General features: G+C 55.0%; 52 protein-coding genes and 2 tRNA genes (1 of these 54 running past the window's edge). 31 read left to right on the top strand and 23 right to left on the bottom strand.

What is annotated here, in order from left to right; all coding sequences use genetic code 11:
• Both AC0IM9_RS15955 and epmB read right to left on the bottom strand, forming a co-directional pair.
• On the bottom strand, nt 1–2,387 hold the 5' portion of the coding sequence (locus AC0IM9_RS15955; protein ID WP_482804658.1) for a PAS domain-containing protein. 1,603 nt of this gene lie to the left of the window's left edge; only the first 2,387 of its 3,990 coding nucleotides appear in the window; its start codon is at nt 2,385–2,387; the stop codon falls past the left edge of the window.
• A 96-nt stretch (nt 2,388–2,483) separates the two neighbouring features.
• A complete protein-coding gene (gene epmB, locus AC0IM9_RS15950) occupies nt 2,484–3,470 on the bottom strand; it encodes an EF-P beta-lysylation protein EpmB (RefSeq protein WP_482804657.1) in 987 nt (328 codons plus the stop codon).
• Between the two features lie 73 nt (nt 3,471–3,543).
• Between epmB and efp the strand changes: the two genes are divergently transcribed.
• A complete protein-coding gene (efp, locus tag AC0IM9_RS15945; RefSeq protein WP_140912376.1) occupies nt 3,544–4,113 on the top strand; it encodes an elongation factor P in 570 nt (189 codons plus the stop codon).
• Complete coding sequence (gene epmA / locus AC0IM9_RS15940; protein ID WP_482804656.1) at nt 4,113–5,093, top strand: EF-P lysine aminoacylase EpmA; 981 nt, start codon at nt 4,113–4,115, stop codon at nt 5,091–5,093. Before efp ends, epmA begins: the two co-directional genes overlap by 1 nt.
• Before the next feature lie 100 nt (nt 5,094–5,193).
• Here the strand turns inward: epmA and AC0IM9_RS15935 are convergent, their stop codons facing one another.
• From AC0IM9_RS15935 to AC0IM9_RS15925, 3 genes are all read right to left on the bottom strand, one after another.
• A complete protein-coding gene (locus tag AC0IM9_RS15935) occupies nt 5,194–5,460 on the bottom strand; it encodes a hypothetical protein (protein WP_482804655.1) in 267 nt (88 codons plus the stop codon).
• 247 nt (nt 5,461–5,707) lie between these two features.
• Nucleotides 5,708–7,498 (bottom strand): aspartate--tRNA ligase, encoded by a 1,791-nt coding sequence (gene aspS / locus AC0IM9_RS15930; RefSeq protein ID WP_482804654.1) that lies wholly within the window; start codon nt 7,496–7,498, stop codon nt 5,708–5,710.
• A gap of 63 nt (nt 7,499–7,561) precedes the next feature.
• Nucleotides 7,562–7,834 carry an FmdB family zinc ribbon protein gene (locus AC0IM9_RS15925; protein ID WP_140912372.1) on the bottom strand — a complete coding sequence of 91 codons (273 nt, stop codon included), beginning with the start codon at nt 7,832–7,834 and terminating at the stop codon, nt 7,562–7,564.
• Between the two features lie 113 nt (nt 7,835–7,947).
• Here AC0IM9_RS15925 and pyrC point away from each other — a divergent pair, with 113 nt between their 5' ends.
• The 6 genes from pyrC (at nt 7,948) to hemJ (ending at nt 12,993) form a co-directional block, all read left to right on the top strand.
• The gene (gene pyrC / locus AC0IM9_RS15920) at nt 7,948–8,991 is read left to right on the top strand and encodes a dihydroorotase (RefSeq protein WP_482804653.1); all 1,044 of its coding nucleotides are present in this window, start codon (nt 7,948–7,950) and stop codon (nt 8,989–8,991) included.
• A gap of 186 nt (nt 8,992–9,177) precedes the next feature.
• Nucleotides 9,178–10,761 carry an ArnT family glycosyltransferase gene (locus AC0IM9_RS15915; RefSeq protein WP_482804652.1) on the top strand — a complete coding sequence of 528 codons (1,584 nt, stop codon included), beginning with the start codon at nt 9,178–9,180 and terminating at the stop codon, nt 10,759–10,761.
• Nucleotides 10,762–10,832: 71 nt separating this feature from the next.
• A complete protein-coding gene (locus tag AC0IM9_RS15910) occupies nt 10,833–11,558 on the top strand; it encodes a glycosyltransferase family 2 protein (RefSeq protein WP_482804651.1) in 726 nt (241 codons plus the stop codon).
• 42 nt (nt 11,559–11,600) lie between these two features.
• Entirely contained in the window at nt 11,601–11,972 is a 372-nt protein-coding gene (locus AC0IM9_RS15905) for a lipid-A-disaccharide synthase N-terminal domain-containing protein (RefSeq protein WP_140912368.1), read from the top strand.
• A 106-nt stretch (nt 11,973–12,078) separates the two neighbouring features.
• Nucleotides 12,079–12,552: a DUF4124 domain-containing protein gene (locus tag AC0IM9_RS15900; protein ID WP_482804650.1), complete on the top strand. Its 474-nt coding sequence runs from the start codon at nt 12,079–12,081 to the stop codon at nt 12,550–12,552.
• Between the two features lie 15 nt (nt 12,553–12,567).
• Nucleotides 12,568–12,993, top strand: a complete 426-nt coding sequence (hemJ, locus tag AC0IM9_RS15895) for a protoporphyrinogen oxidase HemJ (RefSeq protein ID WP_482804649.1) — start codon at nt 12,568–12,570, stop codon at nt 12,991–12,993.
• A gap of 38 nt (nt 12,994–13,031) precedes the next feature.
• Here hemJ and murU read toward each other — a convergent pair whose 3' ends face one another.
• Together murU and AC0IM9_RS15885 are read right to left on the bottom strand one after the other, a co-directional pair.
• Nucleotides 13,032–13,718: an N-acetylmuramate alpha-1-phosphate uridylyltransferase MurU gene (gene murU / locus AC0IM9_RS15890; protein ID WP_482804648.1), complete on the bottom strand. Its 687-nt coding sequence runs from the start codon at nt 13,716–13,718 to the stop codon at nt 13,032–13,034.
• Nucleotides 13,715–14,719 (bottom strand): aminoglycoside phosphotransferase family protein, encoded by a 1,005-nt coding sequence (locus AC0IM9_RS15885; protein WP_482804647.1) that lies wholly within the window; start codon nt 14,717–14,719, stop codon nt 13,715–13,717. The genes murU and AC0IM9_RS15885 overlap by 4 nt, the downstream gene beginning before the upstream one ends.
• Before the next feature lie 311 nt (nt 14,720–15,030).
• Here AC0IM9_RS15885 and AC0IM9_RS15880 point away from each other — a divergent pair, with 311 nt between their 5' ends.
• The 3 genes from AC0IM9_RS15880 to AC0IM9_RS15870 are packed head-to-tail and all read left to right on the top strand — an operon-like array spanning nt 15,031 to nt 19,522.
• Complete coding sequence (locus AC0IM9_RS15880) at nt 15,031–17,700, top strand: LPS-assembly protein LptD (RefSeq protein WP_482804646.1); 2,670 nt, start codon at nt 15,031–15,033, stop codon at nt 17,698–17,700.
• Entirely contained in the window at nt 17,693–18,994 is a 1,302-nt protein-coding gene (locus AC0IM9_RS15875) for a peptidylprolyl isomerase (RefSeq protein ID WP_505331669.1), read from the top strand. Before AC0IM9_RS15880 ends, AC0IM9_RS15875 begins: the two co-directional genes overlap by 8 nt.
• A gap of 6 nt (nt 18,995–19,000) precedes the next feature.
• A complete protein-coding gene (locus AC0IM9_RS15870; RefSeq protein ID WP_140912362.1) occupies nt 19,001–19,522 on the top strand; it encodes a DbpA RNA binding domain-containing protein in 522 nt (173 codons plus the stop codon).
• A 23-nt stretch (nt 19,523–19,545) separates the two neighbouring features.
• Here the strand turns inward: AC0IM9_RS15870 and AC0IM9_RS15865 are convergent, their stop codons facing one another.
• Complete coding sequence (locus AC0IM9_RS15865) at nt 19,546–21,876, bottom strand: TonB-dependent receptor (protein ID WP_482804645.1); 2,331 nt, start codon at nt 21,874–21,876, stop codon at nt 19,546–19,548.
• 197 nt (nt 21,877–22,073) lie between these two features.
• Here AC0IM9_RS15865 and rnd point away from each other — a divergent pair, with 197 nt between their 5' ends.
• Nucleotides 22,074–23,222 (top strand): ribonuclease D, encoded by a 1,149-nt coding sequence (gene rnd / locus AC0IM9_RS15860; RefSeq protein WP_278212541.1) that lies wholly within the window; start codon nt 22,074–22,076, stop codon nt 23,220–23,222.
• Nucleotides 23,223–23,261: 39 nt separating this feature from the next.
• Here rnd and AC0IM9_RS15855 read toward each other — a convergent pair whose 3' ends face one another.
• Both AC0IM9_RS15855 and AC0IM9_RS15850 read right to left on the bottom strand, forming a co-directional pair.
• Entirely contained in the window at nt 23,262–23,918 is a 657-nt protein-coding gene (locus AC0IM9_RS15855; RefSeq protein WP_482804644.1) for a TMEM165/GDT1 family protein, read from the bottom strand.
• 81 nt (nt 23,919–23,999) lie between these two features.
• Nucleotides 24,000–24,929, bottom strand: a complete 930-nt coding sequence (locus AC0IM9_RS15850; protein ID WP_482804643.1) for a ZIP family metal transporter — start codon at nt 24,927–24,929, stop codon at nt 24,000–24,002.
• Nucleotides 24,930–25,221: 292 nt separating this feature from the next.
• Between AC0IM9_RS15850 and AC0IM9_RS15845 the strand changes: the two genes are divergently transcribed.
• The 15 genes from AC0IM9_RS15845 (at nt 25,222) to AC0IM9_RS15775 (ending at nt 39,683) form a co-directional block, all read left to right on the top strand.
• Entirely contained in the window at nt 25,222–25,791 is a 570-nt protein-coding gene (locus AC0IM9_RS15845; RefSeq protein WP_482804642.1) for a DUF2780 domain-containing protein, read from the top strand.
• Nucleotides 25,792–25,864: 73 nt separating this feature from the next.
• Nucleotides 25,865–26,233 (top strand): hypothetical protein, encoded by a 369-nt coding sequence (locus AC0IM9_RS15840; RefSeq protein ID WP_482804641.1) that lies wholly within the window; start codon nt 25,865–25,867, stop codon nt 26,231–26,233.
• 64 nt (nt 26,234–26,297) lie between these two features.
• Entirely contained in the window at nt 26,298–27,395 is a 1,098-nt protein-coding gene (gene nadA / locus AC0IM9_RS15835) for a quinolinate synthase NadA (protein WP_278212536.1), read from the top strand.
• Between the two features lie 61 nt (nt 27,396–27,456).
• Nucleotides 27,457–28,770, top strand: coding sequence for a cobyrinic acid a,c-diamide synthase CobB (locus tag AC0IM9_RS15830; RefSeq protein WP_482804640.1), 1,314 nt, complete (start codon nt 27,457–27,459; stop codon nt 28,768–28,770).
• A gap of 70 nt (nt 28,771–28,840) precedes the next feature.
• The gene (gene recA, locus AC0IM9_RS15825; RefSeq protein ID WP_140912354.1) at nt 28,841–29,890 is read left to right on the top strand and encodes a recombinase RecA; all 1,050 of its coding nucleotides are present in this window, start codon (nt 28,841–28,843) and stop codon (nt 29,888–29,890) included.
• On the top strand, nt 29,853–30,350 hold the full coding sequence (locus AC0IM9_RS15820; RefSeq protein ID WP_482804639.1) for a regulatory protein RecX: 498 nt from the start codon (nt 29,853–29,855) through the stop codon (nt 30,348–30,350). The genes recA and AC0IM9_RS15820 overlap by 38 nt, the downstream gene beginning before the upstream one ends.
• A 90-nt stretch (nt 30,351–30,440) precedes the next feature.
• Complete coding sequence (gene alaS, locus AC0IM9_RS15815) at nt 30,441–33,050, top strand: alanine--tRNA ligase (RefSeq protein WP_482804638.1); 2,610 nt, start codon at nt 30,441–30,443, stop codon at nt 33,048–33,050.
• 67 nt (nt 33,051–33,117) lie between these two features.
• Nucleotides 33,118–34,338, top strand: coding sequence for an aspartate kinase (locus AC0IM9_RS15810; RefSeq protein WP_482804637.1), 1,221 nt, complete (start codon nt 33,118–33,120; stop codon nt 34,336–34,338).
• Nucleotides 34,339–34,570: 232 nt separating this feature from the next.
• Nucleotides 34,571–34,780, top strand: coding sequence for a hypothetical protein (locus AC0IM9_RS15805; RefSeq protein WP_186289575.1), 210 nt, complete (start codon nt 34,571–34,573; stop codon nt 34,778–34,780).
• Between the two features lie 153 nt (nt 34,781–34,933).
• Entirely contained in the window at nt 34,934–35,155 is a 222-nt protein-coding gene (locus AC0IM9_RS15800; protein ID WP_260839292.1) for a heavy metal translocating P-type ATPase metal-binding domain-containing protein, read from the top strand.
• 17 nt (nt 35,156–35,172) lie between these two features.
• Nucleotides 35,173–35,469 (top strand): hypothetical protein, encoded by a 297-nt coding sequence (locus tag AC0IM9_RS15795; protein ID WP_186289570.1) that lies wholly within the window; start codon nt 35,173–35,175, stop codon nt 35,467–35,469.
• A gap of 97 nt (nt 35,470–35,566) precedes the next feature.
• Entirely contained in the window at nt 35,567–36,178 is a 612-nt protein-coding gene (locus AC0IM9_RS15790) for a hypothetical protein (RefSeq protein WP_140912351.1), read from the top strand.
• A gap of 71 nt (nt 36,179–36,249) precedes the next feature.
• A complete protein-coding gene (locus AC0IM9_RS15785) occupies nt 36,250–38,700 on the top strand; it encodes a heavy metal translocating P-type ATPase (RefSeq protein WP_482804636.1) in 2,451 nt (816 codons plus the stop codon).
• Nucleotides 38,701–39,546 (top strand): sulfite exporter TauE/SafE family protein, encoded by an 846-nt coding sequence (locus tag AC0IM9_RS15780; RefSeq protein ID WP_278212525.1) that lies wholly within the window; start codon nt 38,701–38,703, stop codon nt 39,544–39,546.
• Between the two features lie 61 nt (nt 39,547–39,607).
• Nucleotides 39,608–39,683, top strand: a tRNA-Thr gene (locus AC0IM9_RS15775).
• Between the two features lie 76 nt (nt 39,684–39,759).
• Here the strand turns inward: AC0IM9_RS15775 and AC0IM9_RS15770 are convergent.
• From AC0IM9_RS15770 to AC0IM9_RS15740, 7 genes are all read right to left on the bottom strand, one after another.
• Nucleotides 39,760–40,494: a M48 family metallopeptidase gene (locus tag AC0IM9_RS15770; protein ID WP_482804635.1), complete on the bottom strand. Its 735-nt coding sequence runs from the start codon at nt 40,492–40,494 to the stop codon at nt 39,760–39,762.
• Entirely contained in the window at nt 40,494–43,562 is a 3,069-nt protein-coding gene (locus AC0IM9_RS15765) for a type I restriction endonuclease subunit R (RefSeq protein WP_482804634.1), read from the bottom strand. The genes AC0IM9_RS15770 and AC0IM9_RS15765 overlap by 1 nt, the downstream gene beginning before the upstream one ends.
• A gap of 17 nt (nt 43,563–43,579) precedes the next feature.
• Nucleotides 43,580–44,743, bottom strand: a complete 1,164-nt coding sequence (locus tag AC0IM9_RS15760) for a Fic family protein (RefSeq protein ID WP_482804633.1) — start codon at nt 44,741–44,743, stop codon at nt 43,580–43,582.
• A 332-nt stretch (nt 44,744–45,075) separates the two neighbouring features.
• Entirely contained in the window at nt 45,076–46,389 is a 1,314-nt protein-coding gene (locus tag AC0IM9_RS15755) for a restriction endonuclease subunit S (RefSeq protein WP_482804632.1), read from the bottom strand.
• Entirely contained in the window at nt 46,386–47,399 is a 1,014-nt protein-coding gene (locus AC0IM9_RS15750) for a PDDEXK nuclease domain-containing protein (protein ID WP_482804631.1), read from the bottom strand. Before AC0IM9_RS15750 ends, AC0IM9_RS15755 begins: the two co-directional genes overlap by 4 nt.
• A complete protein-coding gene (locus AC0IM9_RS15745; RefSeq protein ID WP_482804630.1) occupies nt 47,390–49,843 on the bottom strand; it encodes a type I restriction-modification system subunit M in 2,454 nt (817 codons plus the stop codon). Before AC0IM9_RS15745 ends, AC0IM9_RS15750 begins: the two co-directional genes overlap by 10 nt.
• A gap of 392 nt (nt 49,844–50,235) precedes the next feature.
• Nucleotides 50,236–50,565, bottom strand: coding sequence for a hypothetical protein (locus tag AC0IM9_RS15740; RefSeq protein WP_482804629.1), 330 nt, complete (start codon nt 50,563–50,565; stop codon nt 50,236–50,238).
• Between the two features lie 206 nt (nt 50,566–50,771).
• Between AC0IM9_RS15740 and AC0IM9_RS15735 the strand changes: the two genes are divergently transcribed.
• Entirely contained in the window at nt 50,772–52,001 is a 1,230-nt protein-coding gene (locus tag AC0IM9_RS15735; protein WP_482804628.1) for a dicarboxylate/amino acid:cation symporter, read from the top strand.
• A gap of 22 nt (nt 52,002–52,023) precedes the next feature.
• Here the strand turns inward: AC0IM9_RS15735 and AC0IM9_RS15730 are convergent, their stop codons facing one another.
• Nucleotides 52,024–53,061, bottom strand: a complete 1,038-nt coding sequence (locus AC0IM9_RS15730; protein WP_140912340.1) for a GGDEF domain-containing protein — start codon at nt 53,059–53,061, stop codon at nt 52,024–52,026.
• A gap of 281 nt (nt 53,062–53,342) precedes the next feature.
• Between AC0IM9_RS15730 and AC0IM9_RS15725 the strand changes: the two genes are divergently transcribed.
• Nucleotides 53,343–53,418: transfer RNA gene (locus tag AC0IM9_RS15725), tRNA-Val, on the top strand.
• Nucleotides 53,419–53,559: 141 nt separating this feature from the next.
• On the opposite strand, the gene AC0IM9_RS15720 is transcribed toward AC0IM9_RS15725, so the two are convergent.
• The 5 genes from AC0IM9_RS15720 to AC0IM9_RS15700 all read right to left on the bottom strand — a co-directional run bounded on the left by AC0IM9_RS15720 (nt 53,560) and on the right by AC0IM9_RS15700 (nt 55,515).
• On the bottom strand, nt 53,560–54,018 hold the full coding sequence (locus AC0IM9_RS15720; protein WP_482804670.1) for an arylamine N-acetyltransferase: 459 nt from the start codon (nt 54,016–54,018) through the stop codon (nt 53,560–53,562).
• A 154-nt stretch (nt 54,019–54,172) separates the two neighbouring features.
• Nucleotides 54,173–54,400, bottom strand: coding sequence for a DUF6290 family protein (locus AC0IM9_RS15715; RefSeq protein ID WP_482804627.1), 228 nt, complete (start codon nt 54,398–54,400; stop codon nt 54,173–54,175).
• Between the two features lie 165 nt (nt 54,401–54,565).
• A complete protein-coding gene (locus AC0IM9_RS15710) occupies nt 54,566–54,919 on the bottom strand; it encodes a helix-turn-helix domain-containing protein (RefSeq protein WP_064042097.1) in 354 nt (117 codons plus the stop codon).
• Nucleotides 54,909–55,217, bottom strand: coding sequence for a type II toxin-antitoxin system HigB family toxin (locus tag AC0IM9_RS15705; protein ID WP_064042096.1), 309 nt, complete (start codon nt 55,215–55,217; stop codon nt 54,909–54,911). The genes AC0IM9_RS15710 and AC0IM9_RS15705 overlap by 11 nt, the downstream gene beginning before the upstream one ends.
• A gap of 148 nt (nt 55,218–55,365) precedes the next feature.
• Entirely contained in the window at nt 55,366–55,515 is a 150-nt protein-coding gene (locus AC0IM9_RS15700; RefSeq protein ID WP_482804626.1) for an AbrB/MazE/SpoVT family DNA-binding domain-containing protein, read from the bottom strand.
• Between the two features lie 664 nt (nt 55,516–56,179).
• On the opposite strand from AC0IM9_RS15700, the gene AC0IM9_RS15695 reads away from it, so the two are divergent.
• Nucleotides 56,180–56,791, top strand: coding sequence for a PEP-CTERM sorting domain-containing protein (locus AC0IM9_RS15695; RefSeq protein WP_482804625.1), 612 nt, complete (start codon nt 56,180–56,182; stop codon nt 56,789–56,791).
• A 40-nt stretch (nt 56,792–56,831) separates the two neighbouring features.
• A complete protein-coding gene (locus AC0IM9_RS15690) occupies nt 56,832–57,065 on the top strand; it encodes a hypothetical protein (protein ID WP_482804624.1) in 234 nt (77 codons plus the stop codon).
• Nucleotides 57,066–57,671: the final 606 nt, after the last annotated feature.

Raw genomic sequence — 57,671 nt, 5'->3', positions numbered from 1 at the left:
AAATCCAGAATATCGTCGATGATGGTCATCAGCGAGCGGGACGCGGTTTCGACCCGTTCCAGATAATCGCGTTGTTTGTCGGTGATACCGGTGTTCAGGCATAGCTCCACCAGGCCGATGATGGCATTCATCGGCGTGCGGATTTCGTGGCTCATATTGGCCAAAAACTCCGATTTGACCCGGGTGGCTTGTTCCGCCTGTTGTTTCGCCTCCAACAAACGTTGTTCGGCCTGCAGGCGGTCGGTAATGTCTTGCATGGTGCCTTGCACGCCGACGATTTTGTTATCGGCATCGCGCAAGGCTTTGCCGCGCTGGTGCACGTGACGGATTTCCTTATTACTCAATACGATCCGGTGGCGAAAGTCGATAACGTGGCCGTGGACGGCATTTTGCATCGCCGATTTGAAAAAAGCTTGGTCTTCCGGGTGCACCAGTCGGGTCAAAATCGCCGAAAAATCCGGGGAAAAATCCGGTTTTCCGGTCCCGGTGATGCGGTACATTTCGTCCGACCAACTGAAATGATTGTCGGACAAACGCCAGCGCCAATCGCCGATATGGGAAATACTTTGCGCATCCAGTAAGCGTTGTTTTTGATCCTGCAACGCATCGATTGCCCGGCTCCGTGCCAATTCTGCGCTGATTTGCAGCGCGAGCAACTTCAGTATGTCTGTGGCGAATGTGGCGTCGGGTATCGGTTTGCAATACGACACGGCGATGAAGCCGAAACTGTTCTGCTGTTTGTCCTGTAGCGGAATGCCGAGATAGCCCTCGATATGTCGTGCTTGCAACCATCCCGCGTTAGGGAAGGTTTGGCCGACGCCGCTGCCGAAGCAGCAGATGCGGCCGGCAGCAACCTCCCGGCAGGGCGAATTCAATAAGCTAATTTCCTGGTTGGGCACGATTTTGCCGTGAGCGCATAGCGAAAGGCTATGGGCGCGGCCGCTATCCAATACTTCTGCTACCAATGCGTAATCGGCTCCCAGCGTTTCCAGGGTCAGTATGGTCAAGTTATCCAATAGTGACTCGGCATTCTGCGGCGCCGTGCTGGAAATGATGTTTCTGATGGCGCTGTTTTGCTGGCGTTGCTGGGTGACGTCACTGACCAGTCCCTGGTAATCGGTAATCCGGCCCTGCTCGTTGCGGACGATCATCTTTCGGTCTTGCACCCATTTAATGCCGCCGCCGTGGGTAACGATACGATAAGGTTGATGGACGATTTCCTGGCATTCTAAGGATTCACCGCCGATTTCAATCTCCCTTTGGAATGCGGCCAAGTCGTCCGGATGTAACAGGTTTGTGTAAAACACGCCGCCGTTAACCATTTGCTCTGCGCTGTAGCCGAATAGCTGGCGAGCGTTCTCAGTGGCGAACTCGACTGGCAAGCCCTCGGAATTGTTCCATTTCAATACCACTGCACCGCTACGACTGATAATGTGGTAAGCGGCCTGTAAATTGGTCTCGGACTGTTTGCGTTGGCTGATATCCTGATGTGTGCCGCATAAACGGGTGGGGCCGCCGCTTACCGGATCGTGTGCGACTACGGCTCCGGAGCCTTGAATCCAAACCCAGTGGCCCAGTTTGTGGCGCATGCGAAATTCGACGACATAAGGGCGGCGGGACTCGATGTGTTTTGCGACGACAGTCCTTACCCGCTCCCTATCGTCAGGGTGCAAACGCCTCGCCCAATCGCTGACGTAGTTGTCGAGTTCGTCCTGCTTCAGGCCAAGCATGTCGAGCCAACGTTGATTGACCAAATGCTTGCCGGTGGGATACTCCCAATCCCAATAGCCCAGTTGGGCGCCGTCGATGGCCAGCGTCAATTGTTCTTCGACGCGCTTACGCGGTGTGATATCGATGTGAAATTCGATCAATTCGCTATTGTTGCGCGAACTCAAACGCTGCAGCGAGATTTCCCGCCAAGTGTCGCCGGGGAAAGCGAAATCGGCGGCGAGCATGGCTTTACCGGCTTTGATGTGTTGGCATAGAGGGCATTCGCTTTCCGCAAGCTGGCACGGGTGAAACCAAACGTGTACCGGCTGATTCAGCAAATCCCCGGCGTTTTTGCCTGTCGCTAATGTGGCGGCGCGGTTGATAGCGCGTATCAGGCCGGCGCTGTCGACTAACACGACCGGATGGTTCAGCGCATCGTAGTTGCGCCGCACTTGGGCCGCCAGCGATGTGTCGCGGGTCGGGTGTAGCAGTAGGTTGCCGAATAGCAATAGCGCGGCAGTTCCCGGCAATAGCAAACTGATTAGATCGGATAAAGAGCCGCGGCCGCTGGTCTGCTGGTAGAGTGTTACCGCTACATCGCAGAGCAAAAGCAAACAAGCGGCGATCAACACCAGCCGCGGTATCTGCTCGGATGATTCGGTGGAAGTGTCGGTCATGGCGGATTGGCCCGGGTAAAACCGTTCTCGAAGCGAAAATCTTAGCCTGCGGCCATGTAAATGTGAATTTAGCTGAAGCCGAATTTGCTGGTGTGTTTAGCAAATCGGGATTTTAAAGGCTGCTCCTGCCTGTTCTTTGACCAGTCGCGGTACCAAATAGCCGGGCAAATGCCTTTGCAAGTGCTGGTGCAGTATTTTGGCTTCGGCTTCGCTCACTTCGAAATGGCCGACGCCGCGAGCTCGGTCCAGCAAATGTAAGTAGTAGGGCAGGATGTTAAAACTGAATAATTTTTCGCTCAGCTCACGGAGTTGTTCGCCGTCATCGTTGATTCCTTTCAATAACACACTTTGATTTAACAGGGTCACGCCGCTAAGTTTGAGTTCGGTACAGATTTGGTTGACCGAATTGCTGAGTTCTTGTGTATGGTTGACGTGCAACACCATCACGACTGGTTTTGGCAACGCGGCGAAAGTCCGCAGCAATGCTTTGGTCACGCGTTCCGGCAGCACTACCGGGGTGCGGGTGTGGATGCGGATGCGCTTGATGTGGCCGATTTCAGCGAAACGAAACATGAGCTGTTCGAGTTTAGCGTCGCTGAGTAGCAAAGGATCGCCACCGCTCAGAATTACTTCGCTAATTTCCGGATGTCGCTCGACATAGGTCAGGGCGCTTTCGAATTGTCGGCCGGACAATTGCAATTCGCCGTACGGAAAATTTCTGCGAAAACAGTAGCGGCAGTGCACCGCACAGGCGCCGGTCATGATGAATAGCACTCGACCCCGGTATTTGTGAATCACGCCGGTCTCCGCCACGGCCTTTAAGTCGCCGACCGGGTCGTCAGTGTAGCCGCGGTAATCGGTTAATTCGGCCAGATCCGGCAATACTTGGCGTAGCAGTGGGTCATCCGGATTGCCGGCTTGCATGCGTGCCGCAAAATCACGCGGCACCCGTAACGGGAATGCGCTGGCTTGCTCGGGTAAATTCAAATCGGCGGGTGAAAGTTGCAGGTAGGCGCACAAGTCGGCAACGCTGTCGAATGCATCGGCAAGCGCCTGTTGCCACGTGGCGGATGGGGTGTTCAAAGTTGCTCCGGTTTCCGAATAAAAATCTTATCCATTATAATCGTCCGCTTATTGTTTGTTTCACGAGGAAAAAATGGCGACTTTTAGCACCAACGAGTTCAAGGGCGGTTTGAAGATCATGCTGGATAACGACCCTTGCGCGATTATCGAGAACGAGTTCGTTAAGCCCGGCAAAGGCCAAGCCTTTAACCGGGTCAGGATCCGCAATCTGAAAACCGGCCGGGTAATCGAGCGCACTTTCAAATCCGGCGATACCGTGGAAGGTGCCGACGTCGTCGATAAGGAAATGCAATATCTGTATAGCGACGGCGAATTCTGGCATTTCATGGTGCCGGACACCTTCGAGCAATACCAAGCCGATAAAAACGCCGTGTCCGAAGCCATTAAATGGCTGAAAGAGCAGGATATCTGCACGATGACTTTGTGGAACGATTCGCCGCTGTCGGTGACGCCGCCCAATTTCGTCGAATTGGCGATCACCGAAACCGATCCCGGTTTGAAGGGTGATACCTCCGGCGGCGGCGGCAAGCCGGCGACATTGGAAACCGGCGCTGTGGTGCGGGTGCCGCTGTTCGTGCAAACCGGAGAAGTGATCAAAGTCGATACCCGTACCGGCGAGTACGTCTCCCGCGTCAAAGAATAGTGGCTGCTGCCTGGCGGCCTGTTTGCACTATCGGGCATTTGCGCAGCCGAGCGCAAATGCTCGCCGCAATCAGGCGCTTTTTCGATCAGCGTCAGGTTCTGGAAGTCGAGACCCCGCTGTTATGCCGGACCACCGGTACCGATCCGCAGTTGGATTTTTTCAGCAGCGATTACCTCGCGCCGCCGACGCGGCAAACCCTGTTTCTGCAAACCTCGCCGGAATTTGCGATGAAGCGGCTGTTGGCAGCCGGCAGCGGCAGCATCTACCAGATTTGCAAGGCCTTCCGCAACGGCGAGGCCGGACGCTTTCACAATCCGGAGTTCACGATTCTGGAGTGGTACAGAGTCGGTTTCGATCTGCAACAACTCATGGCCGAGGCGGCCGAGTTGGTGCGGTCTTTAGTCTTAGTGGACGGCTTGCCGATGCCTGTGGTGCAAATCTGCTACCGGCAACTGTTCCTCGGCAGCGTGGGCCTGGACCCGTTGGCGTTCCAGCGCGAGACTTACGCTGCCTATGCTGCGGAGCACGGCCTACAAGACGCCATTAGCTTGTGCGGCAACGACCACGCATTGTGGTTGGATTTTATTTTCAGCCACCGGGTGCAGCCGGCGATGGCAGCCAGCACTCTGTATCTGGTTTACGGCTATCCGGCGATACAGTCTTCGCTGGCCAGGCACAGTGTCGACGATCCGCGGGTTTGCGAGCGTTTCGAGATTTTTGTCAATGGTGTCGAATTGGGTAACGGATTTTTCGAGTTGGCCGATCCGGACGAGCAGGAACGGCGGTTCAACCGCGAAATCGCTTACCGCGAGCAAAACGGCCTGCCTGCGGTTACCAAAGACCGTTATCTGCTGGACGCGTTAGTCTCCGGCTTGCCGGACTGTAGCGGGGTGGCGATCGGTTTGGATCGGTTGTTGATGTTAGCCACCGGTAGCGAATCGATTGCCGAGGTGTTGGCTTTTCCGTTGGCGAATGCCTGAGGTTGGGCTGTCGTTGCCGGAAAAAACGCCCCCTTCTGCTGAAGGGGGAATTCGGCAAGGGTTCCGGATCAGAATAAGACAGGCATAGTTGCGCGGCGGTTTAGAAAGGCCAGCTCAAATGGTTTTTTTGGTTATCTATGCTGTCGAGCGCCGCTTGTACGTCCTTAACGAAAAAGCGTTTCAAGCCGCGGCCCAGTCGGGTCGAGAGCATCGGAACCGCCTGTTCTTTAGCCAGATAAGTCGCCGGTTCGCGCCCTCTACGGTATTTGCTGAGCGCTTGTCTAACGGCCGAACACAAATAGCACTCGGTGCCTTCCGGAAGTGTGGCGTTTAAATCGCGAATCAGATGGGGGGTTATTTTGTTCATACCAACCTCCTCCGCAATCGGGAGCCGGGGACGCTAATCCCTGTGTCAGTTAAAGATCCGCGACTCGGATCTGTTATTTAACAAAAATAACGTGATTAACTTATCAATCCTGTGGAAAAAGTCAACGATTGTATTGCTGTAGTTTTTGATTTATGTCAAGGCAATTTTTGACTGCTTGTGGGTTTGCTGCGATGCGGAGAGCAGGCGGACCGTCCTAGCGGTTCGCCTGCTGCTGTTTGGCGGGAGCTTAATCTGGTTTCTCTTCTTTGCCGGCCGGTTTGCGCAGGCGGATGCCCAGCTCCTTGAGCTGTTCTTCACTGACCACTGCCGGGGCATTGAATAGCGGGCAGGCTGCGGTTTGGGTTTTCGGGAAGGCAATTACATCGCGGATAGAGCCGGCGCCGGTCATCAGCATCACCAGACGGTCCAAACCGAAAGCAATACCGCCGTGCGGCGGCGCCCCGTATTTCAGTGCATCCAGCAGGAAGCCGAATTTCTCGCGGGCCTCTTCGTGACCAATACCGAGAATATCGAACACGGTTTGCTGCATCGCGGTGCGGTTGATCCGGATCGAACCGCCGCCAACTTCGGTGCCGTTCAATACCAAATCGTAAGCCCGTGACAATGCTGTGCCCGGATTAGCAACCAGATCTTCCACAGAACAGCTCGGCGCGGTAAACGGATGGTGAATCGCAGTGTAGCGTTGGGCTTTGTCGTCCCAGGCGAACATCGGGAAATCGACGACCCATAACGGTTTCCATGGCCCGGTCAGCAGGTTGCGGTCCAAGCCCAGTTTCACGCGCAGGGCGCCCATGGCTTCGTTGACGATACCGGCTTTGTCGGCGCCGAAAAAAATCAGGTCGCCGTTTTGGGCGCCGACTTTTGCCATGACCTTGGCCCAAACTTCGGCCGGCGCAAATTTGACGATCGGCGATTGCAAGCCGTCCACGCCGGCGGCCAAATCGTTGACCTTGATGTACGCCAGGCCTTTGGCGCCGTAGATGCCGACGAATTTGGTCAACTCGTCGATCACGCTACGGCTCAAATCGCCGCCTTCCGGCAGTTTCATCGCTACAACGCGGCCGTTGGGATCGTTGGCCGGACCGGAAAAGACTTTGAAATCCACGTCTTTCATTTCTTCGGCGATGTCCACTAGCTCCAGCGGAATCCGCAGGTCGGGGCGGTCAGAACCGTAACGGCGCATCGCTTCTGCATAGCTCATGACCGGGAATTGGTCGCCCAAATCGACGTCGATGATGTCCTTGAACAGGCGGCGGATCATTTCTTCCATCACCGCCATGATTTCCTGCTCGTTCATGAACGAGGTTTCGATATCGAGCTGGGTAAATTCCGGTTGGCGGTCGGCGCGCAAGTCTTCGTCGCGGAAGCAACGCACTACTTGGTAGTAACGGTCCATGCCGGCGATCATCAGCAACTGTTTGTAGAGCTGCGGCGATTGCGGCAAGGCAAAGAACGAATTTTGGTGGGTGCGGCTGGGGACGATGTAGTCGCGGGCGCCTTCCGGCGTGGCTTTAGTTAAATACGGGGTTTCGATTTCGAAAAACTCGTGGTCGTCCAGGAACTGGCGCAGGTTGCGGGTGACGTCGCGGCGCACCTTCATCTTTTGCTGCATCGCCGTGCGGCGCAGGTCGATATAACGGAAGCGCAAGCGGGTTTCCTCGTTGACTTCGATCTCGCTTTCCAGCGGGAACGGCGGGGTCTCGGCTTCGTTTAAGACTTCGATGTGTTTGCCCAGCACTTCGATTTGGCCGGTGGACATATTCGGATTATGCGTGCCTTCAGGCCGGTCGCGGACGATGCCCTCGATGCGCAGCACGTATTCGCTACGCACATGCTCGGCAATGGCGAAACTCTCGGCCGCGTCGGGATCGAACACCACTTGCACCAGGCCGGCGCGGTCGCGCAAGTCGATAAAAATCACGCCGCCATGGTCGCGGCGGCGGTGCACCCAGCCGCACAGGGCCACGGTTTGTCCCAGATGCTGGGTGTTCAGTTCTCCACACTTGTGGCTACGCATAATGTCTCTCGGAATATTTCAAAAAGCTAGCGATGGTACGAATTTATAGGGTTTCAGGCAAGTTTAATGGCAAGCGCAACTGCCGCCGCAACCGCCGCTGTTACCGCCGGATTTTTCCGGAGTCTTGCTTTCGCCGGCGACGTTTTTCTTGTTGCCGCTTTTGAAATCGGTTTCGTACCAGCCGCCGCCTTTTAGTCTGAAGCCGGCCGCGGAGATTTTCTTTTTCAATTCGGGTTCATTACAGGCGGGGCAAATCACCAGCGGTTCGGCGCCCAGTTTTTGCAGGGCCTCGTGTTCGTAGCCGCAAGCGTTACATTGGTATTCGTAAATAGGCATCTGCTTCTCCAGTTAAAAGTCTCTAAAAACCGCTTACTAAGGCCAGGTTTTAAATTTTCAAGGCCCTTAATGCTAGAATATCGCGCCATTTTAAATGAAAACGCCCGGAGAATATGGACAAATTGACCATCCGCCAGCCCGACGACTGGCATTTGCACGTCAGAAACGGAAGTATGTTGCGCTCGGTCATTGGTCATAGCGCCAGGCAATTTGCCAGGGCGATCATCATGCCCAATCTGAAGCCGCCGGTTACTTCGGTGGAGCAGGCGTTGGCTTATCGGCAGGAGATTTTGAATGCGCTGCCTGAAGGCTCTGAGTTTCAGCCATTGATGACGCTGTATCTGACCGGGAACACAACGCCGGAACAAATAAAAAACGTCGCCGACTGCGAACACGTTTATGCCTTCAAGCTGTATCCGGCCGGTGCGACGACCAATTCCGACGCCGGCGTCGCCGATATCGTTGCGGCTTACCCCTTGTTTGAAGCGATGGAAAAATATGGGGTGCCATTGCTGGTTCACGGCGAGGTTACCGACGCCGAATACGACATTTTCGATCGCGAAAAAATCTTTCTCGAAACCAAGCTCAGTCCAATTATCCGTCGTTTTCCGCGGCTACGGATTGTTGTCGAACACGTGACTACGCAGGAGGCGGTGGAATTTGTCCAATCGGCGCCGGCCAATGTCGGTGCAACCATCACGCCGCAGCATTTGCTTTACAACCGTAATGCCTTGTTGGCGGGCGGGATTCGGCCGCATTTTTACTGTTTGCCGATTCTGAAACGCGAGTATCATCGGCAGGCTTTATTGCAGGCGGCAACCAGCGGCAACCCCAAGTTTTTTCTCGGTACCGACAGCGCGCCTCATCTTACCGCATTGAAAGAAAGCCACTGCGGTTGCGCCGGCTGTTTCAGTGCGCATGCGGCGTTGGAATTGTATGCGGAAGCCTTCGAATCGGCCGGCGCTCTGGAAAAGTTGGAGGGCTTTGCCAGCGATTTCGGTGCGGATTTCTACGGATTGCCGCGCAATAGCGGTGAGGTTACCTTGGTCAAGCAGGCGTGGCAGGTGCCGGATGTATATGCCGATCCCGATTTAGGAACGGCGATCACACCGTTGCGGGCCGGAGAATCGGTTTCTTGGCGATTGCTGAGTCAGTAGCGGTGCAATTGAACCGTCATTGTGGTTTATATCAACCCGCAGTGGCAGTCGTGTACGTTTTCGATTGGGGCGCCTGGCGTCGAAATCCCTCTAACGAAGTATTGGCATGAATCTGGCTTTTCCATCGGATTTAGTCCGGTCTTCGGCTCCCATGGCCGTTAGTTGCGGCGGCCGCAAATTTTCGAAATGAATTTATCTAGCGATCCGATTTACCGTTGGGGAATATTTTTGCTCTGGCTTCTGCTGAGCATCAGCGTGTTTTTTCGCGCGCCGATTCCGATCGACGAAACCCGCTATCTGAGTGTGGCTTGGGAAATGTGGCTACGCGGCGATTTTTTAGTGCCTTATCTGAACGGGCATACCTATAGCCACAAGCCGCCCCTGTTATTCTGGCTAATTCAGCTCGGTTGGGGGCTGTTTGGTGTCAACGACTGGTGGCCGCGTTTAGTGGGACCGCTGACGGCGCTCGGTAATTTGCTATTGGTCAGGCGCTTGGCTGCAACTCTTTGGCCTGAGCAACGCGAGGCAGCGGCACTGGCGCCCTGGGTGCTGGCGGGTACATTGCTCTGGACTTTGTTTGCCACGTCGACCATGTTCGATATCTTGCTGACCGATTGCGTGATGCTGGGCATGCTGGGCCTGTTGATCGTAGCGAACGGTCGGGTGCGCAAGGGCTGGCTCTATTTCGGCCTGGCGATCGGGTTGGGTCTGCTGACCAAGGGGCCGGTGATTTTTCTGCATCTGTTGCCCACGGCCTTGTTTGTCAGATTCTGGCACACCGACGCCAAAGCGCTGGGAGCCGCCTGGTGGCTAGGATTGCTGGCGGCGGTGTTGTTGGGTGCGTCGCTGGCTTTGGCTTGGGCCTTGTCCGCAGCGCAGGCGGGCGGGCAGGAGTACGCCGACGCGATTTTGTGGCATCAGACCGCGGACCGTACCGTGGGTACCAAAATCCATACCCGGCCTTTTTTCTGGTATTTACAGTTTCTGCCGTTGTTATTGTTTCCCTGGTTGTTCTGGCCGCGCTTATGGGTCGGCTTGCGTCAGGGGCTTAATGGCGATAACGGTTTAAAGTTCAGTGCGATTTGGTTGGTTTCGGTTTTTGTGTTGTTTTCGGCATTGCCCAGCAAGCAACTGCATTATCTGATTCCGATGCTGCCGGCTTTTGCTTTGGTTACGGCCAGGGTGTTGTCGCGGAAGCGTTTGGCCTGTTCTATTGCCGCGGAATCGGTGCTTCCGGTTTTGTTTGCGTTGATCGGCATTTTTCTGATGATACTGCCGCAGGTGCCGGGTTTGGCCAAGTTGCATTGGGTGCAAACTGTCGAAATCGACTGGGGGCTCTGGGTGTTGGCAGTTGCGGTAGGCTTGGTCGTCGCAGTCTGGCGCTCGCGAACTTTGTCGGTGGCACCCTTGTCCGCCGCTGTGGTGGTGGCGGTTTTCGCCGGTTTTATCTTCTTCTTTCAGTATGTCGGTCTGGCCTATGACTTGCGTCCGGCTGCGCTGCAGATCCGCACGTTTAACGAACAGGGCGTGCCTTACGTTTACGTCGGCAATTACCAGGGGCAGCTGAATTTTCTGGGCAGACTGACCACGCCGCTGCCGGTATTGGCGACGGTTGCCGACGCCGAGCGCTGGGCGGCCAGCCATCCGGCCGGTTATCTGGTTTCGTTGGAAAAAGACAAACCGGAGGATACCTTTTATCTGCAGGGGCATCGCGAATATTGGCTGGTTTTCCGCCGTGCCGACCAGTTTGGTCGGTTAAAACCCCTATGACCGGCCGACAATAATCCGGCTTCGCATTAAGCGTTTGATACAATTAGCAACTTTTTACTTTTTCCGAGTTTATGCAAATTTCCGTCGTAGTTCCCGTTCATAACGAAACCGACAACGTAGACGCGTTGATCGCCGAAATTGACCAAGCTTTGAGCGGTCAGGATGCTTACGAAATGATATTCGTCGACGACGGCAGCACCGACGATACCGCGGCCAAGTTGCAGCGGGCCATGCAAAAATATTCGGCATTGCGCGTATTGCAGCATCGGCGCAGTTGCGGCCAAAGCCGGGCGGTGCACAGTGGGGTGCTTGCTGCGCGTTACCCGTGGATCGCGACGCTGGACGGCGACGGCCAGAACGATCCGGCCGACATTCCAAATCTGGTCGCCGCCTGGCAAGCCCAGAACGATCCGCAATTATGGATGCTGGCCGGGTTTCGTCATCAACGAAACGACACGGGTTGGCGCAAATTCTCGTCCAAATTCGCCAATGCGGTGCGCCAGGCGATTTTGCACGATGCAACCCCGGATACCGGCTGCGGCTTGAAATTGTTTTTGCGCGACAAATTCTTGGGATTACCGTATTTCGATCATATCCACCGCTTCTTGCCGGCCTTGGTCCAAATGGCCGGCGGCCGGGTGATTTCGGTTAAAGTCAACCACCGGCCGCGCAATTTCGGGCAGTCCAAATACGGGACGTTGGATCGGGCTTTGGTGGGTATCGTCGATATCTTGGGTGTGGTCTGGCTGAAACGGCGGCACAGTTTGGCGCAAGTCAGCGAGGTGGCGCGTGGTTAATTCTGCATATCCCGCATCGGCTCAGTTGGAAGCGAGGACTTGATGGAACAGGGTGTTTTCGGTTTTTTCAGTCATTTGATGGACAAATGGCAGCACCATCTGTCCAGCATGGACTCGAACGATATTATCTGGCTCACCATCGGGTTGGTGGGGCAGTCGCTGTTCATGATGCGCTTCATCGTGCAGTGGATTCATAGCGAACGCCACCAAAAAAGCATTATTCCGGTCAGTTTTTGGTATTTCAGTCTGTCGGGCGGGGTGATCGTCTTGCTGTACGGTATTCACCGGGTCGATCCGGTGATTATTCTGGGGCAATTGCCGGGCACTTTTGTTTATGCCAGGAATCTGATGTTGATCAGGCGCGAGCACCGAGACGCGCTGGCCGAATTGACTGATGACGAGATAGGTAGCTAGTGCCGGCTATTTACTCGGCGAGAGATTTTCGCCATGGTCCGGAAAAGACAGCCGCTTTGCCCTAAACTTAATCAATTCGTATAACGACATATCGGTGAGGTTCCTGATGAGGTATTTTGTTCTGATCGCGATGATTATTGCCTGGCAGCAAGCGGAAGCCGAGGTTTTCAAATGCGTCGGCAAGGATGGTAAGACCGTCTATCAATCGAAACCCTGCCAAACCGCGGCGAAAGTCGAGCAGTTGGATATTCAGGCCGATCCGGAGCTGGAGGCGGCAGCAAAAGCCAAACGCGAAGCTTTGGAAAGCGAATATGACAGTAAGAAAGCCGCGAAACGGGAAGCGGAGCGGCGCGATGCCGTGTTGAGAAATCAAACCGAATCGACCAATGCATTGAAGCAAAGTGCTATCGCCCAGCAGCAACAAGTCGAGGCTGCGCAAAGACAGGCCGCAGCGCTGGAGCGGCAGGCCCAGCACAATGCCAATCCGGTCATGATCGTTGCGCCGCCGATGGTATTGCCGACACCGGCGGTGCCTGTGTCTCCAGGCTCGACGGTCACCAAAGACCAAACGCTGCGCTAACCGGCGGGTGCACCGATGTTGTGGTTAAAAGCCTTACACCTGATATTCATGGTTACCTGGTTTGCCGGGCTGTTTTATTTGCCGCGCCTATTCGTCTACCATGCGATGAGCGAGGACAGTATCAGCAACGAGCGCTTTAAAGTCATGGAACGCAAGTTGTACTACGGCATCATGACTCCGGGAATGCTGTGCACCTTTGCGTTCGGCATCTGGATGTTGGCCGACTATGCCTGGATGTTGTACTCGGCTAACGGCTGGTTGCACTTGAAATTGGCACTGTTGGGCTTGTTGGTGGTGTACCACGGCGTTTGCGGCAAATGGCTGCTGGATTTCAAGCACGACCGTAATCGCCATTCCCACGTTTATTTTCGGTGGGTCAACGAGATACCGGTTCTGTTCCTGTTTGCGATCGTCATCTTGGCAGTGGTTAAGCCTTTTTGACGGCCTGCCGATCGATTGTCCGGGAGCCGCTGGGCGGTCTAAGTCTTTATCGGGGCTCGTTCGCTGCCGACCATGTTACTGAAATGTTCCAGTCGGTCTGGGGTGCCGATATCGAGCCAGATACCGGAATGTTTTTGTCCGCTTATCCGTTGCTGTTGTATTGCCCGATTGAGCACCGGGCGCAATTTTAGCGGTGCTGCCGGAACGCCCTCGAATAATTCGGGGCGATAGAGGCCAATTCCGCTGAAAGTCAGTTTGGTTTCCCCTTGCTCTGCCAGCAAGCCGGAGTCAGTCAGGGCGAAGTCGCCTTCGGGGTGGTGCGGCGGATTGTCGATCATGACCAGATGCGCCAAGTCTAACTTGACGTCGCGCAAAGGCCGCAATGAACAATCGCAGACAATGTCGGCGTTGATAGCCAGAAACGGAGTATCACCAAGTAGCGGCAAGGCTTTGGCGATGCCGCCGGCTGTTTCCAGTGCCGTTTCGCCTTCGTCGGAGTAAGCGATCGATAGGCCCCAGCGTGCGCCGTTGCCGCAATGGTTTTTAATGAGCGCGCCGAGGTGGGCGATATTGATCACGATATCGGTGAAACCGGCGGCGGCCAGATTTTCCAGCGTGTATTCGATCAAAGGTTTGCCGGCGGCTCGCAGTAGCGGTTTCGGGGTGTGATCGGTCAGCGGACGCATTCGTTCGCCGCGTCCGGCGGCGAGGATCATGGCTTTCATTGGATGGGCGGGTAAGCGGGTTTAAGCTGCTGCTGTAAAAATTGGTGAAACTGGTCCAGCTCCGGATAGCGAGTACAAACGTGTTCCACGTAGGCAAACGTGCGCGGAATATCCGCCAGATAACTGGATTTGGTGTCGCGCAGGTGGAGCCTGGCAAAAATACCGATTGCTTTCAGGTGACGTTGCATGCCCATCAGGTCGAACCAGCGTTGAAATTGCCGGTAGTCCACAGCGATCAAGTCTGCGGCGTCTAGACGGGTATGGTAGGCTCGAGTCCAGGCGTCGACTTGCCGGGCCGGCCAAGTGATGTAGCAGTCACGCAACAGCGATACCAGGTCGTAGCTGATCGGGCCAACCACGGCGTCTTGAAAGTCGATTACACCTAGAGTACCACTGCGCGGCAACATCAGATTACGGGAATGGTAGTCGCGGTGGACGCAGACCCGCGGCTGCGCCAATGCCGATTCGATTAGAATCCGATTCAGTCGCTCTGCCAATGATTGCGGCAATTCCAGTCCGACCAATTTTTGCAGGAACCACTCGTAGAAGATGCCGAGTTCGCGTTCGATGAATCCCGCGTCGTATTCCGGCAATCCGCAGCTGGCGGGGTCGACGTTGCGTTGCAATGCGAACAGGCTGTCCAAGGCCTTGGCGTAGAGGCTCTCCGCAGTTTCAGGGTTTAGCCGGTCCAACAGGTTTTCGCAGCCTAAATCTTCCAACAGCAAAAATCCCAGCTCAGTGTTGCTGCTATGAATCTCAGGTACGTGAATGCCGGCCTCTTGCATTAAACCCGCGACCCGGATAAACGCGGCGCAGTTCTCTTTCTCGGGCGGGGCATCCATCGCGATGTGCACGCCTGAGGCGTGTTCGATCCGAAAGTACCGCCGGAAACTGGCGTCACTGGAAGCGGGGGAGAAACGATGGATGTCCAGCGAAAGATCGCGCTGCAACCAATCGACGAGCGCCGCCAGGCGACGGTCTTCCAAGCGGGAGTCGTACATTTTTGATATTTGCCGAGCAACCTAAGGTAAAATGATTCGATGCATTTTATTCGATTTCCATCCTGCTAAGCCAATTTAGCCGCATTCGCCAAAACATGAATTATCGGTTCTATACAATTTCTTCGGCTTTGATGTTCGTAACCGGGCTTGCGTCCGCCGCCAACAACTCGGCATGGAATTGTGAACAAACCAAAAATGGCGAATGGACCTGTCTTAACCAAGGCCCAAGTAACACGCCTGAGCCCCAGCAACAACCGCAAACCGTAAAAACTGTTCCGGCCGAGCCGGTGGCGCCGGTCAAAGCGGAAACGGTGGCCCAACCGCCCGCCGCCGTAGCGCCTGTACCGGTGCAGCAGGCGCAACAACCGGCGGCGTCTCCGAAGGATGCGCCGAAAGAAACGGTTAAAGTTGTGGAAAAATCGGTCGCGGAGCCGCAGAAGTTGCGGGTGAAAGTTGGCGAGAACCAGAAACCGGAAGTCGAAAAAGCAGAAGCCAAAACCCAGGCTGCGGCGGGTGGCAGCAGAACCCAAGGCTGGACCTGTAAGGCTGGGGATGCCAAAAACGGTTGGAACTGCAATCTGGTCGGTGCCGATCCCAAAGGCGAAGCCCATATAGTTGACGACAACGGCGTCGCCGATGCGGCCGGTTCGCTCTGGTTTGCCCCGGCGTTCAGTCATCAGCAGGAACGCGACTTTCAGACCTTGCGGGCCGAATTCGATCGCGATCCGTGGCAAAGCTGCGAGGTGTGGGGAAAGAGGAGGCCTAAAATCAAGGCGACTTCCAAAGAAGCCAGGGATGCGGCAACCACCGAAATCAATGCCGACTTTTCCGAAGTCTTCGACGGCGAAGTGTTGAATTTTGCCGGCAATGTCGATATGAACCGTGCCGACCAGCATTTGGTGGCCGATAAAGCCAGTTACGATACGGTGGCCGAAACCCTGGACGCGCAAGGCGGCGTGTTATACAGCGAAGATCAACTCGCTATGTCCAGCGACACGTTGTCGCTGAATCTGGGCAAAGACGAAGCCCGTCTGCGCAATGCTCAATTCATCGTGCCGCAGGCGCCTTTCCGCGGTAGCGCCGACGTGGTTTACCGGGACAGTAAAAGTTTGTCGCGCTATAACGATGCAGCCTTTACCAGTTGCGCCCCCGGTAACCAGGATTGGGTCGTGCATGCTTCGCGTTTGAAGATTAACCGGGACAGCGGGCAAGGCTCGGCGAAGAACGCCTGGCTGGAGTTCAAAGGCGTTCCGGTGTTGTATACGCCGTACATCTCGTTTCCTACCGACAACCGGCGCTTATCCGGTTTCCTGGCGCCGACCTGGGGTAGTACCCAGCGTAACGGTTTCGACGCTACTTTACCGTTTTACTGGAATATCGCGCCTAACTTCGACGACATAGTCACTCCCCGGTACATGAGCCGACGCGGCGAACAATTACGCAATAAATTCCGCTATTTGACGGAGATGTCCCGCGGTACGTTTGCCGCAGAATACATGCCGCACGACCAGTTGGCGGATAAAGCCCGCTACTCGGCGAGTTTGAAAGACCAGACCTTATGGCTTCCGGGCCTAAGTTCCTTGCTGGATTTGAACTACGTCTCCGACAAGACTTATTTCAACGACTTGAACAACGCTCTGGGATTTCAAAATACCAGTTACCTGCCCAGTACCGGCATGCTGACCTACGCTCGCGCCGGCGTGTATCTGTCGGCCGCCGGCTACCACTACCAGTCGGTGGACAAGACCATCACCGACGATTTGTTGCCTTACGACGTACTGCCGCGCATCGGCATGAATTTTTCCCACGCCTTCGACGATTTTCCGCTGACTTTGGCGTTGGACAACCAATATAGCTATTTCACCCACAAGACCCTGGTCAACGGCCAGCGCTTTAATGTGGCGCCGTCGGTCAGCTTCCCGTTGGAAAGCAGTGAGGGCTTCTTCATCCCGAAGATTTCGGCCTTGTATTCCCAATACCAGCTCAGCAACCAGACCGTCGCTGGGCTGCCGAGCAGCATTTCCCGGACCTTGCCGGTGTTTTCGGTGGACAGCGGCATTGTGTTCGAAAAGGATATGCAGATTTCGGGGACTCCGTATGTCAATACTTTGGAGCCGCGCCTGTTTTATCTGTACATTCCGCGCAAAGACCAGAGCAATATTCCGATCTTCGATACCGCGCTGTTCGATACCAATTTCTACAGTTTATTCCGGGAAAACCGTTTCTCCGGTTACGACCGGATTCAAGATGCTAACCAAATCACGCTGGCGGCCTCCTCGCGCTTTATTGATTCGACTACCGGGCTTGAGCCGCTCAAACTGACTCTCGGCCAGATTTTGTATTTCGAGGATCGCACGGTCGATCTGTTCGATCGCAATAATCCGACCTTGCGGCCGTTCGCCCAACCTCAAACCAGTAGTACTTCCAACTTCATCGGCGAGTTGAGCGGCCAGTTGAGTCGGAATCTGCGCTACATCACCGGCGCCCAATGGGATCCGGAGTTGAACAGCTTGTCTCGCGGCCAGTTTGCGTTGAAATACCGGATGCAGCCAAACCAAATCTTGAATATCGGTTACCGTTACCGCCGCGCCAATCCGCAGGACGTGGTGCAGACCGTAAACCAAAACAACACGACTCAAGTGTTCTCGCAAACCATCTCGCAAACCGACGTCTCGTTCCGCTGGCCGCTGTTCGGCGAGTGGTTCGGCTTAGGCCGTTGGCAATATTCGTTGAATTTCGACAAAACCACCGAGAGCTTCATCGGGATCGAGAAGGAAAACTGCTGCTGGCGGTTCCGCGTCCTCGGCCGGCGTTTCATCAACGGCGCCAACACCATCGCCTTCATCGATCCGAGCACCAAGCCGGAAACCGCTTTCTTCGTACAGTTGGAACTCAAAGGCCTGAGTAGTTTCGGCGACCATGTCGATACCTTCCTGCAAACCAACCTGGACGGTTACCGCAAGGATAATTTCTTTGAATAAGCAATACATGTTGAAACAATCGCTAGCCACTTTGCTGTTTTCGCTTAGTTTTTACGTCGGCTTGGCCCAGGCCCAGCTATTGGATCGGATCGTCGCGGTGGTCGAAGAAGACGTTATCCTGGAACGGGAGCTGAACACCGAAGTTGCGGCGATCAGCAATAAGCTGAGTAGTAGCAACGTGATGGTGCCGCCGGAATTCGTGCTACGCAAACAGGTGCTGGAACGGATGGTGGTCGATAAATTACAGCGGCAAATGGCGGCAAAGTCCGGGATTCAGGTCAGCGACGAAATGCTGAACGCCTCGGTGGCGGACATCGCCGCCCGCAACGGCATGTCCGTCGATGCTTTCCGCAGCGAATTGGCCCGGCAAGGGATGGATTACAAGGGTTTCGAAGACAACTTGCGCAACGAAATCATCATCAACCAGTTGCGTGGCCGCGAAATCGGGGCGCGGGTTAAAGTGACCGATGCCGAAGTCCAGCACTACATGGAAACCCAGAGTAAGGCGGGGCAGAGTGGCGGGCAATATCATCTGGGCCATATTCTGATCGCGGTCCCGGAAGGCGCCTCAGCTTCGGCGATTCAAAAAGCCAAAGACAAAGCCGACCAAGTCATTGCCGATTTGCGCGGCGGCAAAGATTTCAAACAAGTCGCGGTTGGCGTTTCCGACGACGACAACGCGTTGAAGGGCGGCGATCTGGGCTGGCGCAGCATAGGCCAGATTCCTTCGCTGTTTACCGATATTGTCGGTACGATGAACCAGGGCGACGTATCCGAGGCCATTCGGAGCCCCAGTGGCTTTCATATCATCAAGATGCTGGAAACCGAAGGCGGTAGCCAACATATCGTTACCAAGACCAAGGTCAGACATATCCTGATCAAAACCAATGAACTGGTCGACGATGCCGAGGCACAGAAACGCTTATTGGCGCTGCGTGACAGGATCAACGATGGCGACGATTTTGCCGCGCTGGCTCGGGCCCATTCCGACGACAAAGGTTCGGCCATCAACGGCGGTTCGCTGGATTGGGTTGGGCCGGGCGCCTTGGTGCCGCCGTTCGAGGAAGCGATGAACAAATTGGGTATCAACGAAATTAGTGCCCCGGTACAGACTCAGTTCGGCTGGCACATGATTCAGGTGTTAGGTAGGGAAAGCCAGGATAATAGCGAGCAGTTTAGAAAAGATAAAATCCGCGACGAGATTCGGAAGCGCAAAATCGAGGAAGAAACCGAGTTATGGTTGCGGCGCTTACGCGACGAAGCTTACGTGGAAATCGATTTGGACCGACTGTAATAAGTTATGAGCGCGATTCCGGTTGAGCCGAGAAAAGAAGATAAATTCAAACGCCGCCTGCAACGGGTTGCCAGAGAAGAGGATTTGACTCGGCAGCGCGACTTGGTACAACGGATAGCGGCCGATTTGAATATCGACCTGCTGACTTGCGCCGCGGCGTTGGTATTCATGAACCAGCCGAATCTGTATCCGCCCCTGAAACGCCAGCCGGCGGAACCGAGCCGCTCGATTCAGCCCAACTATAAAATGGTTCGTTACCGCCTCGCGGTCGGCAATCAACACCAAGTCAGTCGCGACCAGATTCAGGCGGTATTGGTATCGGAGTCCGGCGTCGACAGAAAACGCATCGGCCGGATTGACATTCGAGACACCTATACGCTGGTGGAGTTGCCCGACGGCATGCCGGCAGATGTCTTTCAGTTATTGGCAGAAACCGAAATCGGCTCGCAAAAGCTGAACATCAAACGCATCAAGCCCAATAAATTCAGACAACAGCGCAATGTTGGCGGAGACGAAAACGGCGGTTGAACCGCCGTTTTCATTGGTGAAGATTACATCGTCAGGCGAATGCCGATCCAGGCCGCTCGGGGCGCACCGACGCCGACGAAGCGGCTTTGTTGATCGCCCGGCAAACCCAGGCCGTCCAATACATCCCCGGTATTACCCCAGGTGCCGAAGTTGGCGTATTCGCGGTCGAACAAGTTGGTCACTCTACCGAACAAGGTGACGTTTGGATTAAAGCGGTACTCGCTACGCAGGTTGAACACGACGAAAGCCGGCAGTTTGGCCGTCAGATTGGCCTCGTCGCCACGTAGGTATTGCGAGCTGTTGTAGTTCATGTCCATGCCCAAGGTCCAGGCCGAGACGATGTCGAAGTCGGTACTGAATTTGAATTGGTGGGCCGGGATGCCGGGCAATTTATCGCCGGGTCGCACGACGATGTCGCCGTTACCGTCCGCCATTGGGTTGTTGGGGCTGCTGGACAGAAAGCCGGTTTCGAAGCTGGCGTCGATATAGGTGTAATGGGTCGACCAGCGCCAACGTTCGTAAAAGTTTCCGTTCAGGCCGAGTTCGACGCCTTGGCGCAGGGTCGAGCCGACATTGTCGAAGTAACCCAGGTTGCTGCCGACGCCGCCGGTACTTTTGAAGATGATGTCGTCGTTGTTGATGGTGCGGAACAGCGCCAGATTCCAGTCCAGATAGCCCGGCAACAGGTTTTTCAAGCGGCCGCGCAGACCGGTTTCGAAGGTGTTTGCGACCACTTGCTTCAACGGCGGATCGGAGACGAATGCGTTCGGCAGTCGGCACGGATCGTCGGGATTGGCACAGCTCAACTCCATCGGTGTCGGCACTCGCGACGATTCGCTGTAGTTGCCGAAGAAGGTCAATTCCGGCATTACGGTGTAGGTAAAGCCGGCGGCCGGATTGAAGCGGTCGAAAGAATGCGAGCCGTTCAAATCTTCGCCGACGTGATCGCGCAGTTTGATGTGGGATTGGTTGTAGCGTCCGGAAACCGTGACGTCCAATTGGTCGGTCACAGAAAAAGTATCGGTCAGGAAAACGCCGTAGTTGTCGGTCTCGGTGGTCAAACGGACGTGAGCGTCTTGAATCAATACGCCGCCGCCGGCCACACCGCGGTCGGCGGTCAATGAACCCAGTTGGGTGTCGGCGTGGTAACGCGCGTTACCGTAGTCAAAGCTGGCGCCGCCGACCAGACGGTTGTTGCGACCGAAAATCTTGTGGTCGAAGGCATCCTGCAGTGCAAAACCGAAGGATTGTTGCAGCGTGCTGGAGGTATTGATCGTGCCGCCTTCCAAGCTGGAGAGCGCGCCGATGTTGTTTCCGTTAAGATCCAATAGGCCCTCGTCGTCCAGTTCTCCGCCGGATTCGGAGCACAAGAAATTGTCCTCGCCGCCGCCTTCGTCGACGCAGGGACCGAATTCGCTACCGTCGCCGTTATAAGTGCCGATTTTATTGCGTCGGTAGTACATGGTGCCGGATAACTGGTTGTGATCGTTTAACCAGGTATCGCCGTCCAAGGATACCAACAGCATGCGGTTGCGGGTGATGTCCGGGTGGGTAAAGACCTGATCGCGGCCGAAAGCCAGCATTTGTTGCGGTAGCGCGCCGTTGCCGCGCAAGGTGTTCTCGGTGCCGGCAATGCTTAGGTCCAGACTGGATTTGACGCCGCGCCAGCTTAACGTGCCGAAACCTTGTTTGGCCTCGCTGGGAGAATGGGCTCGCCAGCCTTTCTCGTTGAAGTATTTGAAATCCAGGAAATAACCCCAGGTGCCGTTGTTCCAGCCGCTGCTGACTTCTTCGGAATGCCGGTCCCAAGAGCCGCCTTGAGCCTCGAAGCTGTGACCGGGCGCGGAAAAGCCGGTCTTGGTATTGACGCTGATCGAACCGCCCAATGCATTCAGACCAAAGGCCGGATTCGACGCCGGCTGCAGCGCCATGCTTTCGATCGCGCCGTTCGGTATCAAATCCCAGTTCACCATGTCGCCGAACGGTTCATTGAAGCGGATGCCGTTGACGTAAACCGCCAAGCCCTGCGGCAATCCCATCAACGGCGACGCGCTGAACCCGCGGTATTGCACGTCCGGCTGTAGCGGGTTGTTTTGGGCGTCGTTAATGTTGACGCTGCCCAAATAACGGTTCATGTACTCGGCCAGCGAAAGCGCCTGTGCCTCCTGCAACTGGTCGGCGGAAACGGTTTGTACGTTGGCCGGGATTTTCCTGATGTCAATGCCGCTGAACTGTAATGGCGTTACCGCAACCACCTCCACCGCATCCAGTTTATCGGATGTTTCGGCCGAGATGGCTTCGGCCAACGGCAGCAGGCTAAACCAGGGCAACATACCCACGGCAAATTTATTCATGACTTTTACCTGAAACTGACTAAACAAAAAAAGTGCCGCATGGTAACTCGCGCGTTGCAAAGCGCTATGGTTCTGGCCAAAAAAAGGAAATTTTCCTGTTCGCCGTCATTGGCGAATTATTCAGCCGGGCCGCGGCCGGCGGAGTAAAATAGCCAGCCGAGCCCTTTATCGGCCCCCTTGTCAAACAGAATGAGATCATGTCCATCCAATACATCGATAAACCCGACCAAATTGCAGACCTTTGCCGGCAAATAGCCAACGAACCTTGGATTGCACTGGATACCGAGTTTCTCCGCGAAAAAACCTATTACCCCAAGTTCTGTCTGTTGCAAATCGCGGCGCCGGGCTGGGTTGCCTGCGTTGATCCGCTGGCCGTCGGCGATTTGAGCGAGTTGTTCGACGCCATCTACGCGCCGAATATCGTCAAGGTGCTGCATTCGTGCCGCCAGGATCTGGAAATTTTTTATCAGATCACCGGCAAAATCCCTGGGCCGATCTTCGATACCCAGATTGCCGCGCCTTTGTTGGGTTTTCAGGAAAATCCGGGCTATGCGATGTTGGTATCCAGCTTTTTGAACGTCAATTTGAGCAAGGCGCATACCCGCACCGATTGGTCGGAGCGGCCGTTGAGCGCCGACCAGATCCAATACGCTGCCGACGACGTGATTTATCTGTGCAAGATTTACACGATGATGTGCGAACAATTGGCCAAATTGGGACGATTGAATTGGCTGGAGAGCGATTTTGCCTTGTTGAACAATCCCGAACTCTACCAACTGTCGCCGGAGAACGCCTGGCTCAAAATCCGCGGTAAGAACAAATTGACCGGCAAGCAGTTGTCGATCATGCAAAGCCTGAGCGAATGGCGCGAACGTAGCGCGCAGCAGGAAAACAAACCGCGCAACTGGTTGATGCAGGACGATTTGCTGCTGGAGCTGGCCAAATTGCAGCCGGTAACGCTCGCCGAGCTCGGGAAGATCCGCAACATCAACGAACGCACGGTAAACCGTTACGGCAAGACCCTGTGCAGCCTGATCGAGGAGGCCAGACAACGGCCGCCGAAGCCGATTGCCGATAAAGACCACGCCTTTAAAAAGAATCAGCAACACGAGGCGATTCTGGATGTGTTGAGCGCGGTGGTCAGGATTCGGGCCGAGGAAAATTCGCTGAATCCGGTGATACTGGCAAGCCGCAAGGATTTGGAGCAATTGCTGTTCGGCGATGAGGATTGCCTGCTGCTGCAAGGCTGGCGCTACAACATGGCCGGCCGCGAATTGCAGGGCCTGCTGAATGGCGATTATTCGTTGAGCTTAAAACCCGAAGGCGTGGTAATTAGCGCTGCGTAATAGCAAAGCCGTTGAGGCGGACATACTCGACAAACCGTTTCAGAGGGTTGGAATCAGTCCGGCTGCAGCCAGGCCAAGATAGGTTTTGTAGCCGGCGGCGGCGGCCAAGCCCAGAAAAAGCAGGCCGCTGACTTTATGCAACAGGCTAAGCGGGATACGTTGCAGTACGGTACGGCCGGCCAATACGCCGAGCGCGGATGTAAAACTCAATGCCAGGGTGGACCCTAACCAAACGGCAGCGGGTTGTGCGGTACTGCTGAAGGCGACCACAGCCAATTGCGTCTTGTCGCCGAATTCGGCGACCGTAATCAGCAAGAAGGTGGTGAAGAAAATGCCGTGACCGCTTTTTTCGGCAACATCCTGTCCGTCTGCGTCATCGTCGCCATTGCACAGGGCGTGAATGCCGAACACCGCGAATAACAGCGCGACACAGGCCGCGACAGCATAGTCCGGCAGCCAGTTCGCGATCGCTGTGCCGAATACCACGGCCAACGTATTCAACAGCATGAATGCCGCGATCGCGCCCCACAATACCGGTGCCGGCCGGTGGCGCGACGCCAGCGTCATGCAAACCAGTTGGCTTTTATCGCCGATTTCGGCGGCGGCGATCAGTGCAAAGCTGGTGCCGCCGGTGGTCAGAAGTTCGGCTGGGCTGATGGCTTGAAGTTGACCAAGTAGCTGGGAGATATAGTCCATGGATCCGGTGTTTTTGAGAAAGACAAAGGCAGGCCCGCCGGTTTTGATCTGTAAGGCGGGCGGTTGGGTCGAAAGTGTCGGCTAGACCAGCAGTCTGTCCAATACCATCATGACGATGAAACCGAACATCAGCGAGAAGGTGGCGATGCGCGAGCGGCCTTTGGCGTGCGTTTCCGGGATGATTTCTTCGCTGATGACAAACAGCATGGCGCCGGCGGCGAAACCCATGGCGATCGGCAGGATCGACGAAAACAGTGTGACCATCGTGATTCCCAGCAAACCGCCGACCGGCTCGACCAGGCCGGTCAAGGTGGCAATTCCGACCGCTTTCCATTTATCGTAGCCCAGGCCCACCAGCGGCAGAGCCACCGCCAAACCTTCCGGCAGGTTTTGCAAGGCGATCGCGATGGACAGCACCAAGCCGTTGTTCAAATCGCCGGAACCAAAGCTGACCCCGACCGACATGCCTTCCGGGAAGTTATGGATGGTGATGGCGATGATGAATAGCGAGATTTTTTGCAAAGAATCCAGGGAATGGTCGCTGACCGAATCGAAATGCAGATGCGGCAGGCGGCTGTCGGCGAAATGCAAGAACAGGGCGCCGATCAGCATACCGGCCGAGACGACCCACAAACCTTTGCCGGGCCAGACTTGTTCGCCGTATTCCATGCCGGGCACCAGCAGCGAAAATGCCGTCGCGGCCAACATGACGCCGGCGGCGGCACCGAGCAGACTATTGAACAGCCGGTCGGAAATATCTTTAAAAAACAGTGCCGGCAGGGCGCCGACGCCGGTGGCGCAGCCGGCCAGTACGCTGGCGAGAAAGCCGATCACGACAATTTTGCCGAAAATAAGGTAGAGGCTGCCGAATACCAGAAGTTGCGACGCCAGGAACAGGCCGATCAATACCCCCCAACGTTGCAAGGTGGGTAAAGTCATAACCTGCAGGTATTTGGGGTGGGCTTGCAAGCGGAGGTAGTAGTCTTCCAGTGTTTTTTGAATATTCTGCATATCGTTACCCGATCGATGGTTAGGCTAAGCCGGCGATTATACTTATTAAGTGTAAGCTTAAGTACCGGTTGCCGGGAATCCGTTCGGAGACCATCGAGCATGCGGTTTGGACAGGTACTGCCTGGTCGAGACGGTGGTGCCATAGCGGGACAAGTTTAGTACCCGAGAACGCTGTCTGTTGCCAGGGGCTAAGGTTTCGATTTAAAGTTCCAACCGGCACGTTGGGTAGCGGCTGAGTACGCCGGATCGGGACGTCTATTCGCAAACTGAAGCAAAACAGGGTATCTCTACTATGAAAAACTTACACGGGTATGTCACGACGATCGCGCTGTGCTGCTTAAGCGCGAGTGTGCCGGCACAGGAGGCCGGCCAGATTTTCGGCTTGGGTGGGGCGCAAAATCCGGTCGCTCAACAAGCGCCGGCTGCGGTCGGCGCACTGGGCTCTGCCGTTACCGGTACAGGCAACGAAGCGAGTTTGATCAATTTACTGGTCGGAAAACTGGGCATCAGTCCGCAGCAGGCTTTGGGTGGCGTCGGCTCGATCTTTTCGGTGGCGCAACAACGCATGAATCCCGGCGATTTCTCTCAGTTGAGCGGTAGCGTTCCCGGCATGGACGGCTACCTGTCGTCGGCGCCGCAACTGCCGCCAGCCGGCAGTAATAGCGGTTTATTGGGTGCTGCCGGTAGTCTGTTGGGTGGTCAAAACAATGCCTTGGGCAGTTTGGCGGCGTTGGCCGGCTCGTTTCAGTCCTTGGGCATGAACCCATCCATGGTCAGCCAGTTTTTGCCCGTCGTATTACAGTATGTGCAAAACCAGGGCGGAGCCGGCACCATGAACCTGTTGCAACAGGCTTTGCATTGAGACCCCGCTAGGCGGCCTTTGATTCAGACAAAAAAATAGCAACATGGAAATATTACTGGTCGGTGCGGCACTTATGATTGCCGCAATTTTAATGTCGGCTTGGCTGATGACTTTTGCCAAATGGTTCCCGGTTCCCGGCATCGACGGCGTGTTCCTGAAGGACTACAAAACCATGATTCGCGCTCACGTCGATTTTGCGTTGATGGCGCTGTTCTGTCTCGGCTTTTACGCAACCAAAGTGCAGTTACCGGTGGCGGCATGTTGGCTGGTCGTGATCGGCGGCATGACCAATCCCGGCGTATTTGTGGTTGCGGCCTTCGATCCCGATTTCTGGGCCAAGCCGGTGTGGCGGATTTATTCGCTGCTTAGTTTTATCGCAACGACCCTGGGATTCGGCTGGATCGCCTGGACTTTATTGCGCTTCGCTTTGCAGACCGGCTAAGCGGTATCGAAAACAGCGGCTTGGCGCTACAATGGCGCGTCTTTCATTGCCAGGTAACGATTACATGACAGCCGCTGCTTTACCCATCCACGATTATGCCTTACTGGACGACGCCGAGTGTGATGCACGGATAGCCGCCGCCAAAGCCAAGCTCGGCAAACGCTGCATTATTCTGGGCCACCATTACCAGCGCGACGAGGTGTTCAAGCACGCCGATATTTACGGCGATTCTTTGAAACTGTCGCGCGAAGCCGCCCAATCCGAGGCCGAATACATCGTATTTTGCGGCGTGCATTTCATGGCCGAAGTCGCCGACATTCTGTCGCGGCCGGAACAAATCGCGATTCTGCCGGACATGGCGGCCGGTTGCTCGATGGCCGATATGGCCAACAAAGTCAAAGTCCAGCAATGCTGGGACGAATTGGCCAACATCATCGACGTCGAAAACACGGTCACGCCGGTGACCTATATCAACTCCGCCGCCGATTTGAAAGCGTTTTGCGGCCAACACGGCGGTATCGTCTGTACCTCGTCCAACGCTCAGAAAATCCTGAACTGGAGTTTTGCCCGTCGCGAGAAAGTGTTGTTCTTCCCGGACCAGCATTTGGGCCGCAATACCGGTTTTCGGATGGGTATCCCGTTGGCACAGATGGTGACCTGGGATTTCAACAAAGCGCAAGGCGGTTTGACCGAGCAGCAAATCCGCGACGCCAAGATTATCCTCTGGAAAGGCCATTGCTCGGTGCATCAGGCATTTCAGCCGGAGCAAATCGACAATTTCAAGGCTAAACATCCGGAAACTATCGTCATTTCCCATCCGGAGGCTTGTTTCGAAGTCTGCGAAAAATCGGATCACATCGGTTCCACCGAGATGATCCTGAAGATTGTCCGCGAAGCCGAAGCCAATACCCGCTGGCTGGTGGCCACCGAGCTAAATCTGGTCAACCGTCTGGCCCAGGAGTGCAAGGCCCAAGGCAAAAGCGTGCATTTCATGGCGCCGACCTTGAGCATGTGCTCGACTATGTTCCGCACCGATCCGCAGCATTTATGCTGGGTCTTGGAAAATCTGGCGGCCGGCCATGTCGTCAACCAAGTCGCGGTAGCTGCCGAGCAGGCCGCACTGGCCAAGCAGGCACTGGACAATATGCTGGCGGCTTCCTGATCCCGCGCTTTTAAGCGCCCGGCCGGCGCCAATCCGCCGGTCGGCTACTCTCGTTTTCATCATGACATCCTTGCAAAACTCCTTGGCCTGCCCGGCAATGCTGATCGCCGCGCCGGCTTCGGGCCAAGGTAAAACCACCATCACCGCCGCACTGGCTTACCATTTCCGCAGCCAGGGTCTGCGGGTGCGGGTGTGCAAAACCGGCCCCGATTTCATCGATCCGCAGATATTGGCGTTCGCCTCCGGTCATCCGGTTTACCAACTGGATTTGTGGATGATGGGCGAGAGCCATTGCCGCGAGTTGCTCTACCGTGCCGCCGGGGCAGCCGATTTGATCTTGATCGAGGGCGTGATGGGCCTGTTCGATGGCGACAGCAGCAGCGCCGATTTGGCCCAGGTGCTGGGCGTGCCGGTGGCGGCGGTGATCGACGCGCAAGGCATGGCGCAAACCTTCGCCGCGGTCGCCCATGGGTTGGCCAGCTACCGGCCGGAACTGCCGTTTGCCGGCGTCATTGCCAATAAAGTCGGCAGCGCCGGCCATGCCAAGCTGTTGCAGGAAGCCTTGCCTCCGGACATGCCGATGCTGGCCGCGGTCGCCCGCGACGATGCCATCGGACTGCCTTCGCGCCATCTGGGCTTGCTGCAAGCGGACGAAATCGGCGATCTTTCCGCCCGCTTGGCGCGAGCCGCCGAATTGCTGAACGGCTTCGGCCCGTGCCGGTTGCCGCAACCGGTAAGATTCGAGCCGGTCCGCGGCGAGCCGCTGCCGCAACTGCTGGCCGGGTTGCGGATTGGCGTGGCGCGGGATGCGGCGTTTTCGTTTATTTATCAAGCCAATCTGGATTGTCTGTTGGCGATGGGCGCCGAGTTGGCGTTCTTCTCGCCGTTGGCCGACTCGGCGTTGCCGGAGGTCGACAGTCTGTATTTGCCGGGCGGCTATCCGGAGCTGCACTTGTCGGCGCTGGCCGGGAATCTGCCGATGAAGCAGGCTTTGCGCGAGCACCATGGTCTGGGCAAACCGATTTACGCCGAATGCGGCGGCTTTCTGTATTTGCTGGAAAGTCTGGCCGACAAGCAGGGCCAGGCCGCCGAGATGGCCGGTTTGTTGCCCGGCCGGGCGACGATGCAGAGTCGGCTGGCAAACCTGGGTATGCACAGTCTGGCCTTGGCGGAAGGCGAGATTCGCGGTCACAGTTTTCATTTTTCGACCCTGGAAACCGAACTGCAGCCGCTGCAGATTTCGCAGCCGCTACGCAGTTTTGGCCACGGCGAAGGGTTTTTTCGCGACGGTGCTTTGCAGGCGTCTTATCTGCACCTGTATTTCCCGTTCAACCCGCGCGCGGCGGCCGGTTTTTTCCGGCAATCCGGCCGATAAAAACTGTTTCACGGCCGGCCTCTATGGGATAATGCCGCGTTTTCACCGGGCAGACAACAGTAGGTAGGATATGGACGAAAACAAGAAAAAGGCTCTCGGCGCCGCGTTGATGCAAATCGAAAAACAATTCGGCAAGGGCTCGGTCATGCGCATGGGCGACGTCGCCGCGACCCGCGACATCGAAGTGGTGTCCACCGGCTCCTTGTCCGTCGACATCGCGCTGGGTTGCGGCGGTTTGCCGCGCGGCCGAATCATCGAGATATACGGTCCCGAATCGTCCGGTAAAACCACGTTGACGCTGCAAACCATCGCCCAGATGCAGAAATTGGGCGGCACCGCGGCCTTCGTTGACGCCGAGCACGCGCTGGACCCGGTATATGCGCAAAAGATCGGCGTCAATATCGACGACCTGCTGGTGTCGCAACCGGATACCGGCGAGCAGGCCCTGGAAATCACCGACATGCTGGTCCGTTCCGGCGCGGTCGACATCGTCGTCATCGACTCGGTGGCGGCGCTGACACCGAAAGCCGAAATCGAAGGCGACATGGGTGACTCGCACATGGGCCTGCAAGCCCGTTTGATGTCGCAGGCCTTGCGTAAACTGACCGCCAACATCAAACGTTCCAACACGCTGGTGATCTTCATCAACCAGTTGCGGATGAAAATCGGCGTGATGTTCGGCAATCCGGAAACTACCACCGGCGGTAACGCGTTGAAATTCTATGCCTCGGTCAGGATGGACATTCGCCGCATCGGCGCGATCAAGAAAGGCGACGAGGTGATCGGCAACGAAACCCGGGTCAAGATCGTCAAGAACAAAGTCGCACCGCCGTTCAAGCAGGCCGACTTCGAAATTCTGTACGGTGAGGGCGTGTCATTCCTTGGCGAATTGGTCGACTTGGGCGTCGAATTCGGCTTCGTGCAAAAGTCCGGTTCCTGGTACAGCTACAACAACGACAAAATCGGCCAGGGCAAGGATAACGCCAAGCAGTATTTGCGCGAGCACCCGGAAATCGCCGCCGAGCTGGAAAAAGCCATTCGCGAGAAAGCCTTCGCCAGCAGAGTGACGACCGCTCCGGCCCATGAAGACGAAGACCCCGAGTTCAACGACGGCGAATGAGCGCGGCCGGCAAATCGAAGAGATTTGTCTGAGATTGTTGGCGCGGCGCGAGCATAGCCGCCGCGAGTTGCTGGATAAGTTGGCCTTGCGCGGCTTCGAGCGCGACGAAGTTAATCCGGTTATCGATGCGCTGACCGAGCAGAACTGGCAAAACGACGAACGCTACGCCGAATGTTACGTCCGCGACCGCATCGGTAAAGGCTACGGCCCGATCCGCATCGCCTACGAATTGCAGCAGCGCGGTATCAGCGGCGTCGATTTGGATGCGCAAGCCGAAGAGCAGGGCGGCTGGCTGAATTTGGCCCTAGACGTTTATGCGGGTAAATACGGCGACGAAAAGGCCTTGCCGCCAAACGAATGGGCCAAGCGCAGCCGGTTTATGCAGCAGCGCGGCTTTAGCGGCGAGACGATCAAGCAGGTGTTTGCCGCATTAAAAATCAAGTTATCTCGGTCGGGCTGAGCCTTTTGTTCAGCGCTGTATCCGGTTTGGTGGCTCTGGCGTGGCCAAGGCCGAGTTTGTTATGGATTAGAAAACAACTGAAGTAAACCCATGAAACATATGACCAGCGCCGAAATTCGCGCCGCCTTTTTGGAATTTTTCCGCCAGCGCGGCCACGCCGTGCGTCCGTCCAGCAGCTTGGTGCCGGGCAACGATCCGACCTTGTTGTTCACCAATGCCGGCATGGTGCAGTTCAAGGACGTATTTTTGGGCCGGGAGAAAGTCGATTTTAACCGCGCCGCGACGAGCCAGCGTTGCGTGCGGGCCGGCGGCAAGCATAACGATTTGGAGAACGTCGGTTACACCGCCCGCCACCATACCTTCTTCGAGATGCTGGGCAACTTCAGCTTCGGCGATTATTTCAAGCGCGACGCGATCAATTTCGCCTGGGACTTTTTGACCAAAGAAATGGGCATTCCGCCGTCCAAACTCTGGGTGACGGTGTTCGACGAGGATTCCGAAGCCGAAGCGATTTGGCTGGAAGAAGTCAAAATCGATCCGACCCGCTTCTCGCGCATCGGCGCCAAGGACAATTTCTGGGCTATGGGCGATGTCGGTCCGTGCGGCCCTTGCACCGAGATTTTCTACGACCATGGTGAACACGTGGCCGGTGGCCCGCCGGGGAGTCCGGACGACGATGGCGACCGTTACATCGAGATCTGGAACCTGGTGTTCATGCAGTACGAGCGCGACAAGGACGGCAACCTGACGCCGCTCCCGGCGCCGTCGGTCGACACCGGCATGGGCCTGGAACGCATCGCCGCAGTGATGCAGGGCGTGCACAGCAACTACGAAATCGATATTTTCCAAAATCTGGTCAAAACCGCCGCCGCGTTGGCCGGCACCAGTGATTTGAGCAACAGCTCCTTGCGCGTCATTGCCGACCATATCCGCTCTTGCGCGTTTTTGGTGGCCGACGGCGTGCTGCCGTCCAACGAAGGCCGCGGCTATGTGTTGCGCCGCATCGTGCGTCGGGCGATTCGCCACGGTTACCGCTTGGGCATTCAAGAGACCTTTTTCTACAAATTGGTTGCGCCGCTGGCTGCCGAAATGGGTGAAGCCTACCCCGAATTGGTCAAGGCACAGGAACAAGTCGAACGGGTGCTGAAAAAAGAAGAAGAGCGCTTCGCCGAAACCTTGGGCCAGGGCATGAAAATTCTGGAAAACTGCGTTGCCAAACTGGATGGCCACGTCATCCCCGGCGACGTGGTGTTTCTGTTGTACGACACCTACGGCTTCCCGGTGGATTTGACCGCCGATTTCGCCCGCGAACACAACCTCAGCGTCGATCACGCCGGTTTTGAAGTCGAAATGAGCGCCCAGCGCGACCGCGCCAGGGCCGGCGGCCAGTTCGCGGCCGATTACGACCAGGATATACGCCACGACAGCGTCACCGAATTCACCGGTTACTCGCATCTTGACGGCTCGGTGCAAGTCATCGGCCTGTTCAAAAAAGGCCAACCGGTCGAGAGCTTGGAAGCCGGCGACGAAGGCGTGGTGATTCTGGACCAAACCCCGTTTTATGCCGAATCCGGCGGTCAGGTCGGCGACAGCGGCTTGATCGAATGCACCGGTGGCACTTTCGAAGTCACGGACACCCAAAAGCAGGGCGGCCAGTTGTTTTTGCACAAGGGTAAAGTCGTCAAAGGCGTGATTGCCGAAGGCATGGCTTGCGAAGTCAGCGTCAATGCCGAAATCCGCAAGGCGACCGAGCGCAACCACTCGGCGACCCACTTGTTGCACGCTGCATTGCGCAACGTGTTGGGCGAACACGTGCAGCAAAAAGGCTCGCAGGTCAACAACGAGCGCTTGCGTTTCGACTTCTCGCATTTCGAGCCGATGACCGCCGAGCAAATCGCCGCCGTCGAGCGTTTGGTCAACGAACAAATCCGCGCCAATAACGCCGTCTGCGCGCAAATCATGGCTAAAGATGACGCGGTCAAAGCCGGTGCGATGGCATTATTCGGCGAAAAATACGGCGACGAAGTTCGGGTTCTGACGATGGGCGATTTTTCGACCGAGCTGTGCGGCGGCACCCACGTGCAGCGGACCGGCGATATCGGCTTGCTGAAAATCGTCACTGAAACCGGCGTGGCCGCTGGTGTGCGCCGCGTCGAAGCGGTGACCGGCGAGGGTGCGTTGGAATGGATTGCCCAGCGCGAACAGGCCTTGTTGAGTATCGCCGGCTTGTTGAAAGCCGCGCCGGACAAGACCGCCGACAAGGTGCAACAGTTGTTGGAGAAAACCCGCCATCTGGAAAAGGAGCTGGAAAAACTCAAGGGCAAACTGGCCAGTTCGGCTGGCGACGAGATGACCAACCAGGCGGTCGAAGTCAACGGCGTGAAAGTATTGGCGGTGCAGCTTGAAGATGTCGATCCGAAAGCCCTCCGCGACTTGGCCGATCAACTCAAAAACAAGCTCGGCAGCGCCGCGCTGGTGTTGGCGACGGTCAGCGGCGACAAGGTCAGCCTGATAGCCAGCGTCTCGAAAGACGCGATGGACAAGGTCAAGGCTGGCGATTTGGTCAACTTCGTCGCGACTCAGGTCGGCGGCAAAGGCGGCGGCCGGCCGGATATGGCGCAAGCGGGCGGCAACGATCCGGCGGCATTGCCGGCGGCGCTGGCGGCGGTACCGGAGTGGGTTAAAGCCAAGCTGGGTTAATCGCGACGGCGGGCCAGAGCGTCCGCCACCAATTTCAGTGTAAGAAAGCCAATAAGGTCAATAAAGAATGGCATTGTACGTTTATAAATTCGGCGGCACTTCGGTCGGCTCGGTGGAGCGGATCAAGGCGGTGGCCGAAAAAGTGAAAATAGCCCACGACAAGGGCGATCAAATCGTTGTCGTCGTCTCGGCGATGAGCGGCGAAACCAACCGCTTGGTGGCATTGGCCAAACAAATGCAGCCGCAACCGACCGACCGCGAGTTGGACGTGCTGCTGTCGACCGGCGAACAGGTGACCATCGCGCTGTTGTCGATGGCGTTGCATCACATCGGCGTGGAAGCCAAGTCCTATACCGGTCCGCAGGTGCGGATTCTGACCGATAGCGCCTTTACCAAGGCCCGTATCCGCGAAATCGACGAAGCCAACATCCGCGCCGACCTGGAGGCTGGTCGAGTCGTGGTTGTGGCCGGTTTTCAGGGGGTCGATGAGCACGGCAACATCACCACTTTAGGCCGCGGCGGTTCGGATACCACCGGCGTGGCGCTGGCGGCGGCGCTTAAAGCCGACGAATGCCATATCTACACCGACGTCGATGGTGTCTACACCACCGATCCGCGCGTAGTACCCAAAGCGCGGCGCTTGGAACAGATTACCTTCGAGGAAATGCTGGAAATGGCCAGCTTGGGTTCGAAAGTCCTGCAGATCCGCTCGGTCGAGTTCGCCGGCAAATACAACGTCAAATTGCGCGTGTTGTCTTCGTTTATGGAAGGTAACGGCACCCTAATTACCTACGAGGAATCAGAAATGGAAAAAGCGTTAATTTCGGGCATCGCGTTTAACCGGGACGAGGCCAAGCTGACCTTGACCGGTGTACCTGATTTGCCGGGGGTGGCGTCGAAAATTTTGGGGCCGATCGCTGCCGAAAACATCGAAGTGGACATGATCGTGCAGAACATTTCCGCTCATGGCACCACTGATTTTACCTTCACCGTGAATCGCAATGACTTTGCCCGCGCCAAGAATGTGTTGGAAGGTTTAAAAGCTGACTTGGGCGGCAATACGACGGTGATTGGCGACAACACCATCGTTAAGGTGTCTATCGTCGGCGTTGGCATGCGCTCGCACGCCGGTATTGCCAGCTCGATGTTCAGGGTGTTGGCCGACGAAGGCATCAATATTCAAATGATTTCGACATCCGAAATTAAAATTTCGGTAGTGGTCGATGAAAAATACCTGGAGTTGGCTGTTCGCGCATTGCATACCGCATTCGGTCTGGATCAGCAGTAGTCTGTTAGGCAAGGCGGGCCGTTGCGGATGGCGCAAGAGAAAGCTGGGTAGGAGTCCAATAATTAAAAAAACTGTGTTATATAGCGCATTAGAAATAAGGTATATGCCTTGTTTTTGCCGAGAAATCGCGCTTCATACGGACTTTGTTCGGCATAATCAATAAGTTATATTTGTGGCATTTTTTGTGCTGTTTATCGGCGTTGCATTAATTTTTTCTGCGCGAGGTAAACAGATGGCTCAAGAATTGGTAGTTGTGAATCAAGAAGTGGTTGCTCAGCAACTGAATACCGCCGGATTGGTTTTGGGTGCCGGTTTGGCGGTGGCTTCGATGATTTTAGTGCCGGCTTTGGCGATGCGGCTTGGCTTGAGTGCGAGCCTGACCGGAGCCCTGAGAATTGCGTTGATGAAGGCTTCCAGCCAAGCGGCACGGGGTCGCCGATAGTGGTTCCTGCGCCCCTGCCGTTAACCGGCGGGTCAGCGCATCAAACTTCAAAATTTTCCTTTCGGGAACCTATGTCCAAGTTGCCGTCACTCGCATCACGCCGTTGGTTTTCGTCAAGCCGGTTGTCAGGTTCAGGTATAATTCCACTACGGAATGGCGGTATTTGCCGAACAAAAACGGGTTTGTGTCATGGCGGATGAAATCAAAAAAGATTGCGACCTTTGCGGATTGCCGGTTGAAGTGACGGGTTTTGAACTTAAAACCGTCGACGGAGACAAAAGATTTTGTTGCGAAGGGTGTAAAGGTATTTACCAAATGTTGCATGAAGCGCAAGTATTAGCGGATCAAGACGACGCCCGTCAGCCCAATTCATAAACAGCATAGAGGACACTATGGCGCACAAGCACGAACCCAAATCCGATGCAAACGGTCAATCGATGACTAAGCAGGTGGTGGCGGGTACGTTGGCGACCGCAACGGTTAATACTGGAGGAAAATTAATGAGTAAACTAGCGAAACATCCACTGCTGGTGTTTGGTGCCGGGATGGTAGCCGGTTATTTTGTCTACAAATACCGGAAAGATATCATTGCCAGTGCCAGCAAGACCCTGGAGGCAGGCAAAGACTTCGTGCTGCACCAAAAGGAAAACCTGGAAGATATCGTTGCCGAGGCCAAAGAAAGCGAATGAGCAGGCTTGGTTTACACCTCCAACCCGAACTTTGCTGAGTTGACAACGGGCGGTTTCGGCAATGCCGAACCGCCCGTTTTAGTGTGTATTACGACCCATGGCAATCCAGAAACAATTTCTATTGCGTTACCGCGGAGACGGCCACGTCAGGTTTCAACTGCCGGTATCGGCCTGCCAAGCCGAGGCCGCCAGACAGCTTACGCTAAAACTCTCGGAAACTGGCGGCGTCCGTTCGGTGCGCCTCTATCGAAACCAGCGCAAATTATCGATCCGTTATAACGAGTCTGTTTGCGGCTTCAATCAATTGGCAGTTTGCCTATATCGTGTCGTGGCCGAGTTGGAACAACAGGGGCTGTTCGAGACGCCCTTAGCCGACAAGGCTAAAAAATCGATGCTCGATATCAGTCAGCGCTTCAAGCAAACCCGGGTCGGCGGTTGGTTTCGCGAAAAATATCAGGCGGGCCGGGAAACGTTGCAGGCGGCGAAGATCGTCGGCAAACTGGGTGTCAAAGGTCCGAAAGCGCTGATCAAAGATCCGGAAAAAGCCACGATCGATTTTTTAAATGACGTGTTGGTGCTCTACTTGATCAAGACCCATTGGACGCGGATTACCCAGGAATGGCTGGTGCGGCCGTTTGTACACCGTTACGAATGGATGGCCTTGTTCTATATGTTTTTCTTACTGGTCCGCTCCCGCAGGCCTAAATAGCGTTCAGCCCGGAGTCGCCGCTTGGCCGGCGGCGCACCGGTTCGCCTTTCCAGTACAGGATTATCCCGCCCATGGAAACCGAGATCCCAATCCCCAAAAATTTCGAGTTGCGCCACCAATTGCGCAACCGGGTACGCATCGTTTCGCGTGTGTTGGCCGACGACCCGGAACGCGGATATATCCTGGAAATTTTGCTGAAAAAGCGCCCGGAAATTAAACGGGTGCGCTCGGTGTTTGCGATCGGTTCGGTCGTGATCGAATTCGATTCCAGCCGGCTGCCGAAAAAGAACCTGTTGATTATGCTGGATGCCGTGTTGGGTAACATCGCCCAAAAGCAGACCGATATCAAACAGGATAAACGGAAAATCATCGACGGGCCGTTGCACGATATCGATTTGGCGGTGCAGGGCATGAGTTGCGCATCCTGCGCGCTGTTGATCGAAATGGTGCTTAACCGCGACGAGCGGGTGAAGAAAGCCGGTGTCAATTTCGCTACCGAAACCGTAAACGTGCAGGGCTGTTTGAGTTCGGCTGATGTGGTGGAAATCGTCGAACGGTTGGGCTATAGCGCAATGCCGGTCGATACGCTGTCGCAACGAAAGAAACTGATCGAAAAGGAGTTGCAACGAATTGACGTGGCCCGGCGCCGATTCGTAACCGCAGGGCTGTTGAGCATACCAGTAGTGGTCTCGGCGATGGCGATGGCTAGCCGGAGCTGGCTGCACTGGTTGCAATTCGCATTAACCACCCAAGTGGTGTTCGGCTCCGGCCGCCAGTTTTTCAGCAAGGCTTATCGCTTGGCCAAACAACGGGCGGCTAACATGGACAGCCTGATCGCATTGGGCGTCGGTTCGGCTTACGGTTACAGCGTGCCGGCCTTGTTCCGCGGCCGTGGCCATATATATTTCGAAGCCGCCGCAGCGATTGTCACCTTCGTCTTGCTCGGCCGTTACCTGGAAGAGCGCGCCCGCGGCAAGGCCGGCGAAGCGATTCGCAAATTAGTCGATTTACAACCGCAAACCGCGACCTTGCTGCTGGAGGGCGGTAACGAACGGCGCATCGATATAGACGATATCCGGATCGGCGATTTGCTGTTGGTGCGGCCCGGCGAGAAGATTCCGACCGACGGCTTGGTCGTCTACGGCATTTCCACCGTCGACGAAGCCATGATTACCGGCGAAAGCATGCCGGTGGTGAAGAATCCGGGCCACGCCGTGATCGGCGGTTGCGTCAACGGCAATGGCGTGTTGCATGTCAAAGCGACTGCGATTGGCATGGACACCGTGCTGGCCGGCATCGTGCACATGGTCGATCAGGCGCAGGCGACCAAATTGCCGATCCAGAAACAGGTCGACAAAATTTCGGCGGTATTCGTGCCGGTGGTCATGGGGCTTTCTGCGGCGACTCTGGCCGGTTGGCTGCTGGCCGGAGCGCCGTTCGGCTTCGCCTTCGGCAATGCGATTACGGTGCTGCTGATTGCCTGTCCGTGTGCGCTGGGATTGGCGACGCCGGCGGCGATCATGGTCGGCGCCGGCCAGGCCGCCAAGCAGGGCGTCTACATCCGCAACGGCGAAAGTCTGGAAATCGCCAGCAAACTTAACGCGATCGTGTTCGACAAAACCGGCACCATTACCGAGGGCCGGCCCAGGGTTAGCAAGCTGGTCAAAATCTCGCGGATGGCTGAGGCCAAACTGCTGTTATTGGCGGCATCGGCTGAGAACAACTCGGAGCACTACCTGGGCAAAGCCGTGGTTGCCCACGCCCGCGAGCAGGGCGTCGAGCCGGGAGAGTGCGGCTATTTTTACAGCGAAACCGGTCGCGGCATCCGGGCCGAAGTGGCCGGACACAAAATTCTGCTGGGCAACCAGGCTTGGCTGGAAAGCCAGCAAGTGGCGGTCGAACGTCTGACTGAACACGCCGATTTGTTCGCCCGGCAGGGCCAGACTCCGGTGTACATGGCGGTAGACGGCAAAGAGGTTGCGGTATTTGCCGTGTCCGACAATCCGCGCGACGAGGCTGCAGAAGCCATCGCCCGCCTGCATCGTCTCGGTATCAAAACCATGATGGTGACCGGCGACACCGAAAAAACCGCGCATTTCATCGCCGATAAAGTTGGCATAGCCGACGTCGTCGCCAACGCCAGGCCGGAGCAAAAATTGCAAATCATCCGCCAATTGCAACAGGACGGCCGCAACGTCGGCATGATCGGCGACGGTATCAACGATGCGCCGGCACTGGCGGCGGCCAACGTCGGCTTTGCGGTCGGCGGCGGCGCCGACATTGCCATTGAATCGGCTGATCTGACTCTGGTGCAAGGCGATATCGGCAAGGTGACCGATACCATCGAGCTCAGCGCATTTACCATCCGCGTCATCAAACAAAACCTGTTCTGGGCCTTCGGTTACAACACTGTAGCGATTCCGGTCGCGGCGCTCGGCAAACTGAATCCGATGATCGCCTCGGCGGCGATGGCATTATCCTCCGTGTCCGTCATCGTCAATTCTCTGAGATTGAGCAAGTAAATGAACCACCACAATATGGAAGGGATGGATCATGCCATGCACGGCATGACCGAAATGGCTGCGGCCAGCGGATTCGATTACACCTTGGCGTTTGCCGCCGGTTTTTTGGGCAGCGGCCATTGCCTCGGTATGTGCGGGGCATTGGTATCCGGCTATTTCATGAAAGCCGGAAAAAGCAAAAGCTACCTGCCTTATCTGGCCTACCAACTGACGCGGATTTCGGTTTACGCGACGATCGGCATGCTGGCTGCGGCATTGGGCGTGGTGTTGGTATCGAGCGGCTTGTTCGGCAAGATCCAAAGTATTTTGCAGATCGCGATGGGTTTGGTGGTTATCGCGCTGGCGATGGGGGTGCTGGGCTGGATTCCCTGGCAGGGTTCTTTGCGTCTGATTCCATTGACGGTTCTGCGTAAGGGCTATGCTTCCGCCAATCAAAAAGGGCCGTTGATCGGGTCGGTGATCGCCGGCTTTCTGAATGGCCTGATGCCTTGCATGTTGACGTTTGCGATGGCGGTGAAGGCGACGACGGCAACCAGCGTGCTGGAAGGCGGCGCGTTGATGCTGGCTTTCGGTGCCGGAACGCTGCCGATGATGCTGTTCATCAGCGTCGCCTTCGGCAAAATGAGCGCCAAGCTGCGCGGCTACATGTTCAAAGCGGCAGCCCTGATCATGCTGGCGATGGGGTTAAATACCATTAACAACGGCTTGAGTTTTTATCTGGACCAGGATTTCGACCACAGCCATTTCCTGTTCTTCTTGCAGGCTGAACTCGACCGGCTGATTCTGTTCTTGGCGCAAATCATGGATTACTTGTCCGGCATGATAGACAGCATCCGCAACAAGTAAGCCGCAGCGGTAAAAAGAAATGGATTAATCCGATTTTTTTTGTATAATGGCGAGCCAATTTGCTGGCGTAGCTCAGTTGGTAGAGCAGCTGATTTGTAATCAGCCGGTCGCGGGTTCGAGTCCCATCGCCAGCTCCATATTTATCAAAGGCTTAGGTGTTTTTTCACCTAGGCCTTTTTTATTTGGGGTTACACGGGGGTTACATTAGACGAATCAAGTTTGCGCTAAATCGTCACGATTCCAATTTTCATAGCCCAACGTCGCCAAATTTAATTCAGCCCTGATGTCACGCCAATTTGGCAAGTGGTGATCCATCAAGCCGACAAACCGCTCATTATGTCGACGCTCCAAAAGGTGCATCATTTCGTGTAAGACAATGTACTCCAAACATTCCGGTGCCTTCTTGGTCAACTCGCTATTCAGCCGGATACTTTGCGACTCGGGATTACAACTTCCCCATTTAGTTTTCATGCGTTGAACGTAGAGCCGTTTTACCTGTACTCCCAATCGCCGCTGCCATTTTTCAATTAACGGGCGCGCCGCTTCTTTCAAAATAGTCCGATACCATTCTTCAAGAATGGCCTGCTTTTGCTCGGTGTCGGTTCCGGGTTTGACGCGCAGCATGATTTTGCTGTGTTTCAAAAACACGCCTAAAGCATCCTCGGTATAAGCCACGTTCAGCAGATACCGTTTCCCCCACACAAAATGGCTTTCAAGGTTGAGGTACTCGCGCGGTGTTTCGCGTGGCTGATTTAAAAACTTGCGCTGTTGCTGTTTGATCCAGGTCAGCTTGGAAATGGCATAAACACGAATGGTGTCCAAATTCATATGCTCGGGAGCGGCAATCTTTACTTCCCCATCTGGCGGGCACACGCTCAGGTGAATATTCTTAATGTCCTTAAACACCACGTTAACTGCAATTTTCCCAAGCTGAATCTGGCGGTCCATCAATACTCACCTTTATGTTCGGCGATGATGTTGAAAATGCGATCCACCTCGTCGCCGTTTTGCAAAACACCATAAATTGCGCCTTTGATAACTTGTTCTTTGGGTAGATTCCCGCGCCAATCATCCCCTCTAACCTGCTTAACCACTTCATCGACTTGCAGCGCCAACGCTTCATCGTTCCCCAGATTGTTGTAAAGCGCGCGTTTGCCCGGTGTATTGATTTTATCCGGCGTGCCGCCGCCGGTTCCGGCCTGGACCTTTTTCACCAATTCGGCGATTTCCTTCAAGTATTCTTCATACTTCAGCGCCTTGGCCTTACGGGCTTTGATAATCTCCTCCAGGAGCGCCGACATCTTTTCGTAAAACTCAGGATCGGTCAGATGCTTTTTGATGATGGTTTTGCGGACATTATTTTCTATCGTCTCCGCCACCGCATTGGCATTGCCTTTTACACTGCCCAATTGCTTGTCGATGGCATCCAAAATTCCGGTTTTAACGATCAGTTCCAGCAAGGGCATATCGCCAAAAGGTGAGATGGGGCGCGGCTCATCGGCTTGGATATAGGTATCGATCAAATGCCGCATATCGGCTTCGTAGGGCTTCAAGTCCAGGGTTTCGCCACTGGCTTTACGAATCAGTTCACGAATTGCCAGATACTCGTCCATGCTTTTCTTGATGCGATTCGTTTCGGCTTGGCTATAACCGGCGGCGTCCATCTCATCAGCCAGATTGGCATACGCCCGCAGCAAAGCCACTGTGGCTTTGTAAAACGCCACCCGTTTGGGTTGGCGCTCTTCCAGATCGGAGGGGATTTCCGTATTGCCGCAAAAGTAATGGATATACTCCAGTTCGCCTTTGGGCGGTGCGACCGGTTCACAGAGCAAGGCAATCGCTTCCACGGCATTATCCAGCCGTTCCTTGCCGGTTTTCAGCCGGTCTTGCATCATCACATCAGCCGATGCGCCAGGCGCGCTCTGGTCCAGTTCAGAGCTATAAACCTGCAAAGCTCCGGTGCCTTGATCGTTGACCAAATTTTTGAACAGGTCTTTGTAGTCAACGATGTAACCAAAATCCTTATCGTCGCCGTCCAGCCGGTTTGTACGGCATATCGCCTGAAACAAACCATGATCCTGCATCGATTTATCGATATACAAATAGGTGCAGGGTGGGGCATCGAAACCGGTCAGCAACTTATCCACCACCACCAGCAATTTCATGTAGGCCGGCTCTCTGGAAAACAGCGCCTTTGCCCAATCCTCGTAAGTTTCGGTTTTACTTTTGCCCGGCTTGGCTTCAACGCCTTTCAACAGTTCCATATAAATGTTGTAAATAAACTGCTTATCGGTCTCGGTATTGGCGCCGGTATCTTCCTTGGTAATGTCCTTCGCTTGCGGGTTGTAGGACGTCACAATCGCGCAACGATTCTTGAAGGGCGTTTTCTGCAACAGATCGAAATACTTACAAGCCTCGTAAATGCTCGACGCCACTAAAATGGCATTGCCTCTATCATTGGATAAGCGCGGCTTGACGCTGAAGTCGAAAATAATGTCGCTGATTACCCGCTCCATCCGCGACCGCGAACTGAGCACGTTCTGCATGGTGCCCCATTGCTTTTTCAGCTCATCCTTCTGCCAATTATTCAGGCCTTTGGTTTTCGCCTCAAACCAGGCATCGATCTTGTCCGACGAGCCCAAGGTCTGATCAATGTCGCGCGCCTCGTAAACCAAATCCAACACCACGCCGTCCTCAACTGCCTCGCTGAATTTGTAGGTATGGATGTAGCTACCGAACACCTCCGGGCTGGTGGCCTTGTCTTTCTTCAACAAAGGCGTGCCGGTAAAGCCGATGAACACCGCATTGGGCATGATGGCTTTCATTACCCGGTGCAACTTGCCGCTTTGCGTGCGGTGGCATTCATCCACAAACACAAACACTTTGCCGACGGTGACGCTGGGTTGCGCTTCCAGGTCCTGGATAAACTGATCGAAATCGTCCACGCCTTTTTTACCGAACTTATGTACCAGTGAACACATCAGGCGCGGCGTCGCTTGTCCCAATAGCGACATCAATTCCCCGCCGCTGCCGGTGCGTTTAATGGATTCGCCAGCTTCGGTAAATACCCGTTCGATCTGTTTGTCCAGTTCGTCGCGGTCGGTGACGATAGCCACGCGGGCATGGGGGTGGTGTTCCAAAATCCATTTGGCCAGCAACACCATCACGATGCTTTTGCCGCTGCCTTGGGTATGCCAGATGATGCCGCCTTTTCGCTCCTGCACGTGGCTTTGTGCGGCCTTGATACCAAAATACTGATGTACGCGCGGTAGCTTTTTCTTCCCGCCGTCGAACAAGACAAAATTATGCATTAACTCAACTATGCGCTGTTGGTTGCACAGCTTTTGCAGATATTTATCCAGCTTGTAACCGTTGTTATCCTGCTCGTCTTCCTTCCATTTCAGAAAATACTTTTCTTCGGTGCCGATGGTGCCGTACTGCAAACCTTCGGAATCGTTGCCGGCAAACACGATTTGCACCGTGCTAAAAAACCATTCATTAAATTCCGGCTGCTGGTTGGACAACAATTGCCGAATGCCGTCGCCAATCGAGGTGCGGCTGTTTTTTAACTCGATCACCGCAAAGGCAATGCCATTAATGTACAACACCAAATCAGGCCGCCGTTCCCGATTGCCTTTTAAGGTTACTTCCTCGGTCAGCGCAAAATCGTTGTTGCCGGCCGTTTCCCAATCGATCAAATGCATCGTTTCCGTAGGCTGGTTGGCCTCGATTTTCACCGGTACGCCATAGCGTAACAGGTTGTAAACTGCCTGATTGTTGCCGTACAAGGTGCGGCTATGGTTGCCGGCTTCGTTTTGCAGTTTATGCAGCGCAATACCGATTTGCTCCGGGCTGTAGCCGCGCCGTTGCAAATTAGCAGACAACAATGACTCTTCTATATTGCTGTTATTGCCACGATCCGACCAATCGCCCAGATAGTCATAGTGCAAGGTATCGGTGAATAAACCAATCAGTCGCTGCTGGGTGATGCGTTCCGCTTTGCCTACCGTGTCCATGTATTTCTATCCTTGCATTATGGGTTAGCGTTGTTTAACGATTCCGGAATAAAGCCTTCTTGCGATAACGCTTTAATTACGCCGCGTATCAAATAATTGCTGCTAAAACCAATCGTGTACTGTCTTGCACCGGACTTGATGGGCTGCAACATCTGCCGCTCGACCAGCTTTTTAAGCTGATACGTGCGCTGGGTCGGGGTCATATTCGGCATGGCCGGTTCAAAATCCGCGGCCTTTGCCGTCCCGGCTTTCGCGGCAATGTGCAGAATCTTCTCTTCCAGTACGGTGATTAACTCGCGTTCGCGTGCGTAGGCCAATGCCGGCGCCAAGATCTTGTTGCCCAGATAGTCAAAGTCAGCCAGTTGATCGAGCTTGTTCAGCTCTTCCAAAATGCCTTGCAACACATACACGCACCAGGTTTCCAAGCCTTCCAAGGTGCCTTTATCGGCCGCCGCCAGCATCGCGTAGTAACGGTCGCGGTCGTTGCAAAATACCGCCGTCGGATTCAACACCCTGCCACCGGTTTTCACGTTAAAACCGTATTTGATTAACAATGTATAAGTCAGCAAACGTACCACCCTGCCATTACCGTTGCCAAACGGATGTATCCAGCCGAAGCGATGATGCGCCAAGGCCACTTTAATCAGATCGTATTTGCGCGGATGATCGGCATTGATAAACGCCACCAACTCCCGCATATAGTCCGGCACTTTCAAGGCATCGGGCGGCAAGTGGTCGGATTGGGCAATTTGCACCGGCTTTTGCCGATAGGCGCCGGGCGTCGCGTCGCCTTCGCGTTCCAATTGGCTGACTGTCATGCTGTGCAATTCGCGGATGAAATACTCGGTCAATTCATCACCGGTATTGAAATGGGCTTCGATAAAGTCCATTGCCGTTTCGATGTTGACCATTTCCCGCAATTGATCGTTTGGCTGGCCCGGGTTGCCCTCCAGCTTGCTTTCCACGTAATCGGCCAAGGTCGTATGATTGCCCTCGATCCGCGCCGACCCCAAGCTCTCCAGCATGTGGAAAATCGTCTTCAATTGAAAAAACACCTGCGGCGGCGTGGTGCCGCCCAATTGCAAACGCCGCAAATATTCCAGCTCGGTCAACACATCCACCAGCGGCGAATCGAAAGCCGGATTGAGCAAGGTTAAATCATGATGATTAAATGCAGGCATGATGGCAATTATCTGTAACAGGCTGTTTTGCTATCTTTAATAGCATGCCGTAATAGTAGTCAAATCAAGTAATTGTTTATAGTGGCTCAAAAAATTATCTGTAATCGCTAGCAAGCTTATCTGGTAAAGCGGTTATTAGGAAGTCGAATTTCCTGGCTGCTAAACATCCGCGCGGCAGTCTGCTATTAGTGGCTAGTGCTCCACGGGTACTAAACCATCCTTGCTCTATCCATCCAGGATAACTACAGCATCGCGGCTTGCCCTGATTTTGTCACAGCTCCAGCCGCCGACATCTCCGCCGATGAACAAGGTTTGCGGCGGGCCTGTCCGCTTTATACCAAGCGAATCTTGCCGGTGAGTAGTTGCTGCATCATGCCTTGCTTGATGGCGCGGGCTTTGGCGAGTTTGCTTTCCAGCTCGGCGATCTCGGCGTCCATGTCGCTGAGTATTTGAGCGATGGCGGTTTGTTCGTCGAATGACTTCGGAATCCTGATTTCGATTTTTTTCATTACATCGTTCATTAATTTTGGATTTCCGAGGTGCCGAGAGACGTGAGCTGAGGTTGATTGTCCGAGCAACGAAGCAATAAAGTGGTGATCGCCGCTGTTCAATTTAATTGTTCCGCAAACGTTTGTGCAATTAAACCTACCAGTCCGAGCAAATACGGTGCCGGCGTTTGCGCCGTCAGTTGTCCATGTAATGTAATCACCTTCAAAATCATAGGTATCAAGGTATCCCATCACGCCACCGTTGGAGGTTTGCGAAGAGTAAACAGGATAAAGGGGCGATGTTGATTTCGCGATTTCAGCATGACTTATCACACGTCCCCTGCCAACTTGAGATATGTCTTGAATAGTTTTGACCTCCCATTCGGCACTAAACCCCGGCAAACGGCGCTTGCCAGTGAGAAGTTCCTGCATGGCGCCTTGCTTGAGCTGGCGTTTTTTGACGACGAGTTGTTCCAGGGCTTCAATCAGTGCATCCGCATCGCTCAACGTCTCGGCGATGGCTTCTTGTTCGGCTTTAGTGGGGGGGACAGTAATCAAGCTTCCATAAATGCTTCCATTCGACGTATGCCGAACTGTTGATCCAGTAGCTGTTTCTTTCATCCTTGCCGCGTGACGTTCTGAAAGAAAATACCAATAAAGAAAGGCAAGGGAGACGCGCGGGTTATTTAAAACAATTTTGCCAATCCGTTGGTTGTGTAGAATTGATTCTTGATGATTTACAACGGCTGGCTTACCAAGCAAATTGCAATCGGGAGTCAGATCAGTCATCACGATCAGAAGGTCCCCATTCTCGAATACCATCGCAGCTGAATAAAGGCCAGCGTAACGCTTAGTGTTACGGTCATTAAAATAAAGGCCACCTTCCAATTTGAAGTTACCTGGCGTTAACAGAATTGGACCTTTGTCCGAGAAATGTGCGCTACTGAATGCGAACCCACTTTTGATTGTAATCAGGTCTTTAAGTCGCTGAACACTCCAATCCTCCGGTATCACCCCCACCTCAGTCTGCTTATACCCCTCTGGTATTAACTGCTCGGCAGGCAACACATATTTCGCATTCGCTTCCTGCACATCCATAAGCACCTTTGGATTGGAAACCGTGGGGCCGCTGTTGCTGTATTTTCGCGGCTCACTCATTGCTCTGCCTCGCGCAAGGTGTCTTCCAGCTCCCGGCGCAGCTCTTCCCGATCAGGCAGATACAGCTGATATTTCTGCACGAATAGCTGACTGTTCAGGTTGTAGGTGGCATATTCCACCAGCAGCTCGTCTTTATGTCGACTGAGGATGATGCCAATGGGCGGATTGTCGCCTTCGATATTTTCCTCGTTGGCAAAATAACCCAGATACATGTTCATTTGGCCGATGTCGTGATGCTGCACATCGCCCATTTTTAGGTCGATCAGCACAAAGCAGCGCAAGATGCGGTGATAAAACACCAGATCGACCTTGTAATGGGTGTTGTTGAGGGTAATTCGATACTGTCTACCGACAAAGGTAAAGCCTTTACCCAGTTCCAGCAAGAATTGCTGCAAGTGATTGCACAACAAGGTTTCGAGCTGGGTTTCCGAGACCTGCGCGGGTTCCGGGATCTTTAGAAATTCAAAAATGTAAGGTTCTCGCAGCAGATCGGTAGGCTGGGCCAGCGTTTGGCCTTCTGCGGCCAGCTGCAATACCCCGGCTTTATCTTTACTGGCCGCCAGTCGTAAAAACAAAGAAGAGGCTTTTTGGCGTTTCAGCTCCGGTACCGACCAGCGTTCGGCGATGGCCTGTTTTTCGTAGAAACTACGTTCCAGTTCGTCATCGAGCTTCAATAATTCGACATAGTGCGACCAGCTCAATTGGTGAGAAGGCTTCTGACTTATTGGGTAACGCAGATAAAACAGGCGCATGTAGACCAAATTGCTGCGACTGAAGCCTTTGCCGTGGCGCAGGCTTAAATCGGTGGCCAAGGTGCCGATCAAGGCTTTGCCATACGCGGCGCGGATTTTACCGTTTTGCTCAAACTCTATGATATGCCGACCCACTTGCCAGTAGGTTTCCAGCAGGCTGGTATTGACGGCCTGCATGGCCTGTACCCGGCCTTGGGTGTAGCTGTCGGTAATGCGCTCCAACAGGGTCAGGTAATCGGTGCTTTGGGTTAACTCCATGCAAACCCCATCCTTTGCAGGTGGCCGTTGACCTTGGCTTCCAATGCATCCACGCGCAGCTTGATTTGCGGCACCGGGGTTTCGTAGCGTTCGGCAAGTTGCTTGACGCGCTGGGTGAGTTGCTGGCTGATGCGGTCCATTTCACCGTGGATCGCGGTATCCAGCGTCGCCAGCCATTTGGCATCGACCACCAGGGTTTTGATCTCGGCCTCGCTGAGTTTGGGATAGTGGCCGTAGGCTTTAGCATCCAGCTCGGCTTCGGCTTCTTTCAATGCTTTTTTCAGCGCGGCTTCGTTGACGGAGAGCGTTAGCCAGCGTTGCAATACCGCGATTTCGTCTTTGGCATCGACGTCATTGCCGGTCGCTTCCGGCATCCCTGCCCTAGGCGACATCAGGCCTTCCGTGGCCAAAATTTCTTTTAACCGGCTGCTGACTTCGGCCCTGTTGATTTTATCGAAGCCGGAAAATACCGCGTCCTCGCCGCTGTGTTCTTCTTCCAGTTCGTTTAATTCGGCGCTGACGGCTTCCAGATCGGCTTGCAGTTGGCCGATGGCCTGCTGCTGTTCGGCAAAGTAGCGGGCGACGCTCAAGGCTTTGGGGACCAGATCGCAAGTCCAGCCCTTGTCTTTTGGCTTGCCGCTTTTCTTGTCGGTTTCCAGGATGCGGTAAGTCTGCGCTTGCCAGCCGTCGGCAGAGATCAGATAACAATCGTCCTGCATCGTTTCCGCCCAGTAATCCATCAGGTGTTGGTAAACGTGGTATTTATCGATCAGGGCTTTGCCGGTGTAGTGGTTTAACAAGTCCTCGGACAGTTCGGCGATCAGTTGCTTGGGGTGGCAGCCGATTTGCAAGGCTTTGAGGCGCTCGGCGCTGCGTTGCCGCCATGTTGCAAAATGCGCGTTCATGTCAGCGATGAAGGCCGAAAATTCCGGGTGCTGATAGATGCTGGTTTTGATGGCGCTTTTCGCGACAGCCAAATCGCAATAGCCGGGGCGGTTGGGCTGGAACAAGGCGGTTTTCAGGGCAGGGCAGACGTCCCAATAGCGTGCGAGGGCGTCGATGTCGGCCTCCGGAATACCGCCGCGCAAATGGCCTTCGATGTCTTGCAGGTCTTCCGGCTCCTGGCTGTCGATGTAGCGCGGCAGGTTCAGGTTGTAATCGTTTTTCTCGATTTCCTCGAAACCGACCATGCGGGCGTATTTGGGCAGTTCCAGGCCTTTATTGAAGACGTCGACGATCTTGTGGATGTCCATCGCCCGCAGCCTGTTTTTGTTGCCGTCCTTCATATAGCCGGCGCTGGCGTCGAGCATGAAAATGCCTTTGCGCGTGTGGGCGTCCTGCTTGTCGATGACGATGATGCAGGCCGGAATGCCGGTGCCGTAAAACAGGTTGGCCGGCAGGCCGATGATGCCTTTGATGTAACCTTTTTTGATCAGGTTGCGGCGGATGTCGGCTTCGGCATTGCCGCGAAACAACACGCCGTGCGGCAGAATGCAGGCGCCTTTGCCGGTGCTTTTTAGCGAGCGGACGATGTGCAGCAGGTAGGCGTAATCGCCTTGTTTGTCCGGCGGCGTGCCGAAGTGCTTGAAGCGCTCGAACGGGTCGTGTTCGGTATCGACGCCGTGGGTCCAGCGTTTGTCGCTGAACGGCGGATTGGCGACGACGAAGTCAAAGGTTTTCAGATTGCCGCCGTCGGTGAATTTGGGATCGGCCAGGGTGTTGCCTTGCACGATCATCGCGGTGGCGTGGTCGTGCAGAATCATGTTCATCCGCGCCAGGCCGCTGGTGGCGGAGTCTTTTTCCTGGCCGTATAAATTGACCTTGGTTTTGGCTTCGTCGCCGACTTTCAACAGCAACGAACCGGAACCGCAGGTGGGATCGTAGACGGTGGTTTCGCTGCTGGTGTTGGCCTCGCGAATGCCGATGATTTGAGCGATGACGCGGCTAACTTCGGCCGGGGTGTAAAACTGGCCTTTGCTTTTGCCGCTGTCGATGGCAAAGTGCTGCATCAGGTATTCGTAGGCGTCGCCGAGAATATCGTCGTGCTCGCCGCGGTTTTTGGAAAAATCGAGGGCCGGGTTTTCAAAAATGGCGATCAGGCTGGTGAGCTTGTCCACCATTTCCTTGCCGCTGCCCAGTTTGCCGGCGTCGTTGAAATCCGGCATGTCGGTGAGTTTATTGGCGGCTTTTAGCGGGGCGATGATTTTCTTGTTGATCTGGTCGCCGATGTCCGGCTTGCCTTTCAAGGCCACCATGTCTTTAAAGCTGGCGCCTTCCGGAATGATCACCGGCGCATAGGGTTGGCCGGCGAATTTGTCGCTGATGTATTTGATGAACAGCATGACCAGCACATAGTCTTTGTACTGCGATGCATCCATGCCGCCGCGTAGTTCGTCGCAGCTGCTCCAGAGTGAGCTGTACAGCTCGGATTTTTTGATGGCCATTGAGCGGGAAGGGTTAGGTTTTGTCGTTGATTAAAGCGGGCTCATAGATACAGCAACTTTTCAATTTCGGCAAATCGGGCGTCGACCTTTTTCAGGGTTATTAGCATGCCGGCATAAGCTTGATTGGCGTAAGCCAGTTGTTTTTGCATTAAGCGGTGATAAGTCCGCCAGTGCATGCCTTTGGGTTTGTGCTGTCGTTATTGCCGGCAACCGGTACGCTGCCGTTCAGCTTGGATCTCATGCTTGTTCTGGAGCTCGGCGGTTTGGTTGTTCGGTACGGTTTTGGCCGGCGGCATCGGTTGGGCTAAACGCCGCGGCTAAGACAAGCCGCCGGCAAATGTCAGCGCGCCGAGCCGCCCGGCTTGGCGCTCTGCTTTGCCCGCTCGCCGCGCCTACCAAATATTCCCGGCGCCAGGGGTATAAGTCGCTGCCACGACATTATTCGCAATCAGCGTTTCGCATTGGATGATGTTGGCGGCTTTCACGTTGTTGGCATTGATGGTTACCAGACTCGCGTTGACTTCGACGTTCGCGGCAGAACTGATCCGAAGCGATCCGTCGGGCGCGATTTGAATGACTTGCTCCAGCGCCGCCAAGCGTTGTTCCAGCTCGGCGATTCGCTCCAACGCTTGGCGCAAGCGGCGCGCGTCTGCGCTAAAGCCGGTTTTGGGTTTCAGGCGCGTGCCGGCTTTGCTTGCTGCGGGTTTGGGTCCGATCTTCATGCTTGTTCCTTTCGTTTTAGTGTTGTCGTTGCCGGCTGCAGCCAGCCAATCAGCCGCAACCAGTCCCCATTTTTCCGCAAAGTACTGCCGGCATTGGCCGCTGGTCAATGAATTTTGTTTCGGCAACGGGCCGAAGGGCGACGTTCGATTGCTTTGCCGACGCCGGGGTTACAATCGGCATTACATGTTTGCATCAGGAGAACGCGGTGAAAATCGGATTGAACGGCCAAATTTTTCTCGGGGCGGCGCTGGGTATCGCGCTGGGCATCGGTTTCGCCGGATTGGGGCCGGAGGCGCCGCTTAGCCGGCAGGGGCTTTATTTGTTGGGTTTGGTCGGCACTTTGTTTGTCGATCTGTTGAAAATGGTGCTGGTGCCGCTGGTGTTTACCTCGATCGCAGTCGGCGTTGCCAATTTGCGCTTGCATAGCCAGCTCCACCGGGTGTGGATCGCAACGCTGGGCTTTTTCGTGTTGTCGATGACGTTGGCGATCCTGCTCGGGCTGGGAGCGGCGATTTGGTTCGAACCCGGCAAAGGTCTGAATTTGGAGCTGTTCCAGCATGCCGGCCAAGGTTTTAGCGCCAAACAGATGAGTTTCCCCGAATTTATCGCCAGTTTCCTGCACGGCCTGTTCCTCAACCCGTTTGCCGCGTTGGCGCAGGCCAACGTGCTGGCGATAGTGGTGTTTGCGCTGCTGTTGGGAATTGCGCTGGTGGTCGGCGGCGACCGTTACCGCAATATCCTGTTATTGCTGCAGGAAGGCTTGGAATTGATGTTGCGCCTGGTCGGCTGGATCATGCGGCTGGCGCCGTTCGGGATCTGCGCCTTGCTGGCGCAGTTGCTGGCGACGCAGAACATGGCTTTGTTGAGCAGTTTGGCCCAATTCGTCGCGGTCGTGATCGGTACCACCTTGCTGCACGGTTTCGTGGTGTTGCCGGGCTTGTTATTCCTGGCGACCGGCGTCTCGCCTCTGAAGTTTTTCCGCGGCGCACGTGCCGCGCTGCTCACCGCCTTTGCCACCAGTTCCAGCTCGGCGACGCTGCCGGTAACCTTGCGTTGCGCCGAGCAGCATCTACACGTCAAGCCTAGTATTGCCGGTTTTGTAATCCCGCTTGGTGCCACCGTCAATATGGACGGCACTGCACTGTACGAGGCGGCCGCGGCGTTGTTTGTCGCCAATCTGGCCGGGATCGAGTTGGATTTGGCGCAGCAACTGATCGTCTGTTTTACGACGATGGTGGCTGCCATCGGCGCGCCGGGCATACCCAGCGCCGGGATGGTGACCATGGTGATGGTGCTGCAAGCCGTCGGTTTGCCGGCCGAAGCGATCGCGATTTTATTGCCGGTGGATCGGGTGCTGGATACGGTCCGCACTATGGTCAATGTCGAGGGCGATATGGTGGGGTGCTTGATCGTCCAGCGCTTTGCCGAGGCCTGAACCCCAAGCGCGGCATCCGGGATTACGACGGCACGACTTTATTGCGGCCGCTTTGTTTGGCTTGATAGAGTGCTTTATCGGCCCTGACCAGAAAACTTTCCGAATCGTCGCCCTGTTGCAAGCGGGCGACGCCGATCGACAGTGTGATTTTGCCCAAGGGCTGGTTGTCGTTCTTGCGCTGCAGCTTGCTGGCTTCCATGGCGCTACGGATGTTCTCCGAGATTTGTATCGCCCGATCCGGGCTGGTATTCGGCATGATGATGGCAAGCTCTTCGCCGCCGTAGCGGGCGACGTGGTGATGGTCTTCGGCGTGTTTTTTCATCAGCGTGGCGACGTATTTGATCACGTTATCGCCGATGGTATGGCCGTAGGTATCGTTGATGCGTTTGAAATGGTCGATATCCAGCATCGACAGGCAGGCGGTTTCCGGCGCCGAGCGTTCGACGATCTCCGCCAAGGTCATATCGAAAGCGCGCCGGTTCAATAAACCGGTCAAGCCGTCGGTGGTGGCGATCTGTTTCACCTGGGCCAGCTCTTCCCGCAGTTGTTCCATTTCCCGGTTGGCTTCGGTTAACTTGGTCTGCATGGCCTGGCTGGTCAGTGCCAGCGATTTGGTTTCCTGGATGATTTCCTGCAGTACCGTTTTCAAGCCGTCGGATGCGGAAAAGTTTTCCAGAATCACCGACTTTTTCTGGAAGCTGTCGTTGGTTTCCTCCGCCTTGTTGTAAGTGTCGTTGATCGCGCTGGTGGCTTGTTCGATGACCTTGTGCAACTGGCGGTTGATCTGCTCGAACGATTCCAGCGAGGCGTTGCAAATATGGGTTTTATACAGCTCGACGCTGGTTTCGTAGTCGAACTTTTTCTGCTCGGAAATCAACGTATTGACCGCCCGGTTCAGGCTGGCATTGTTTTCGGCGACATAGTCGTACCAGATCGCGTAATTGATCGGATTGGCCGCGATATTGTGCCGAACCAGCAGCGGCAGAATCTGTTTCAGATAGTTGGCGTTTACGTTGGGAGAAAAATCGTAAATAGGTAGGAAAGGGGAGCTTTTACTCATGCGATTTTGTCGGTAAACGTAGGGTCGGGGGAAAGCTTATCAGACCGCAGGTTTTGTAGTCCATTGCTTACATCAGCCTAGGCTAAAATACCGATTTATCAAGCTCTCCGACGCGGCCGCGGCCAGTCTGCTCCGGAAGGCTTTGGAAACCGGCGCCGATCGGGACGGCGCACTGCCGGCATCGGCAGAATTTGCCGGCAAGTCAGCCGGGTCGAGTGGAACCAACGACAAAAACAGTTTGCGCGCCGCGTCGATTTCGATAAAATGCGCGGCCTCGAGTCGGGTGCTTAGCTCAGCTGGGAGAGCATCGCCCTTACAAGGCGAGGGTCGGGGGTTCGAACCCCTCAGCACCCACCAGACTCGAAGTTTCAATATCGTTGCAGCCGGTTCCGGGCTGCACCTGATTCTACTCTCGATCATTCGACTCGCAGAGTCATCTCTCGATTTGGGTTGCCTGCCTCGGCATTTAATCACGTCGCGACCTTGTCTTGTTCCGATTTAAGCTTCTGATAACGCCAGCCGCTCGGCCAGCCTAGCCAATTGCTCGTCCGCCAGCTCGATGTCGAAATGGCCGCCCAGCAAATCGCGCAAATGCGCCCGACTGTTAACCGGCGTGCTGACCTGTTCTCCGGCATAGAATTGGGAAAAGTTGGTGTTGAACAACTGCACCCAGCCCGAGGCGGTATTGCGGCAAATCAACAGATTTTGCGACAGCAGCGACTGATCCCAGGTTGTGCAGACCAGATTGGCCGCTTCCAGGTCGCAGCGCTGCACTCTGGAACGATCGAAACTGTACAGCGCAAACCATTCGCCGTCTTGCTGCCGTTCCAGCACGGTTTCCCCCGATTCCGCCTCCAAACGCAAGCGAAACCGGTTATGGTCCAGGGTTTGTTCCTGCTCGGTGCCCAGCCGCAACGGCCGATAGTGGCTGGGACCGCCGAAACCGACATCGACCAGCCAGGATTCGCCGTCGGCCTCGACGATAAAGGCGCAAATGCAGGCGCGGCCCGCCTTCGCTGCGGCCCATCCGCACCCGCGCCATGATCGGCTGGTAGCTAAATCTCAGTTCGATTAGCGCCTGCTCGAATAAGCCGTTCAGCTCGAAGCAAGCCTAACGCTCCAAGGCATTGAGTTGTTGCTCCCATTCCGCCAAGCTGATCGTATCGTCCTTACCGCTGGCCAATTCCGCTAACGCGGCATCTGCGGCGGCGGCATCGGCTAAATCTTCGAGGTAGTCGCTGAGTAGATGTTTGATCAATTGCGCCGGACTGACGTGTTCCTGTTCCGACACCTGGCGCAGTAGGTTTGCCGTGTCGTCGTCAAGATTGAGTGTCACCATGCTGCCACCGTAATTTGAATTTGAAGAGTTTTAAGCATTGTATAACAGTGCCGTAGCAGCTAGGCCGGAATAAGCCAAGAGGTGTTACTGTCAGGCACAAGCCGATTCCCCAGCCAGTATGTTTCGGTCCGGTTGGTTGTTAACCGGTATAACAGCCGGAAAGTATTACCCGGCCAGCAGGCTCTCGTAAGGTATTGCCAAACCTTCATGCAAGCGTTTGATCATTTTTAAACTCAGCGGGCGTTTGCGGTTGAGGACTTCCGACACTCTGCCGCTGCCGCCGATATAGCTTTCCAGGTCTTTGGTGCTGAGGTTTTGCTGCTCCATGCGAAATTTGATGGCTTCGATAGGATCGGGCGGCGTGATTGCGTAATGCTTGTTTTCGTAGGCCTCGATCAAGGTCACCCATACTTCCATTTCGTCGGCTTCCGGCGTTTCCGGTTCGGCTTGAAAAATGGCTTCCAGCCGTTGAAACGCCGCTTTCAGTTCGTCATCGTTGCGGATGGGTTTAATAGTCATTGACGGTCTCCACGTCGATTTGGTCGTATTGGGCATGGCTGCCTACAAATTTTATCCAGGCAATACCGGCGCGGTATTGCATTTCCACTACCAGCCGGTATTTGTTGCCGCCGATATTAAAAACCACCCGGTTGTTATTACAGATGCTGGCATTTCGGTATTGGTTTTTAATATCTTGCGGCGAAGCCCAGTTGGCTTTTAACGCTTCTTCGTACCAGCTTTCCAAGGGGCCTTTAGCATCGCGGTAGGCCGGTTGTTCCCAGAATTTTTTGATCGTGCTTTTGGCGATGATGCGCATCGTTGTTAGATCGCTGGCTCCCGTTTTGGGAGCATTGTAGGCTGGCGCATTCTATTGTTCAAGCCTGAGACAGGCTGAAATCCGCGCGTCGGGCTATTATGGCTGTTTGGCGATTTGGATATGGTATGAGGCGGGTAACGTGGCGGCATCACAACGCTTCACGCTCTTGCGGCGGCTTGTCGTCGCGGCCTTCGCCCATGAAGTCTTCCGGTAAGGCGCTGAGGGCGTCGAAAATTGCCGATGCGTTGATCGGCGTTTCTCGCAAAATGATTTCTTCGTCGCGGCGAAAAACTGCCACGCGGTCGGCATTAACACTAACGTCCTAGGGTAAACGGTCAGCTTGGCTTTGCCAGCCGAGATAACGCCGTTTCGTTCTTCAATAATCCTTGGGTAGTCGCGCCGCCAGCGCTTCCGGGCGTAGCAGGCCGTGGGTGTCCGAGATGATGCCGAGGCGGTGGTTCACAGTGGGAACAGATAATCCGTTTTTTGGAGTTTTATGCAATAGAAGGGCAATCGAATCGGCATGCAAAGTCTATCGGCTGAAATATATGTTCAATGTTTTTCGACAGTTTTCGGCCGATTGCGGGCGGCCCTTTAAATTTTTGATCGTCCGGTTAAGTGTATTTAGCAGATGTAGCCTAATGCCGATAGCCATCGGGTTGCTGCAAAACTAAGGATTAAGGGGTGTTTTGCTGCCTTTTTTAGACTATCCGGAAGCCAATACCCAAAGCAGGTAGACTCGGGTGAGCCACAGCAGGGCTTGCAAGGTAACCTGACGGCAGATTTAGGTAGGCGGTGGCGTCATTAAGCCTCCCCATCGGCTTTGCGGACAAACTTTCCACGTCGCCTGCCCGGTCATTCATTCGACTAATAAACGGTGACATAAAAGTTTCGACTGGCCCGGTTCATGCTTGCAAAATAGCCAGGCGATTTGCCTTTACTACATCCCCCTTGGAGGACACATGCTACGCACCCTGGCCGTCGTTTTATTTCTGTTACTGCTGCCCCTGCACAGTAGCAGCGCAGCTTCGCTCGTCACCGATGCTAACGGTATCTTGACTGGCGCACGCGACATTGACTATCTGGGCAACAAATACGATGTGTTCATCGGGGACGGCACCTGCGAGGGATTTTTTAACGGCTGTAATGAGCAGAGCGATTTTCCGATTACGGCTAGCGAAGCATTTGACTTGAACAGTGCGTTGCTAGAGTTGCTTGTATCAGATGGCTATTTTACGGATAACCCGTGGAAGATTGCGGGATGTCCTAACGATTTCGCAAAAATCTGTGCAATCATGACGCCTTACTTTTTAGATAGTATTAATAATGTCTCATACATTTACACCTCGGTTATTCTTATAAGTAACTTCCCAGGTAGAGTACCGATACGTGAAGTAATAGATAGTTTTCTGAAGGAAACTTCTAGGCTATCCGTCAGTGCCACAGAGACAATCTCAGTATGGAAAAAACAGCCAGCCACCACCGTCCCCGAGCCTAGCACCCTGATGCTGCTCGGGATCGGTCTGTTAAGTCAACGATGGTTGCGTACTCGGGGCAAAAGGGTTCCTGTTTAACAATCTCGTCCAATCCGGCCTTACACCAGCGCCGCCAGCGTTGACGGTACTGCCCCAGAACCGAAGCCAGTTCCTCGGAACTGGCTTTTTTGTGGGTCTGTTGCTCATAAAGCCGGTGCAGTGTTTCAACGTGTTTTTTGACGGTGACGGCCGCCAGTTGCAAGGGTTGCCGGGAAAAGCGGTAACCGAGAAAATCAAAACCGTGCTCGATCTTGCCGATGAAGGTTTTGGAGGGGTGTTGCTGTCAGGGCAAGCGGTTGCAGGTTTGGTTTAATGCCATTCCCCTCACCCCAGCCCTCTCCCGCGAGGAGAGGGGGCTTTCAGGACAGCCTGTTTAGGGCTGTAGGATGTGCTGAACACCGTGAAGCGCATCGTTCGCGGTTAAAATTTTTGATCGTCCGGTTAAAGATGTGGCCTATGCCGATAGCCATCGGGTTGCTGCAAAACTAAGGATTAAGGGGCATTTCGCTGCCTTTTTTAAGACTATCCGGAAGCCAATACCCAAAGCAGGTAGACTCGGGTGAGCCATAGCAGGGCTTCCAAGGTCACCTGACGGCAGATTTAGGTAGGCGATGGCGTCATTAAGACCCGCATCGGCTTTGCGGACAAACGTTCTACGTCGCCTGCCCGGTCATTCATTCGACTAATGATCGGTGACATAAAAGTTTCGACTGGCCCAATTCATGCTTGCTTAAATAGCTATGGCGATTTGCCTTTACTACATCCCCCTTGGAGGACACATGCTACGCACCCTAACAGGCTGGTGAAAAACTTGCGCCTATTTTCCCTTACCCACGGTTCTCGTGATTTTTTCGCGTTGAAATCAGTCATAAAATCGAGTTTCAACGGTTAGGCCTCTGTTTCGAGGCCTTTTTATCCA

The sequence above is a fragment of the Methylomonas sp. Uni0011 genome (assembly GCF_056850255.1).
This window is presented reverse-complemented; position numbering and strand designations above follow the sequence as displayed.

Coding starts and splice junctions, on each gene's coding strand:
- AC0IM9_RS15760 (WP_482804633.1), bottom strand. CDS start 44,743: ATGCCTGCATTTAATCATCATGATTTAACCTTGCTCAATCCGGCTTTC.
- AC0IM9_RS15915 (WP_482804652.1), top strand. CDS start 9,178: ATGAATTTATCTAGCGATCCGATTTACCGTTGGGGAATATTTTTGCTC.
- AC0IM9_RS15855 (WP_482804644.1), bottom strand. CDS start 23,918: ATGGACTATATCTCCCAGCTACTTGGTCAACTTCAAGCCATCAGCCCA.
- AC0IM9_RS15730 (WP_140912340.1), bottom strand. CDS start 53,061: ATGAGTAAAAGCTCCCCTTTCCTACCTATTTACGATTTTTCTCCCAAC.
- AC0IM9_RS15905 (WP_140912368.1), top strand. CDS start 11,601: ATGGAACAGGGTGTTTTCGGTTTTTTCAGTCATTTGATGGACAAATGG.
- AC0IM9_RS15740 (WP_482804629.1), bottom strand. CDS start 50,565: ATGAAGATCGGACCCAAACCCGCAGCAAGCAAAGCCGGCACGCGCCTG.
- AC0IM9_RS15805 (WP_186289575.1), top strand. CDS start 34,571: ATGGCTCAAGAATTGGTAGTTGTGAATCAAGAAGTGGTTGCTCAGCAA.
- murU (WP_482804648.1), bottom strand. CDS start 13,718: ATGAAAGCCATGATCCTCGCCGCCGGACGCGGCGAACGAATGCGTCCG.
- AC0IM9_RS15885 (WP_482804647.1), bottom strand. CDS start 14,719: ATGTACGACTCCCGCTTGGAAGACCGTCGCCTGGCGGCGCTCGTCGAT.
- AC0IM9_RS15745 (WP_482804630.1), bottom strand. CDS start 49,843: ATGGCCATCAAAAAATCCGAGCTGTACAGCTCACTCTGGAGCAGCTGC.
- AC0IM9_RS15935 (WP_482804655.1), bottom strand. CDS start 5,460: ATGAACAAAATAACCCCCCATCTGATTCGCGATTTAAACGCCACACTT.
- AC0IM9_RS15830 (WP_482804640.1), top strand. CDS start 27,457: ATGACATCCTTGCAAAACTCCTTGGCCTGCCCGGCAATGCTGATCGCC.
- AC0IM9_RS15790 (WP_140912351.1), top strand. CDS start 35,567: ATGGCAATCCAGAAACAATTTCTATTGCGTTACCGCGGAGACGGCCAC.
- pyrC (WP_482804653.1), top strand. CDS start 7,948: ATGGACAAATTGACCATCCGCCAGCCCGACGACTGGCATTTGCACGTC.
- AC0IM9_RS15900 (WP_482804650.1), top strand. CDS start 12,079: ATGAGGTATTTTGTTCTGATCGCGATGATTATTGCCTGGCAGCAAGCG.
- AC0IM9_RS15755 (WP_482804632.1), bottom strand. CDS start 46,389: ATGAGTGAGCCGCGAAAATACAGCAACAGCGGCCCCACGGTTTCCAAT.
- AC0IM9_RS15695 (WP_482804625.1), top strand. CDS start 56,180: ATGCTACGCACCCTGGCCGTCGTTTTATTTCTGTTACTGCTGCCCCTG.
- nadA (WP_278212536.1), top strand. CDS start 26,298: ATGACAGCCGCTGCTTTACCCATCCACGATTATGCCTTACTGGACGAC.
- AC0IM9_RS15910 (WP_482804651.1), top strand. CDS start 10,833: ATGCAAATTTCCGTCGTAGTTCCCGTTCATAACGAAACCGACAACGTA.
- efp (WP_140912376.1), top strand. CDS start 3,544: ATGGCGACTTTTAGCACCAACGAGTTCAAGGGCGGTTTGAAGATCATG.
- AC0IM9_RS15850 (WP_482804643.1), bottom strand. CDS start 24,929: ATGCAGAATATTCAAAAAACACTGGAAGACTACTACCTCCGCTTGCAA.
- AC0IM9_RS15840 (WP_482804641.1), top strand. CDS start 25,865: ATGATTGCCGCAATTTTAATGTCGGCTTGGCTGATGACTTTTGCCAAA.
- AC0IM9_RS15820 (WP_482804639.1), top strand. CDS start 29,853: ATGAAGACGAAGACCCCGAGTTCAACGACGGCGAATGAGCGCGGCCGG.
- AC0IM9_RS15865 (WP_482804645.1), bottom strand. CDS start 21,876: ATGAATAAATTTGCCGTGGGTATGTTGCCCTGGTTTAGCCTGCTGCCG.
- AC0IM9_RS15750 (WP_482804631.1), bottom strand. CDS start 47,399: ATGGAGTTAACCCAAAGCACCGATTACCTGACCCTGTTGGAGCGCATT.
- AC0IM9_RS15780 (WP_278212525.1), top strand. CDS start 38,701: ATGAACCACCACAATATGGAAGGGATGGATCATGCCATGCACGGCATG.
- AC0IM9_RS15770 (WP_482804635.1), bottom strand. CDS start 40,494: ATGGACCGCCAGATTCAGCTTGGGAAAATTGCAGTTAACGTGGTGTTT.
- AC0IM9_RS15785 (WP_482804636.1), top strand. CDS start 36,250: ATGGAAACCGAGATCCCAATCCCCAAAAATTTCGAGTTGCGCCACCAA.
- AC0IM9_RS15795 (WP_186289570.1), top strand. CDS start 35,173: ATGGCGCACAAGCACGAACCCAAATCCGATGCAAACGGTCAATCGATG.
- recA (WP_140912354.1), top strand. CDS start 28,841: ATGGACGAAAACAAGAAAAAGGCTCTCGGCGCCGCGTTGATGCAAATC.
- AC0IM9_RS15810 (WP_482804637.1), top strand. CDS start 33,118: ATGGCATTGTACGTTTATAAATTCGGCGGCACTTCGGTCGGCTCGGTG.
- AC0IM9_RS15800 (WP_260839292.1), top strand. CDS start 34,934: ATGGCGGTATTTGCCGAACAAAAACGGGTTTGTGTCATGGCGGATGAA.
- AC0IM9_RS15715 (WP_482804627.1), bottom strand. CDS start 54,400: ATGGTGACACTCAATCTTGACGACGACACGGCAAACCTACTGCGCCAG.
- AC0IM9_RS15705 (WP_064042096.1), bottom strand. CDS start 55,217: ATGCGCATCATCGCCAAAAGCACGATCAAAAAATTCTGGGAACAACCG.
- AC0IM9_RS15925 (WP_140912372.1), bottom strand. CDS start 7,834: ATGCCTATTTACGAATACCAATGTAACGCTTGCGGCTACGAACACGAG.
- alaS (WP_482804638.1), top strand. CDS start 30,441: ATGAAACATATGACCAGCGCCGAAATTCGCGCCGCCTTTTTGGAATTT.
- aspS (WP_482804654.1), bottom strand. CDS start 7,498: ATGCGTAGCCACAAGTGTGGAGAACTGAACACCCAGCATCTGGGACAA.
- AC0IM9_RS15845 (WP_482804642.1), top strand. CDS start 25,222: ATGAAAAACTTACACGGGTATGTCACGACGATCGCGCTGTGCTGCTTA.
- AC0IM9_RS15765 (WP_482804634.1), bottom strand. CDS start 43,562: ATGGACACGGTAGGCAAAGCGGAACGCATCACCCAGCAGCGACTGATT.
- AC0IM9_RS15710 (WP_064042097.1), bottom strand. CDS start 54,919: ATGACTATTAAACCCATCCGCAACGATGACGAACTGAAAGCGGCGTTT.
- AC0IM9_RS15870 (WP_140912362.1), top strand. CDS start 19,001: ATGAGCGCGATTCCGGTTGAGCCGAGAAAAGAAGATAAATTCAAACGC.
- rnd (WP_278212541.1), top strand. CDS start 22,074: ATGTCCATCCAATACATCGATAAACCCGACCAAATTGCAGACCTTTGC.
- hemJ (WP_482804649.1), top strand. CDS start 12,568: ATGTTGTGGTTAAAAGCCTTACACCTGATATTCATGGTTACCTGGTTT.